At 61.2% G+C, this 54,735-nt stretch carries 58 protein-coding genes (2 of these 58 cut by a window edge); 37 read left to right on the forward strand and 21 right to left on the reverse strand.

From position 1 onward, the window contains the following. The 3 genes from benC to F7R06_RS16760 all read left to right on the forward strand — a co-directional run. On the forward strand, positions 1-667 hold the 3' portion of the coding sequence (gene benC / locus F7R06_RS16750) for a benzoate 1,2-dioxygenase electron transfer component BenC (RefSeq protein WP_090323278.1). Its footprint begins 347 nt before the window's first position; the window shows 667 of its 1,014 coding nt (coding positions 348-1,014); its start codon lies beyond the left edge, outside the window; the stop codon is at positions 665-667. Between the two features lie 184 nt (positions 668-851). After that, on the forward strand, positions 852-1,625 hold the full coding sequence (locus F7R06_RS16755; RefSeq protein ID WP_090323276.1) for a 1,6-dihydroxycyclohexa-2,4-diene-1-carboxylate dehydrogenase: 774 nt from the start codon (positions 852-854) through the stop codon (positions 1,623-1,625). A 43-nt stretch (positions 1,626-1,668) separates the two neighbouring features. After that, positions 1,669-2,367 (forward strand): alpha/beta hydrolase, encoded by a 699-nt coding sequence (locus F7R06_RS16760; RefSeq protein WP_090323274.1) that lies wholly within the window; start codon positions 1,669-1,671, stop codon positions 2,365-2,367. Between the two features lie 6 nt (positions 2,368-2,373). On the opposite strand, the gene F7R06_RS16765 is transcribed toward F7R06_RS16760, so the two are convergent. Further along, the gene (locus F7R06_RS16765; RefSeq protein ID WP_090323273.1) at positions 2,374-2,736 is read right to left on the reverse strand and encodes an NUDIX hydrolase; all 363 of its coding nucleotides are present in this window, start codon (positions 2,734-2,736) and stop codon (positions 2,374-2,376) included. Between the two features lie 218 nt (positions 2,737-2,954). Here F7R06_RS16765 and F7R06_RS16770 point away from each other — a divergent pair, with 218 nt between their 5' ends. Beyond that, positions 2,955-3,146: a DUF2188 domain-containing protein gene (locus F7R06_RS16770; RefSeq protein ID WP_090323271.1), complete on the forward strand. Its 192-nt coding sequence runs from the start codon at positions 2,955-2,957 to the stop codon at positions 3,144-3,146. A gap of 45 nt (positions 3,147-3,191) precedes the next feature. Here the strand turns inward: F7R06_RS16770 and osmE are convergent, their stop codons facing one another. Both osmE and F7R06_RS16780 read right to left on the reverse strand, forming a co-directional pair. After that, complete coding sequence (osmE, locus tag F7R06_RS16775) at positions 3,192-3,542, reverse strand: osmotically-inducible lipoprotein OsmE (protein ID WP_090323269.1); 351 nt, start codon at positions 3,540-3,542, stop codon at positions 3,192-3,194. A gap of 13 nt (positions 3,543-3,555) precedes the next feature. Then, positions 3,556-3,798, reverse strand: a complete 243-nt coding sequence (locus F7R06_RS16780; protein WP_090323267.1) for a hypothetical protein — start codon at positions 3,796-3,798, stop codon at positions 3,556-3,558. A gap of 166 nt (positions 3,799-3,964) precedes the next feature. Here F7R06_RS16780 and F7R06_RS16785 point away from each other — a divergent pair, with 166 nt between their 5' ends. Both F7R06_RS16785 and F7R06_RS16790 read left to right on the forward strand, forming a co-directional pair. Beyond that, the gene (locus tag F7R06_RS16785) at positions 3,965-4,183 is read left to right on the forward strand and encodes a hypothetical protein (RefSeq protein WP_090323265.1); all 219 of its coding nucleotides are present in this window, start codon (positions 3,965-3,967) and stop codon (positions 4,181-4,183) included. 83 nt (positions 4,184-4,266) lie between these two features. Next, a complete protein-coding gene (locus F7R06_RS16790) occupies positions 4,267-4,608 on the forward strand; it encodes a hypothetical protein (protein ID WP_090323263.1) in 342 nt (113 codons plus the stop codon). Between the two features lie 3 nt (positions 4,609-4,611). Here the strand turns inward: F7R06_RS16790 and F7R06_RS16795 are convergent, their stop codons facing one another. Then, complete coding sequence (locus F7R06_RS16795) at positions 4,612-5,181, reverse strand: RrF2 family transcriptional regulator (protein WP_090323261.1); 570 nt, start codon at positions 5,179-5,181, stop codon at positions 4,612-4,614. A gap of 299 nt (positions 5,182-5,480) precedes the next feature. Here F7R06_RS16795 and F7R06_RS16800 point away from each other — a divergent pair, with 299 nt between their 5' ends. Next, on the forward strand, positions 5,481-6,683 hold the full coding sequence (locus F7R06_RS16800) for an NAD(P)/FAD-dependent oxidoreductase (protein WP_090323260.1): 1,203 nt from the start codon (positions 5,481-5,483) through the stop codon (positions 6,681-6,683). A gap of 340 nt (positions 6,684-7,023) precedes the next feature. Here the strand turns inward: F7R06_RS16800 and F7R06_RS16805 are convergent, their stop codons facing one another. Together F7R06_RS16805 and F7R06_RS16810 are read right to left on the reverse strand one after the other, a co-directional pair. Then, positions 7,024-7,656, reverse strand: coding sequence for a response regulator (locus F7R06_RS16805; RefSeq protein ID WP_090323258.1), 633 nt, complete (start codon positions 7,654-7,656; stop codon positions 7,024-7,026). A gap of 34 nt (positions 7,657-7,690) precedes the next feature. Then, a complete protein-coding gene (locus F7R06_RS16810) occupies positions 7,691-9,052 on the reverse strand; it encodes a cache domain-containing protein (protein ID WP_090323257.1) in 1,362 nt (453 codons plus the stop codon). A gap of 341 nt (positions 9,053-9,393) precedes the next feature. On the opposite strand from F7R06_RS16810, the gene F7R06_RS16815 reads away from it, so the two are divergent. The 4 genes from F7R06_RS16815 to F7R06_RS16830 all read left to right on the forward strand — a co-directional run bounded on the left by F7R06_RS16815 (position 9,394) and on the right by F7R06_RS16830 (position 13,962). After that, entirely contained in the window at positions 9,394-11,451 is a 2,058-nt protein-coding gene (locus F7R06_RS16815) for a carbon starvation CstA family protein (RefSeq protein ID WP_090323255.1), read from the forward strand. A 14-nt stretch (positions 11,452-11,465) separates the two neighbouring features. Continuing rightward, positions 11,466-11,663, forward strand: coding sequence for a YbdD/YjiX family protein (locus F7R06_RS16820; RefSeq protein WP_090323254.1), 198 nt, complete (start codon positions 11,466-11,468; stop codon positions 11,661-11,663). A 222-nt stretch (positions 11,664-11,885) separates the two neighbouring features. Further along, a complete protein-coding gene (locus F7R06_RS16825; RefSeq protein WP_090323252.1) occupies positions 11,886-12,791 on the forward strand; it encodes a phytanoyl-CoA dioxygenase family protein in 906 nt (301 codons plus the stop codon). An 82-nt stretch (positions 12,792-12,873) separates the two neighbouring features. Next, positions 12,874-13,962 (forward strand): GGDEF domain-containing protein, encoded by a 1,089-nt coding sequence (locus F7R06_RS16830; RefSeq protein WP_174552477.1) that lies wholly within the window; start codon positions 12,874-12,876, stop codon positions 13,960-13,962. A gap of 7 nt (positions 13,963-13,969) precedes the next feature. On the opposite strand, the gene F7R06_RS16835 is transcribed toward F7R06_RS16830, so the two are convergent. After that, positions 13,970-15,535: an aldehyde dehydrogenase (NADP(+)) gene (locus tag F7R06_RS16835; protein ID WP_090323249.1), complete on the reverse strand. Its 1,566-nt coding sequence runs from the start codon at positions 15,533-15,535 to the stop codon at positions 13,970-13,972. 10 nt (positions 15,536-15,545) lie between these two features. Further along, positions 15,546-16,169, reverse strand: coding sequence for a cysteine hydrolase family protein (locus tag F7R06_RS16840; RefSeq protein WP_090323247.1), 624 nt, complete (start codon positions 16,167-16,169; stop codon positions 15,546-15,548). Between the two features lie 99 nt (positions 16,170-16,268). Here F7R06_RS16840 and F7R06_RS16845 point away from each other — a divergent pair, with 99 nt between their 5' ends. The 3 genes from F7R06_RS16845 to F7R06_RS16855 all read left to right on the forward strand — a co-directional run bounded on the left by F7R06_RS16845 (position 16,269) and on the right by F7R06_RS16855 (position 19,506). Then, positions 16,269-16,802 carry a winged helix-turn-helix transcriptional regulator gene (locus F7R06_RS16845; RefSeq protein WP_090323246.1) on the forward strand — a complete coding sequence of 178 codons (534 nt, stop codon included), beginning with the start codon at positions 16,269-16,271 and terminating at the stop codon, positions 16,800-16,802. Between the two features lie 124 nt (positions 16,803-16,926). Further along, positions 16,927-17,271, forward strand: coding sequence for a hypothetical protein (locus F7R06_RS16850; protein ID WP_090323244.1), 345 nt, complete (start codon positions 16,927-16,929; stop codon positions 17,269-17,271). Between the two features lie 252 nt (positions 17,272-17,523). Then, a complete protein-coding gene (locus F7R06_RS16855; RefSeq protein ID WP_090323243.1) occupies positions 17,524-19,506 on the forward strand; it encodes a methyl-accepting chemotaxis protein in 1,983 nt (660 codons plus the stop codon). Positions 19,507-19,532: 26 nt separating this feature from the next. Here the strand turns inward: F7R06_RS16855 and F7R06_RS16860 are convergent, their stop codons facing one another. Together F7R06_RS16860 and F7R06_RS16865 are read right to left on the reverse strand one after the other, a co-directional pair. Continuing rightward, positions 19,533-20,867: an ATP-binding protein gene (locus F7R06_RS16860; protein ID WP_090323241.1), complete on the reverse strand. Its 1,335-nt coding sequence runs from the start codon at positions 20,865-20,867 to the stop codon at positions 19,533-19,535. Next, on the reverse strand, positions 20,864-21,589 hold the full coding sequence (locus F7R06_RS16865; protein ID WP_090327410.1) for a response regulator: 726 nt from the start codon (positions 21,587-21,589) through the stop codon (positions 20,864-20,866). The genes F7R06_RS16860 and F7R06_RS16865 overlap by 4 nt, the downstream gene beginning before the upstream one ends. A 152-nt stretch (positions 21,590-21,741) precedes the next feature. Between F7R06_RS16865 and F7R06_RS16870 the strand changes: the two genes are divergently transcribed. The 3 genes from F7R06_RS16870 to F7R06_RS16880 all read left to right on the forward strand — a co-directional run bounded on the left by F7R06_RS16870 (position 21,742) and on the right by F7R06_RS16880 (position 23,705). Next, a complete protein-coding gene (locus tag F7R06_RS16870) occupies positions 21,742-22,053 on the forward strand; it encodes a hypothetical protein (RefSeq protein ID WP_090323240.1) in 312 nt (103 codons plus the stop codon). Positions 22,054-22,093: 40 nt separating this feature from the next. Then, positions 22,094-22,762, forward strand: coding sequence for a DUF3313 domain-containing protein (locus tag F7R06_RS16875; RefSeq protein WP_090323238.1), 669 nt, complete (start codon positions 22,094-22,096; stop codon positions 22,760-22,762). A gap of 229 nt (positions 22,763-22,991) precedes the next feature. Further along, positions 22,992-23,705 (forward strand): tRNA (adenine(22)-N(1))-methyltransferase, encoded by a 714-nt coding sequence (locus F7R06_RS16880; protein WP_281198294.1) that lies wholly within the window; start codon positions 22,992-22,994, stop codon positions 23,703-23,705. Between the two features lie 51 nt (positions 23,706-23,756). Here the strand turns inward: F7R06_RS16880 and F7R06_RS16885 are convergent, their stop codons facing one another. Then, positions 23,757-24,317: a lipid-binding SYLF domain-containing protein gene (locus tag F7R06_RS16885; RefSeq protein WP_090323235.1), complete on the reverse strand. Its 561-nt coding sequence runs from the start codon at positions 24,315-24,317 to the stop codon at positions 23,757-23,759. A gap of 475 nt (positions 24,318-24,792) precedes the next feature. Between F7R06_RS16885 and F7R06_RS16890 the strand changes: the two genes are divergently transcribed. Both F7R06_RS16890 and F7R06_RS16895 read left to right on the forward strand, forming a co-directional pair. Next, positions 24,793-25,764, forward strand: coding sequence for a metallophosphoesterase (locus F7R06_RS16890; RefSeq protein ID WP_245706710.1), 972 nt, complete (start codon positions 24,793-24,795; stop codon positions 25,762-25,764). A gap of 275 nt (positions 25,765-26,039) precedes the next feature. After that, complete coding sequence (locus F7R06_RS16895) at positions 26,040-26,501, forward strand: HvfA family oxazolone/thioamide-modified RiPP metallophore (RefSeq protein WP_090323233.1); 462 nt, start codon at positions 26,040-26,042, stop codon at positions 26,499-26,501. Positions 26,502-26,655: 154 nt separating this feature from the next. On the opposite strand, the gene F7R06_RS16900 is transcribed toward F7R06_RS16895, so the two are convergent. Then, the gene (locus F7R06_RS16900) at positions 26,656-28,335 is read right to left on the reverse strand and encodes a sigma-54-dependent Fis family transcriptional regulator (RefSeq protein WP_090323231.1); all 1,680 of its coding nucleotides are present in this window, start codon (positions 28,333-28,335) and stop codon (positions 26,656-26,658) included. Positions 28,336-28,719: 384 nt separating this feature from the next. Here F7R06_RS16900 and F7R06_RS16905 point away from each other — a divergent pair, with 384 nt between their 5' ends. The 7 genes from F7R06_RS16905 to F7R06_RS16935 all read left to right on the forward strand — a co-directional run bounded on the left by F7R06_RS16905 (position 28,720) and on the right by F7R06_RS16935 (position 34,450). Beyond that, complete coding sequence (locus F7R06_RS16905) at positions 28,720-29,022, forward strand: phenol hydroxylase subunit (RefSeq protein ID WP_090323230.1); 303 nt, start codon at positions 28,720-28,722, stop codon at positions 29,020-29,022. Then, a complete protein-coding gene (locus F7R06_RS16910) occupies positions 29,019-30,014 on the forward strand; it encodes an aromatic/alkene monooxygenase hydroxylase subunit beta (protein WP_090323228.1) in 996 nt (331 codons plus the stop codon). The genes F7R06_RS16905 and F7R06_RS16910 overlap by 4 nt, the downstream gene beginning before the upstream one ends. Continuing rightward, entirely contained in the window at positions 30,011-30,283 is a 273-nt protein-coding gene (locus F7R06_RS16915; RefSeq protein ID WP_090323226.1) for an MmoB/DmpM family protein, read from the forward strand. Before F7R06_RS16910 ends, F7R06_RS16915 begins: the two co-directional genes overlap by 4 nt. A gap of 50 nt (positions 30,284-30,333) precedes the next feature. After that, the gene (locus F7R06_RS16920; protein WP_090323224.1) at positions 30,334-31,869 is read left to right on the forward strand and encodes an aromatic/alkene/methane monooxygenase hydroxylase/oxygenase subunit alpha; all 1,536 of its coding nucleotides are present in this window, start codon (positions 30,334-30,336) and stop codon (positions 31,867-31,869) included. Between the two features lie 121 nt (positions 31,870-31,990). Continuing rightward, positions 31,991-32,350 carry a phenol hydroxylase subunit P4 gene (locus tag F7R06_RS16925; protein ID WP_090323223.1) on the forward strand — a complete coding sequence of 120 codons (360 nt, stop codon included), beginning with the start codon at positions 31,991-31,993 and terminating at the stop codon, positions 32,348-32,350. A 10-nt stretch (positions 32,351-32,360) separates the two neighbouring features. Beyond that, positions 32,361-33,422, forward strand: coding sequence for an NADH:ubiquinone reductase (Na(+)-transporting) subunit F (locus F7R06_RS16930; RefSeq protein ID WP_090323222.1), 1,062 nt, complete (start codon positions 32,361-32,363; stop codon positions 33,420-33,422). Between the two features lie 125 nt (positions 33,423-33,547). Next, positions 33,548-34,450, forward strand: coding sequence for a SphA family protein (locus F7R06_RS16935; protein ID WP_090323220.1), 903 nt, complete (start codon positions 33,548-33,550; stop codon positions 34,448-34,450). A gap of 148 nt (positions 34,451-34,598) precedes the next feature. On the opposite strand, the gene F7R06_RS16940 is transcribed toward F7R06_RS16935, so the two are convergent. After that, the gene (locus tag F7R06_RS16940) at positions 34,599-36,311 is read right to left on the reverse strand and encodes an amidase (RefSeq protein ID WP_090323219.1); all 1,713 of its coding nucleotides are present in this window, start codon (positions 36,309-36,311) and stop codon (positions 34,599-34,601) included. Between the two features lie 403 nt (positions 36,312-36,714). Here F7R06_RS16940 and F7R06_RS16945 point away from each other — a divergent pair, with 403 nt between their 5' ends. Continuing rightward, positions 36,715-37,650: a Ppx/GppA family phosphatase gene (locus F7R06_RS16945; RefSeq protein ID WP_090323217.1), complete on the forward strand. Its 936-nt coding sequence runs from the start codon at positions 36,715-36,717 to the stop codon at positions 37,648-37,650. Between the two features lie 200 nt (positions 37,651-37,850). Here F7R06_RS16945 and F7R06_RS16950 read toward each other — a convergent pair whose 3' ends face one another. Then, entirely contained in the window at positions 37,851-38,510 is a 660-nt protein-coding gene (locus tag F7R06_RS16950) for a methyltransferase family protein (protein WP_090323216.1), read from the reverse strand. Between the two features lie 269 nt (positions 38,511-38,779). Between F7R06_RS16950 and F7R06_RS16955 the strand changes: the two genes are divergently transcribed. After that, entirely contained in the window at positions 38,780-39,694 is a 915-nt protein-coding gene (locus tag F7R06_RS16955) for a pyridoxal-phosphate dependent enzyme (protein WP_090323214.1), read from the forward strand. A gap of 76 nt (positions 39,695-39,770) precedes the next feature. On the opposite strand, the gene F7R06_RS16960 is transcribed toward F7R06_RS16955, so the two are convergent. Continuing rightward, complete coding sequence (locus F7R06_RS16960; RefSeq protein ID WP_090323213.1) at positions 39,771-40,091, reverse strand: DUF2388 domain-containing protein; 321 nt, start codon at positions 40,089-40,091, stop codon at positions 39,771-39,773. 621 nt (positions 40,092-40,712) lie between these two features. On the opposite strand from F7R06_RS16960, the gene F7R06_RS16965 reads away from it, so the two are divergent. Both F7R06_RS16965 and F7R06_RS16970 read left to right on the forward strand, forming a co-directional pair. After that, entirely contained in the window at positions 40,713-41,378 is a 666-nt protein-coding gene (locus F7R06_RS16965) for a M24 family metallopeptidase (RefSeq protein ID WP_090323212.1), read from the forward strand. A gap of 80 nt (positions 41,379-41,458) precedes the next feature. Beyond that, on the forward strand, positions 41,459-42,028 hold the full coding sequence (locus F7R06_RS16970) for a nucleotidyltransferase family protein (RefSeq protein WP_090323210.1): 570 nt from the start codon (positions 41,459-41,461) through the stop codon (positions 42,026-42,028). 36 nt (positions 42,029-42,064) lie between these two features. On the opposite strand, the gene F7R06_RS16975 is transcribed toward F7R06_RS16970, so the two are convergent. The 5 genes from F7R06_RS16975 to F7R06_RS16995 all read right to left on the reverse strand — a co-directional run bounded on the left by F7R06_RS16975 (position 42,065) and on the right by F7R06_RS16995 (position 47,443). After that, a complete protein-coding gene (locus tag F7R06_RS16975) occupies positions 42,065-42,571 on the reverse strand; it encodes a PaaI family thioesterase (RefSeq protein WP_090323209.1) in 507 nt (168 codons plus the stop codon). Between the two features lie 150 nt (positions 42,572-42,721). Continuing rightward, the gene (locus F7R06_RS16980; protein ID WP_090323207.1) at positions 42,722-43,900 is read right to left on the reverse strand and encodes a trans-sulfuration enzyme family protein; all 1,179 of its coding nucleotides are present in this window, start codon (positions 43,898-43,900) and stop codon (positions 42,722-42,724) included. After that, a complete protein-coding gene (locus F7R06_RS16985) occupies positions 43,897-45,273 on the reverse strand; it encodes a pyridoxal-phosphate dependent enzyme (RefSeq protein ID WP_090323206.1) in 1,377 nt (458 codons plus the stop codon). The genes F7R06_RS16980 and F7R06_RS16985 overlap by 4 nt, the downstream gene beginning before the upstream one ends. Before the next feature lie 236 nt (positions 45,274-45,509). Next, the gene (locus tag F7R06_RS16990; RefSeq protein WP_090323204.1) at positions 45,510-46,172 is read right to left on the reverse strand and encodes a glutathione S-transferase family protein; all 663 of its coding nucleotides are present in this window, start codon (positions 46,170-46,172) and stop codon (positions 45,510-45,512) included. A gap of 242 nt (positions 46,173-46,414) precedes the next feature. After that, on the reverse strand, positions 46,415-47,443 hold the full coding sequence (locus tag F7R06_RS16995; protein ID WP_090323203.1) for a D-cysteine desulfhydrase family protein: 1,029 nt from the start codon (positions 47,441-47,443) through the stop codon (positions 46,415-46,417). Between the two features lie 250 nt (positions 47,444-47,693). Between F7R06_RS16995 and F7R06_RS17000 the strand changes: the two genes are divergently transcribed. From F7R06_RS17000 to F7R06_RS17020, 5 genes are all read left to right on the forward strand, one after another. Beyond that, positions 47,694-48,929, forward strand: coding sequence for an MFS transporter (locus F7R06_RS17000; protein WP_151149686.1), 1,236 nt, complete (start codon positions 47,694-47,696; stop codon positions 48,927-48,929). Positions 48,930-49,146: 217 nt separating this feature from the next. After that, the gene (locus tag F7R06_RS17005) at positions 49,147-49,461 is read left to right on the forward strand and encodes a DUF485 domain-containing protein (protein ID WP_090323201.1); all 315 of its coding nucleotides are present in this window, start codon (positions 49,147-49,149) and stop codon (positions 49,459-49,461) included. Next, positions 49,458-51,131, forward strand: coding sequence for a cation acetate symporter (locus tag F7R06_RS17010; RefSeq protein WP_090323199.1), 1,674 nt, complete (start codon positions 49,458-49,460; stop codon positions 51,129-51,131). Before F7R06_RS17005 ends, F7R06_RS17010 begins: the two co-directional genes overlap by 4 nt. A gap of 59 nt (positions 51,132-51,190) precedes the next feature. Then, the gene (locus F7R06_RS17015) at positions 51,191-51,745 is read left to right on the forward strand and encodes a cytochrome b (RefSeq protein WP_090323198.1); all 555 of its coding nucleotides are present in this window, start codon (positions 51,191-51,193) and stop codon (positions 51,743-51,745) included. A gap of 3 nt (positions 51,746-51,748) precedes the next feature. Beyond that, complete coding sequence (locus F7R06_RS17020) at positions 51,749-52,741, forward strand: NAD(P)H-dependent flavin oxidoreductase (protein WP_090323196.1); 993 nt, start codon at positions 51,749-51,751, stop codon at positions 52,739-52,741. A gap of 156 nt (positions 52,742-52,897) precedes the next feature. Here the strand turns inward: F7R06_RS17020 and F7R06_RS17025 are convergent, their stop codons facing one another. Continuing rightward, positions 52,898-53,785: a LysR family transcriptional regulator gene (locus tag F7R06_RS17025; protein ID WP_090323195.1), complete on the reverse strand. Its 888-nt coding sequence runs from the start codon at positions 53,783-53,785 to the stop codon at positions 52,898-52,900. A gap of 113 nt (positions 53,786-53,898) precedes the next feature. On the opposite strand from F7R06_RS17025, the gene F7R06_RS17030 reads away from it, so the two are divergent. Beyond that, positions 53,899-54,576, forward strand: coding sequence for an MOSC domain-containing protein (locus F7R06_RS17030; protein WP_245706707.1), 678 nt, complete (start codon positions 53,899-53,901; stop codon positions 54,574-54,576). A gap of 139 nt (positions 54,577-54,715) precedes the next feature. After that, positions 54,716-54,735, forward strand: partial view of a CoA-acylating methylmalonate-semialdehyde dehydrogenase gene (locus F7R06_RS17035; RefSeq protein WP_090323192.1) — the start only. 1,498 nt of this gene lie beyond the right edge of the window; only the first 20 of its 1,518 coding nucleotides appear in the window; its start codon is at positions 54,716-54,718; its stop codon lies beyond the right edge, outside the window.

Consider the following 54,735-nt stretch of genomic DNA (forward strand, 5'->3'; position numbering starts at 1 on the left):
GTTGTCCGACAGCACCATCGCGCTGTCGATCAAGGGCGAGGCTTTGAACAAACTGGCGTTCCTGCCGGGGCAATACGTGAACCTGGGGATTCCCGGCAGCGGGCAGACTCGCGCCTATTCGTTCAGCTCGTTGCAGCGCGACGGCGAAGTCAGTTTCCTGATTCGCAACGTGCCCGGCGGCTTGATGAGCAGCTTCCTCACCGGCATGGCCAAGGCTGGCGACAGCATGAGCCTGGCCGGTCCCTTGGGCAGTTTTTACCTGCGCGACATCCGTCGGCCGTTGTTGTTGCTGGCCGGCGGCACCGGCCTGGCGCCGTTCACCGCGATGCTGGAGAAAATCGCCGAGCAGGGCAGTGAGCATCCCCTGCATTTGATCTACGGCGTGACCCACGATTTCGACCTGGTGGAACTCGATCGCCTGGAAGCCTTTGCCGCGCGTATCCCGAACTTCAGCTACAGCGCCTGTGTGGCCAGTCCTGACAGCCGGCACCCGCTCAAGGGCTACGTGACCCAGCACATCGAACCGAAGCATTTGAACGATGGCGACGTCGATGTCTACCTGTGCGGCCCGCCGCCGATGGTGGAAGCGGTGAGCAAGTACATCGGCGAGCAGGGCATCAAGCCGGCGAACTTCTACTACGAAAAATTCGCCGCCAGCGCGGCCTGAGTTGCGCGCAAATCCCGTGCACGACACTGAACCAATGTGGGAGCGAGCCTGCTCGCGATGAGGGCAGAACATTCGACATCGATGTCGCCTTGTGAGCCGGCTATCGCGAGCAGGCTCGCTCCCATAGAAGCGTGTTTTGTCCGGTACTTCTTCATTGACCTGCATCCTTAGTCATGGGGTACACATGAACAGATTTCACGATAAAGTCGCGCTGATCACCGGAGCGGCCCAGGGCATCGGGCGCCGGGTGGCCGAACGCATGGCCGCCGAAGGCGCGAAGCTGATCCTGGTCGATCGCTCCGACCTGGTGTTCGAGGTGCAGAAGGCGTTGGCGCCGACCTGTCAGGTCCTGGCCCTGACGGCCGACCTTGAGCAATACGATGAGTGCAACCGGGTGATGCACACCGCCGTCGAACGCTTTGATCGGCTCGACGTGCTGATCAACAACGTGGGCGGCACGATCTGGGCCAAGCCGTTCGAGCACTACGAGGCCTCGCAGATCGAAGCCGAAGTCCGCCGTTCACTGTTTCCGACGCTGTGGTGCTGCCATGCCGCCTTGCCGTTCATGCTGGAACAGGGCAGTGGGGCGATCGTCAACGTCTCGTCCATCGCCACCCGCAGTGTCAACCGCGTGCCCTATGGCGCGGCAAAGGGTGGCGTGAATGCACTGACCGCTTGCCTGGCATTCGAAACCGCCGGGCGCGGCGTGCGGGTCAATGCCACCGCGCCGGGCGGCACCGAAGCGCCGCCGCGAGTCATCCCGCGTAACAGCGCCGAGCAAAGCGCGCAGGAGAAAATCTGGTACCAGCAGATCGTCGATCAAACCCTCGACAGCAGTTTGATGAAGCGCTACGGCACGCTGGATGAGCAGGCCGGGGCTATTCTGTTTCTGGCCAGCGACGAAGCCTCCTATATCACCGGCATGGTCATGCCCGTGGGCGGCGGTGATCAGGGTTGACGCTACTGGCAAACAAACTCTGATCACACACGGAGTCATCGTGATGAGCGAGAAACCGACAATTGTGCTGGTGCATGGTTTTTGGGGCGGTGCGGCCCATTGGAACAAGGTCATCGTCGAGCTTTTGCGTCAAGGCTACAGCCGTATCCGCGCGGTCGAGATGCCGCTGACGTCGTTGGCGGACGATGCCGAGCGCACGCGCAAGATGATTGCGCAAGTGGCAGGGCCCGTGTTGTTGGTGGGGCACTCCTATGGCGGCGCGGTGATCACCGAGGCGGGAGACCAACCAAACGTCGTGGGGCTGGTGTACATCGCCGCGTTCGCCCCGGATGCCGGTGAAAGCCCCGGCGGCATCACGCAACGGCATCCGCCTGTCGCTGCGGCGAACCTGACGCCTGATAGCGACGGTTATCTATGGGTCAAGCCGCAGCTCTACCATGAAAGCTTCTGCCAGGATCTGCCGGCAGTTGAAGGGCTGGTCATGGGCCTGATCCAGAAGGCACCGCTGGCCAGTACCTTCGGCGACACCATCGGTAGCGTTGCGTGGAAGAAAAAACCGTCGTGGTATCAGGTTTCGACCGAGGACCGAATGATCGCGCCGCAGAATCAGCAATGGATGGCCGGGCGTTTGAACGCCAGAGAGATCCTGACCCTGAACGCCAGCCATGCGTCCCTGGCCTCGATGCCCGTGGAAGTCGCGGCGTTCATCAATAAAGCTGCAACGACCCTGGCCGGGGAATGACTGACCTTACAAGCGACGCTGAAACGCTCTGATAATGCGCAGCGTCGCGTCGCTGGTGCTCAGGTTTTGTACGGTATCCAGCGGGAACCAGATGAAGTCGACAATTTCATTTTGCGCCCGGACTTGATGCAGATTCACCACAGATGCTTCGTAGACGTGGTGTCGGGTGTCGCCGGACTCCAGTTCCATCAGGTACAGCATCTCGTCGGCATAAAGGCCGGTTTCTTCCTGCAGTTCGCGTATGGCGGCATCGGCCCTGGTTTCGCCGGGCTCGACTTTTCCACCAGGCAGCGCCCAGCGACACCTGAGCTTGCGCACCAGGAGGATGTGCCGGTCCTGCTCGCAAATGACGGTTGCGCGTACTTTCATGGATAAACTGATCGCCTGTTGTCATGTAACTGTAACAAAAATGCAATATTCGCGCCGTGTCCCGTTTTACCGGTGGTTGGGAAGTTCGATATGAGAAATACCTGAAAGTGCCATCGAACGGGGTCGTGGTGATACGACGTCTGGTCGGCATTCGGATAAAAGGTGGGTGTAAGGTAGGCACGTCAACCCTGGATATCACTGCCGAAAAGGAGACGACCATGAGCGTTCCGATGTTGAACAAAATGCACATGAACGGCTACGACGTACTGAGCGTGAACAACGGCCCCTGGCGGGTATGCACCAAAGGCGATCGACTGGCCTCCTTTGGCAGCCGTGAAGAAGCACTGGCCTTTGCAGCGTCGCTTCCAGGTTACAAGGCGCAGTCGAACAGGCAGGCGCAAAGTCAGTAACGTTAAAGCCCCGGCATGCCGGGGCTTTTGATGTTGGCGTGGTGCTCAGTAGCCGCCGCCACTGGAATGGGAGGGCTCCCTGGCTTTTTGCTGTGCGCGACTCCATTCGGCACAGGTCATGAAGCTGGTGTGGTCGACCTTGCCCCGGCTGTCGAAGCTGACGTTGTATGGCTGCTGTTGACCAGACTGGGTCAGCCGGTAATCAAAGCAGGTGCCGGGTTCAACGCTGCGGTCCGTGATCGACAGCGGCGGGCCGCCGATTTGCTGGACTTGTTCCTTGCTCATGCCGGTTTCGACTTTGGCCACCAGCGGTTGATTGCGGAAGACTTGAGAGTCGGTATTGCAGCCACTCAACGCCGTCAGCAGTGCGACCAGCGTGCACAGGGGGCTGTTCATGGCAGCGCTCCGCTCAGTTTGCCCGGGTGGTTCGACTGATGGCCCTGGCTTTGACTTCTTCGGCGTAACCGGCCAATCGTCCTTCATCGCTCTGGAAGACATCGCAAAGCCTGAGGGCGGCCTGCGCGTCCACATCATTGCCGGCCTGACGCAACTGTTCGGCGATGCGCAGCAGTTCGACGGCGGACCATCTGAGGTCCGACGCAACGCTCTGCAAGTCGCGGCGAAGTTCTTGTTCCGACTCGTTAAGCCACATGATGACCTCCTGAATGTCTGCGCTAGGAAATTTTAGACCCATTTCCCGGCCCGGGTGTTGTGTTCGTCTGATACTGCGCGGCTTCCTTTGGTCGGGAAGTTTGCGTGAACAGGAAAATTCGCGGTCGTATTGATGTATCGATTTTTCCGGCTGGGGGGACCTTCAAATGACGACGACCGATGACTTCAGGGCGCAGGCACACGCGCTGATCGCCGACCTGGACGCGGCTACCAGCGAAATGATGAGTCTGATTTCCGCGCATCAGCTCAGCGGGCCGGAATGGGAGCGGGTCACGCGATGGCAGCATGAGGCCTATGAGCGATGGATGACCTATCTCAATACGCGTTCCTATCCCGGCACCACGGATGACCCTGCCAACTGCTGAGATTTTTTTCAGGAATGGATGTAAGAAATGGATGTAAGGACTGCGACACGCTACATTTCACGTTTTCAGATCAAGGGCACTTTATGCAGAGTCGGATGTTGATGGGGGGAGCCGTGTTGGCGTTACTGGCGGGTTGCTCGTTGCCGGCTTCATTGGTTCCAGGCGAGCCGAATGTCAGCAAATACAGTGCGAAAGTGCCGAAAGAAGTGGCGGCGTGTGTGTTGCCGGCGTGGCAGAAAGAAGTATCCCATACCACCCAGACCTCGATTTCCAATGGCTACAGGATTACCGCGCCCAGCATCGTCACCGCCGATGAAATTCTGGACATCGTGAAGTACAAGGATGGCAGCCGCGTGTCGCTTTATCAGGGGCCACCTTGGGCAAAGTCAGGCGCACTGCAAAAGGCAGTGCGTGACTGTCTGTAGCGTTCAGCTTGAAATATCAGTGATCTGGATGAGCTGATCGTCGCTGGCTTGGGCACTGTTGGTGCCTTTCTTTTCCCGACGATCATTCATCCAGCTGTCTACCTGCGCATTGAACGCTGCCGGAGCCTTGCGTCCGACCTTTCGGGCGATGTCCAGGATGGTCTGCTGGGCGAGGGCGTCTTCCATGCGCTTCTGCGCCGTCATCATTGCGCCATGTACCGAACAGGGACCGTCGAGCGCCCAGTCGGGGGCTTCGCCTTCGAACAGTGCACAGCGGCCGCGAATCTCCCGGCATTCGAAAATGGACTTGCGCCCGTCGATGGCGTTGACGATATCCAGCAGCGTGATTTCGTCGGCCGGCCGCGCCAGCTTGAACCCTCCGCGCACACCCTCGGTGGCGACCACCAGTTTTGCCTTGGCCAGTTTGGTGAAAATCTTCGCCAGATAGTCCAGAGGCACGCCTTGCAGTTCAGCCAGGTCGCGCACGCTCGCTTCGCGTGTTTCGCCGCCGTTACCCACCAGGAAAATCAGGCAGTGAATACCGTATTCGACGCCTGCGCTGTAAAGAGACATTTCGATCTCCGACTAAAATTGTCGCAAATATTAACAGTTGACCGCGAACAGGACAACGAACGGCGGGGATTTATCCATGGCTCGACCAGGCTTTTGGGTTGGGGCTTCTGAATGTATTTCAAGGCGTATCGATTTGATCGATGGCAAGCATTGAAAAAAATCCATTGCGGCATGTAACTACGACTCATATAGTCGCCGTTGTCAGGTCGACGGTGACTGGCGTTCATCGAGAGCGAACGAACGCCGACCACCTGGCCGATTAATGAATTTCAATGCCTGGTTTTTCCCTGGAGATAAAAATGAAGCAGCACATCTTGGTCATCGGCGCAGGTTTCGGTGGCATGTGGACGGCTTTGAGCGCCACGCGTCTGTTTGATATGCACGGTCACAAGGACTTCGAAGTGACGGTGCTGGCGCCTCAGGCCGAACTGCGTGTGCGTCCGCGTTTCTACGAGCCGAACGCCCATCTGCTGGCCGCTCCCCTCGGCGAGCTGTTCGATGCCGTCGGCGTCAATTTCATCAAGGGTGCTGCCCAGACCATCGACGTTGCGCAAAAACGCGTGGGGTACATCGATGAGTCGGGTAACCGGCAAGTCTGCATCTACGACAAACTCGTTCTGGCCACCGGCAGCCGTCTGGCCGCCTCAGACACCCCGGGCGTTACCGAGCATGCATTCGACGTCGATCAGATCGAGCAAGCCGTGCGCCTGGAGAATCACCTCAAATCCCTGGCCAGCCAGCCAGAGAGCGACGCTCGCAACACAGTGGTCGTTGCCGGTGGTGGTTTCACCGGGATCGAAACGGCGACTGAAATGCCAACGCGTCTGCGCGCCATCCTGGGAGATCGTGCGGACATCAACGTGATCATCGTTGACCGTGGCAGCAAGATTGGCGGGTCAATGGGGCCTGAAATCGCTGAAAAAATCGTCGAAGCCAGCCTTGAAACCGGCGTGAAATGGCATTTGAACGCCTCGGTGGTTGCCGTCGACGAACAGGGTGTGACCTTGTCCGATGGCCAGCGCATCGACGCGAGGACGGTGGTCTGGACGACTGGCGTACGTGCCAGTTCACTGACCGAACAGATCCCCGCCGAACGCGATCACCTCGGCCGCCTGCACGTCGATGCCCACTTGAAAGTCATTGGCCAGGACGACATCTACGCGACCGGCGACGTCGCTTATGCGGCCTCCGACGACATCGGCAACCACGCATTGATGACCTGCCAGCACGCCATTGTCCTGGGTCGCCATGCCGGTCATAACGTCGCTGCGCAGATCCTCGGCGTGGACCCGACGCCGTACAGCCAGCCGAAATACGTGACCTGCCTGGACCTGGGCGCCTGGGGTGCGGTTTACACCGAAGGTTGGGATCGTCAGGTCAAGCTGATCAAGCAGGAAGGCAAGTCGCTCAAAACCCAGATCAATACGGTGTGGATCTATCCGCCAGCGGCAGACCGCGCCATTGCATGGGCGGCAGCGGACCCTCTGATCCCGATTGCCTGAGTCCGGGCAAGACAAAGTTAAGGCGGTTTCTACCTTAGCCATAAAAAATGTCAGGATATTTAGAGGGTTAGAACGTTTAGTAACTGCATGGTTAATTAAAATATCTTGTTACACGGCGAAATATTCCGTAATATCCGCGCCGCGTTCACCACCACGGTTTATGCATTTTTAAATCCCAGGCGTCCATCAGCTGCCTGGGATTTTTTTTGCCTGCAATTCAGCCTCCCGGCCTTGTTTAAGCAGGTGGAGTTGTCATGCACGATCTCTGGAGCCGGCTTGTCGGCTCCTGCAGGTTTTTCTCGGAAATGAACCCAGATCGATCACGAAGGGCCGATATGCCTTAGCGCGAAATGATCCCGTGGTCGATCGCGTATTTGACCAGCGCCGCGGGCTTGTCGATGTTGAGCTTGCGGCGGATGCTCAGGCGATGGGTTTCCACCGTGCGCACGCTGATGTCCAGCTCTCGCGCCATTTCCTTGTTGTTCAGGCCCTGGGCCATTTTGTACAACACCTGGCTTTCGCGGGGGGTCAGCTCGTTGTCAGTGTTTTTATCGGCGATGAGCCGCTGGGCAATCTCGGCGCTGTAGAAGGTGCCGCCGCTGGTGATGGCCTCGATGGCGGCGATGATTTCCCGTGACGGGGCGTTTTTCAGCACGTAGCCGCTGGCGCCGGAGCGCACCGACTCACTCACATACTCATAGTTATCGTACATGCTCAGCACCAGCACCTTGAGTGCAGGGTGCTGGCTGCGCAGGACGCGGGTCAGTTCAAGGCCGTTCATGTCCCGCAGGCTGATATCGACCAGCAACAGGTCCGGCTGACAGCGCCCGACCATCTCGATGGCCTCGGCGCCGCTCTCGGCTTCTCCCACCACTTCCAGGGGCGCCATCACGGCCAGCAGCGCCTTGATCCCGTCACGGACCAGGGAGTGATCGTCAACCAGGGCGACGCGGATCGGGGAGGGCAGGGTCATCGTAGGCATTCACTCATGTTGTTCTTGGGCACGGTCAGCGTTGGCTGCCTGAGGGTTTCATGGGAAGCAGAACGTCCAGCGAGCTTTTTCCCGGCATCGAAATCAACTCGACGCGGCCGCCAAAATGTTCGACCCGTTCGCGGATATTACGCAAGCCAATGCCCGCGTGACGACGCTCGACCTGAGCGACGTTGAAACCGACGCCGTCATCGACCACGGTCAGGCGCACGTTTTCTTCAGATCCATGCAAGGTGATGGAGACGTTTTTGGCCTGGGCGTGGCGTTCGATGTTGGTCAGGCCTTCCTGCACGATACGAAACAGCGAAACGGCGGCGCCATCGACTAACTGGCAGTCGAATTCGTTGTCGTTGTAAGTCACCGTCAGCCCGCTGCGCTGCTCGAATTCGGCGGCCAGCTGGCCAATGGCGGCCGGCAGGCCCAGGGTGTCGAGCAAGGACGAGCGCAGGTCGTGGGAGAGGCTGCGCACTTCGCCAATCGCTTCGCCCAGGCGTTCGGTGGCGTCTCTCAAGATGCCCAGGCCCTTGTCCTGTCCGTTTTCCAGAACATGGCTGGCCAGTTCGAACTGAAACTTGATCGACACCAGCACCTGACTGATGCCGTCATGCAGTTCGCGGGAAACCCGTGATCGTTCTTCTTCCTGCAGGCTGACAATACGCTGGGTCAGGCGCTGCAGTTTTTTATCCGCCAGACGATGCTCGCTGACATTGAGGGTCATGCCGGTGGCGAACACGAACAACACCGCCACCAGTGCGACCACGGCAATCGCCATCATGGTTTTGCGGATGCCCTGGGCGACTTCGGCGCGGGCCTGCTGGGTGGCGCGTTCGACGTCTTCGAGGTAGATGCCGGTGCCGAGCATCCAGCCCCAACGGTCGAGCATCACCACATAGGCGAGTTTGTCGGTCACCTGGCCGGACGAGGGTTTGTTCCAGGCGTAGCGTTGAAAGCCTTCGCCCGATTGCGCGCTTTTGAGCAACGCCTGGATCACCGGCAAACCGTGGGGGTCTTTCATGTCCCACAGGTATTTGCCCACCAGCTCCGACTGCCGCGCGTGCATCAGGCTGCGGCCTTCGTGGTCATAGACAAAGAAGTAGCCGTTGATGCCGAAGCTCAGCTTGCGCAGTTCTTCGAGCACCTGTTGCTGGGCATGCGCGTCCCCGTGACCGTCGTCGTACAGCGGCGCGATCAGACTTTGCGCCATTTCCACGTAGTTTTTCAGTTCGGCCCGCTTGCTCGCCAGAATGCTGTCTTCGATCAGCTGTGCCTGTTGGTCGCCCAGTTGGCGATTGAGGGAAATCACCAGCGCGCAGATGACAGCGATGGCCAGCACCAACGGCAGAATTCCGAGCGCGACGATTTTGTGTTTGAGCTGCATCTTGACTCCTGCCCCCGCGAAGGCTCGGGATCATATGCCAAACAGGCACCTTGTAGGAGATAGCCAAAGGTCCGCTGGTCGATGCAGATCTCCTGCTCGCGATGGTCGTCAACGATGACGCGGGTTGTCTGAATGCCCGCGTTGCCCTGACGTCCATCGCGAGCAGGCTCGCTCCTACAGGGGATTGGCGGTCGTCTACGTAGAACTACGTAGAAATCGCATACGTAGTAACGCGGATTTATTTGTGGACGGCATGCGCGGATATTGGGCCAGCTCCGCAATGCGGACACAATTATAAAAATTACCGCCGCAGTCCACCGGCTGTCGGCAGGAGACATTCTATGCCCCGTCTGGCTAAACACCTCGCCTGGTTTGCCGTGGCTGTCCTGGGAGCGATTGCGCTGAGTGTCGTGGCCCTGCGCCGCGGCGAAGCGATCAACGCCCTGTGGATCGTCGTCGCAGCCGTCGCTATCTACCTGGTTGCCTACCGTTACTACAGCCTGTTCATCGCCAATAAAGTGATGCAGCTCGACCCCAATCGAGCCACACCGGCTGTGCTCAACAACGATGGTCTGGACTACGTACCGACCAACAAACACGTGCTCTTCGGTCACCACTTCGCGGCCATCGCCGGCGCGGGTCCGCTGGTCGGTCCGGTGTTGGCGGCGCAAATGGGCTACCTGCCCGGCACGCTGTGGCTGATCGCCGGCGTGGTGCTGGCTGGCGCCGTGCAGGACTTCATGGTCCTGTTCATGTCCACCCGCCGCAATGGCCGCTCCCTGGGCGACATGGTCCGTGAAGAAATGGGCCGCATTCCCGGAACCATCGCGCTGTTCGGCTGCTTCCTGATCATGATCATCATCCTCGCGGTGCTGGCGCTGATCGTGGTCAAGGCTCTGGCGGACAGCCCGTGGGGCATGTTCACGGTCATGGCGACCATCCCGATCGCGATGTTCATGGGCATCTACATGCGCTACATCCGTCCGGGCCGCATCGGTGAAATCTCGGTGATCGGCGTGGTGCTGTTGCTGGGTTCGATCTGGCTGGGCGGGCAGATTGCCGCCGATCCGGCGTGGGCCAAGGTCTTTACCTTCACCGGTATCCAGATCACCTGGATGCTGATTGGCTACGGCTTCGTCGCAGCCGTTCTGCCGGTGTGGCTGATCCTGGCGCCACGGGATTATCTGTCGACCTTCCTCAAGATCGGCACCATCGTCGCCCTGGCCATCGGCATCCTGGTGACCATGCCCGAGCTGAAAATGCCGGCGCTGACCCAGTTCATCGACGGCACCGGGCCGGTGTGGAAGGGCGGGCTGTTCCCGTTCCTGTTCATCACCATCGCCTGTGGCGCGGTGTCCGGTTTCCACGCGCTGATCGCTTCGGGCACCACGCCGAAGCTGCTCGCCAGTGAAGGTCATGCCCGTTACATCGGTTACGGCGGCATGCTGATGGAATCCTTCGTCGCCATCATGGCCATGGTCGCCGCCTCGGTGATCGATCCAGGCGTGTATTTCGCCATGAACAGCCCGGCCGCCGTGGTCGGTGCCGATGCCGTGAGCGTCGCGCAAACCGTCAGCAGCTGGGGCTTCGCCATCACCCCGGACGCCCTGCAAGCGGTTGCCAGGGACATCGGTGAGACCACCATCCTGGCCCGTGCCGGTGGTGCGCCGACCCTGGCGGTCGGCATCGCGCAGATCCTGCACCACGTCCTGCCGGGTGAAAACACCATGGCGTTCTGGTACCACTTCGCGATCCTGTTCGAAGCCCTGTTCATCCTGACGGCGGTCGACGCCGGTACCCGTGCCGGGCGGTTCATGCTGCAGGACCTGCTCGGTTCCTTCGTGCCGGCGCTGCGCCGTACCGACTCCTGGACCGCCAACCTGATCGCGACCGCCGGGTGCGTGGCGATGTGGGGTTACCTGCTGTACCAGGGCGTGATCGATCCGCTGGGTGGCATCAATACCCTGTGGCCGCTGTTCGGTATTTCCAACCAGATGCTGGCCGGTATCGCGCTGATGCTTGGCACCGTCGTGCTGATCAAGATGAAACGCCAGCGCTACGTCTGGGTCACGCTGTTGCCTGCGGTGTGGTTGCTGATCTGCACCACCACGGCCGGTTTCATCAAGCTGTTCGACGCCAACCCGGCGATCGGCTTCCTGTCACTGGCGAAAAAATACAGCGATGCGCTGGCCAAAGGTCAGGTGCTGGCTCCGGCCAAGAACATTGACCAGATGCAGCATGTGATTTTCAACGCCTACACCAACGCCACACTGACCGCGCTGTTCCTGTTCGTGGTGTTCAGCATCCTGTTCTTTGCGCTCAAGGTCGGTGTCGCGGCCTGGGGTACAAAAGAGCGTACGGACAAAGAAGCGCCATTCCAGGCCCTGCCGGAGGCGTAAACGAGGATTGCACCATGTTCAATGACCTGAGTCGCCTTGGTAAATACCTCGGTCAGGCCGCACGCCTGATGGTCGGCATGCCCGACTACGAAAACTACGTCGAGCACATGCAAAACAAACACCCGGACCAACCGGTGATGGACTACGAGGCGTTCTTCCGCGAACGCCAGGAAGCCCGTTACGGCAGCAAGGCTGGACCGAAGTGTTGTTGAGCGAATGAAAAACCGGCCGGTCAGGCCGGTTGAACGAGAAGTTCAGCCTGACCAACAAGCCCTGCATGTTTGCGCGTGCAGGGCTTTTTTCGTTTCACTCGGCAGGCTGTGCCGGACGGGTTGCCTTTGAACTGATCCGCCTTTTTCCACCCCATCTGGTGCTTCCCGGCGCAATCGGCTTGCCGCTACAGTCAAGCGCGCAACGTCAGGGGAGATCAGTTCATGTACAGCTCGCTGGCAATACCGGGCAGCGCCCGGCAGTTTCATGATCGGATCTATGCCGGCGAGATCATTCGCGTGACTGAGTTGTCAGCCATGTCAGCGCTGGTGGCATTGACCCGAGCGTTGCTGGAAGATGCGCTGCATCCCTGGGCGCCGCAGGAGATCCATCGTTATCTGAGCCACCGCGAGCAGACGCTACGTTTTGCCCAATGTCAGAGCGCTTTCGCCGGCGCGACCGAGATCCGCCAGAGTTGGCAGGCCGTGCTGGAAAGCCTGGGGATGGCCGCCGATGCCCTGGCCTGTGACCGTTTGCACCTGCGTTTTCAGCCCCACCGAGAACCCCGGCAATCGACGCCGCGCGCCCGAACCACGGCTACCATCGCCTTTCACCGCGATACCTGGGGCTCCAATCTCTATGCGCAAACCAACTGGTGGGCGCCGATCTATCCGATCACGGCGGGTCGGACTTTTGCCTTGTATCCGCACCTGTGGCAGCGAGCGCTGCGCAATTCCAGCGCCGATTTCGATATGCGGGCGATCCTTGAGCGCTCCCATCGCGACGGTCGTAATGCAGTGGATGCCGACGAGGCCATCCCGCATCTGCTGGAAGCCATTGACCCGCAGCAGGGGATTGCCGTTGAACTCGCACCGGGGAGCCTGATTGCTTTTTCCGGGGCGCATGCCCATGCCGGCGTGGGTAACTGCACCGGATTGACGCGCATTTCGTTTGAAACCCGCTCCCTGCTGATCGACGACGTACGGGCCGGGGTGGGCGCGCCCAACGTTGACGGTCACGCGCCGTGGCGCACGCCAGGGCTGTTTCGCCGAATGAGCGATCGTAAACGCCTGGACGAAATCCTCGGTTGCGGGTTCATCGAACCCTGTTCACTGGCAGAAATCCGCTAGTTTTGGATAGCCGTTTGTCGGGCGTATCGGTATGCTCCCCCGCACTGTCCGAATGCCAAAGATAAACAACCACAGTGATGCCATGAGCCAATCAGAATCGCGTGCGAATGTTTTAGCGCTGTACCCGGAAGACACTCGGGAGGCGGCGGCTTTGCTCAAGCAGGCCGTGCCCCTGATGGTCCGCCACAACATTCCGCCCAATCCTGTGCATTACGCACTCTGGTACACCTACAGCAAGGGCCAGGACCCGGAGCTCAATCGCCACCTGGACCGGGTGCTCAGAGACTTCGACTACTTTCCGCCGGAATCCGCCACCAAGCTGTTTCGCGAGTACATCATCCGTGACGAACTGGAGGATGTCCGCGCCGAGCAGCAGCAGGTCATCAGCCTGGTCGATGGCATGGAGCGGGACGTCTCGCGCAGCGTAAAGGGCAATCTGACGTTTCAGAACCGTCTTGGCCAGTGCATGGAGATGCTCGAAGAACCGGTCGACGCGCGCCTGCCGGACATCTTGAGCGAATTGCAGCAGAGCACCCGGCTGATGCAGAGCCAGCAGGAACACTTCCTCGCCCAGTTGCAGTCGGCGCAAAGCGAAATCAAAAGCCTGCGCGACAAACTGGAGCGTGCGCAACGGGCCGCGACAATGGATGGCCTGACCGAACTGCTCAACCGTTCGGCCTTCACACGCTTGCTCGAACAGGCACTGGGCAATGCTTCCCGGGGCGTGGCCCTGGTCATGCTGGATATCGACCATTTCAAGCAATTCAACGATCTGTACGGCCATCCGCTGGGCGACCGGGTGCTTCAGCACGTGGGCCAGGTACTGCGCGGTGCGCTTCCAGCCAACGGGTTTGCCGCCCGCTATGGCGGTGAGGAATTCTGCGTGGTGCTCGAACAATGCGCCGATCTCACCGCGGCCAAGGCCTACGCCGAGCAGCTGAGGCTGAAAGTCCAGGCATTGCGGATCAAGGCGCGCGGCACCGACACCGTGCTCGATACCATTACCGCGTCCTTCGGGGTCGCCTTCGCTGAGCCCGGTGACACCCTGGAAAGCCTGCTGACCCGCGCCGATGACGGGCTGTACCAGGCCAAGCGCAATGGGCGCAACCAGGTGCAAGCCATGGAAAAGAACCGGCATTCGAGCAGTGAACCCCTGAATGCCGGGTCATGATTGACGCTTACTGGCCGTCCACGCTACGCGGAACGCCCAGGGGATTGCTCTCGCGCAGGGCCTCGGGCAACAGCGCATCGGGAAAGCCCTGATACGACACCGGGCGCAAGAAGCGCTCGATTGACGTCATGCCCACCGAGGTGAAGCGGCTGTCCGAGGACGCCGGGAACGGTCCGCCATGGATGGTGGCGAAGGACACCTCCTGCGGATGGGCAAAGGCATTGACCACAATCCGCCCGGTGCGCCGCTCCAGTACCGGCAACAAACGTTGCGCCAGTCCCAGATCTCCCGCTTCAAGGTGCATGGCCGCGCTGAGCTGACCGCGAAGCGTCCGTGCGACCGCCAGCATTTCTGCCTCATCCCTGACCTTGACCAGCAGCGCCGCCGGCCCGAACACTTCGTGGGCCAGTGCGGTCTCGCTGAGGAAACGCTGGCCGTCGACTTCCAGCAACGCGGATTGACCGTCCAGGTCGCCATGGGCGGCCAGGCCTGCGGCCACCTGCGTGGCGCCGACATTTTGCAGGTGATCCAGACCGCTGACGTAGGCGGCGTGAATCCCCGGCGTCAGCATCGGACGTGCTGCCGCCTCGGTGACGCGCTTGATCATGGCGGCGCGCAAGGCGGTAAAGCCTGGCCCTTCGATGGCGATCAGGATGGCCGGTTTGAGGCAGGCCTGGCCGACATTGACCAACATGCGTTCGGCAAAACCGTCACCGATTGAAGCACCCCGTTCGGCCAGCGCCAGGGGCAGGATGAAGGTGGGGTTGACGCTGGTCATCTCGGTAAACACCGGAATCGGTTCCGGGCGCAGTTGCGCACGCCGATAGAGCGCCATGCCACCCTGTTCAGAACCGGTGAAGGTCACGGCCTTGATCAACGGATGGTCGACCAGGGCTTCGCCAATTGCGTTGCCGCTGCCGCGCACCATCGAGAACACCCCTTCAGGCAAACCACTGTCCTGCACCGCCTGGCGAATGGCCCGGGCCTGAATTTCCGAGGCGCCTGGATGGGCGTTATGGGCCTTGAGCACCACCGTTGCGCCCGCCGCCAGGGCCGAGGCGGTGTCGCCGCCGGCCACTGAATAACTGATGGGGAAGTTGCTCGCGCCGAAGATCGCCACCGGGCCGATGGCGATTTTCTGCAAGCGATGATCCATGCGGGGGCGTGGCTGACGCTCAGGCTGTGCCGGATCGATGGCCAGTTGCAGGAAACGTCCTTTGCGCACGACATCGGCGAACTGGCGGAACTGGGTGGCGGCCTTTGCGGCTTCACCCTGCAGTTGCGCCTCGGGCAGGCCGGTTTCCAGCGATGCCCGTGCCGCCAGCGCTGTGCTGGCCGCGTCGAGATTGTCGGCGATGCGTTCCAGGAAGGCCGAACGCTCGGCGAGCGAAGTATGGCTGTAGGCGTCAAACGCCTCGTCGGCCAGGATTGCGGCCTGGTCCACTTGCGCGACGCCGCCCAGGGCGAAATCCGGCTCGATGAACTGGTTGGTCGCGGGGTTGAGCGCCTTCAGGGTCCCTTCGGTGGCAGGGATTTCATGGGCGCCGATCAGCAGGTTTCCGGTCAGTTTCATGGTGTGCGCCTCACTGCGCCAGAGTGGCGATGAGTTCATCTGTCGTGACAATCGCGTGGGCGAAAGTCGGGCCGTTCAGTTCGTGGGCGGCGTGCATCATTTCCGGCTTGAATGCCGCGGTGGCATCTCGCACCAGGGTGACGTGGTAGCCGAGTTCCTGGGCGTACCGGGCGGTGGCCTCGATGCAGGTATTGGCCAGCAAACCGACGATGATCACGTGGGTGATGCCCCGTTGCTTGAGGCGAAAATCCAGGTCGGTGTTGGCAAAACCGCTCGAGCCCCAGTGCTCGGAAACCACGACGTCACCGGCTTTCGGCGCGAAATCCGGGTGCCATTCCCCGCCCCATTCGCCCCGTGCGAAGTGGTGCATGTGCTGGATCTTGCATTGGGAGGGGCTTGGGTGATCCCAGTTTTCGTAGTCGCCTTTTTCCCAGCGACGGTGCGGTACGATAACCACCGGAATGTCGAGGTCACGGACCGTGCGATCGAGGGCGCGCAGGTTATCGAGCAGGCCGACTTGCTCGGCGATCGGCTTGATCAGCGGGAAGACTTTGCCGCCCTCGGACAGAAAGTCGTTGTAAGGATCGACCAGCAGGTAAGCGGTGCGATCAAGGGGGTAGGCAGTGTTCGACATGACGGATTTTCCTCGCATGCAGGTGGATCTGTGCCTTGGGCTTGCTGTGGCACGGTGTAGATATGATAATCATAGTAAGTATGAAAGAGGCAAGACCGTATGGCGGTTAAACAGAATAGTCCTGAAACCTTGTGCCCGATTTCACGGGCCGAGTCAGTCGTCGGAGATCGCTGGACCGTGCTGGTATTGCGCGAATTGTTCATGCGCAGCCATCGGTTCGACGAGATCCAGGCGCAGACCGGAGGCACCCCGCAGATGGTCGCGGCACGCCTGAAAAGCCTGGAGACCGACGGGCTGATCGAGCGTCGGGCCTACAGTGAGCGACCGCTGCGCCACGAGTACCACCTCACGGAAAAAGGCCAGGCCTTTTACCCGGTGATTCTCGCCCTGCGTGCCTGGGGCGAAACCTGGTGCAAGTCAGAAGGGGAGACGTTAGCCGTGCGTTATACCCACCAGACCTGCGGTCATCCGGCCGGGCTGGGGCCGCTGTGTGAGCATTGCGGCGAGCTGTTGCGCCGCGAAGAACTGATCAGCGAGCCGAGTGCCGCCTATGCCCTGGAGCGACAGGCGCGGCGTGATGCGTTCAAGGGCCATCGCGCAACGCCCGAAGCCGTGGGCGACAAAGCCGGATAAACACCGGCGCTGCTGATGACTATCGCTTCTGGCAATAGTGAACATCATTGATCTCAAGTTCTGTTGTTGGCAGTAAACAAGGAAAATCCCGCGCATCCAACATGCTTTCCAAGGAACTTGCGCGATGAAAATGTTGACCCGGCAGGCGCTTGTCGCATCCTTGCTGTTGTCGGGCTGTGCTTCAGCCCCGAACGACCCGACGTTGACCTTGCAGACCCGCAAAGCACCCGCCGACTACGCCCATTGCGTGCTGCCGAAACTGCAGGATGGCTCGCTGAAAACCACCGTGACCGAGACCCAGCGCAGCTACCGGATTGTCGTGTCCAGCAAGGTCGCGGCGGACGATGTGCTCGAGGCCTACAAGGACAAGGCTTCCAATGGTGGCAAAGTGTTTTTGTACGAGCGTGCGTTGTTGGCGTCGACCTTCGGGCCTTCGCGGCTCGAGCGCGCCGCGCAGGAATGCCTTTGAGTGACATCCCGGTTGTTCGGTTTCCATGACCTCGGCGCGCTCTGCCCGGCGCGTCTGAGCGCAATGATCGGCCAGACTTTTCAGGCCGGTTTTTCTTGCTGAGCAGTTGTTCATTTAGGTTGCATCAGCCCCTCGCGCCTCGATATAGTGGCCAAATAATATCAATTATAAATCACTTGCCAGCAGGGCTGCTGCACTCTCATTTTTGCGCGGGCTGTGCTGGCTGACGTATCGCTCCTTCGAGAATGCTCAATGCCTAATCGCTCACTGCACTTCAAGCTGTTCTGGACGGCGCTGACCGGAACCGTCGTCGTCATGGCGCTGCTCCTGGGTTCCATTGCCTATATCGCCTATGGGTCATCCATCAAGGAAACCTTTGCCCTGGTCGACACCATCGTCAAGGCCAATGCCAAGGAAGTGGAAGTCGAACTCGGCGCCGGTTTTACCGTGGCCGAATCCCTGGCCAGTGTCGCCACCGCGATGCAGCAACAGCAGGTCGACCGCAAGACGGCCGATGCCATGACCCGCCAATTGTTCGAGGCCAATCCGAACTTGCTGGGGCTTGGGCAGTACTGGGAAGCGAACGCATTCGACGGCAAGGACAGCGACTACGCCAACCAGCCGAATCACGATGCCAGTGGTCGCTACCTGACGTACTGGAACCGTGCCGGTGGCGCGCTCAAGTCCGAGGTGTTGACCGGTTACACCCCGGAAAACGCCGACAACCAGTATTACTACCGACCGCTGCATACCCGCCAGCCGTGGGCTTCCGAACCGTTCGCCTACAGCACTGGCAGTGGCCAGTCGGTGATGATGGTGTCGATCATGGTGCCGCTGTTGCAGGGCGGCAAAGCCCTGGGGGTGGCGGGGGTCGATATCCCGCTGGAAAGAATCAACCACCAGCTCTCGACCATCGATGCATTCAAAGGCTACGGCGCGCTGGTTTCCAGCGACGGCCTGTACGCCAGCCACCCCGATGCCAGGCGCTTGAGCAAACCGGCGGATGAATTGCCGGCCGCAGCCAGGGACGCCATCAAGGCGGGCCAACCCTACAGCTTCCAGCGCGATGGCTGGGGCTATGTGCTGCAACCGGTGCACATCGGCAAGGCGCCGAACAATTGGGCGCTGATGGTGGCGTACCCGCTCGCCGAAGCCATGGCCGGGATCAATCATTTCCTCTACACCGCCGTGGTCATCGGTCTGGTGGCGCTGCTGGTCCTGGCTATCGTGCTGTGGCATTTGCTGGCGTGGCAGATTCGTCCGTTGTCGGGTTTGACCGTCGGAATCCAGGCCTGGGAAGGCGAGCTGGGTCTGCGTTTCGAACAGCGCAGCGGCGACGAAACCGGCAAACTGGCCGGCGCATTCAACCAGTTCATCCAGCGCCTGGGGGATCTGGTGGGGTCGATTCGCCATAGCAGCACCACGCTGATGCAGATCTCCAATCACCTGGGCGATACCACCCAGGCCGTCGCCGAGCGGGCGACTTCCCAGCACACGGCGACCGAGGAAATGGCCAGCGGTGTCACGGCGCTGGCGCATTCGGTGACCGAGATGTCCCAGCAAGCCGAGGACGTGGAGCAACTGGCGCGCAACACCGAGGTATTGACCAAGCATATTTCCGGGGACATGAGCCAGACCCTGGCCGGCATCACCCACATCGACCAGACCATGGACGTGGTGGCCGGCGCGGTGGGTGATCTGGAAAAACGCTCGCAACAGATCGCCGGGATCATCGCGGTGATCCGCAGCATTGCCGATCAGACCAACCTGTTGGCACTGAACGCGGCGATCGAAGCGGCGCGGGCAGGGGAGCAGGGACGTGGCTTTGCCGTGGTGGCCGACGAAGTGCGGCAACTGGCGGAACGGACCAGCCGTTCGACCGGTGAAATCGGCGAGATGATCGGTGCCATCGGTTCGGACGTGCGCAACACCGTGGCCAACGTCCAGCAGGTCGGCGAGGCCGTGCGTCAAGGCGTCACGCAATTGACGACCTCGGCCCAGGGGGTCGATCAGATCCGCCAGCACGCCCAGGACATTCTGACGCGCATCAGCGAAGTGGCGCGTCAGACTCAAAGCCAGGCCGCCACCGGCGAGCAGCTGTCCGTTGCCATCCAGGGCGTCAGCCGCATCTCCGAGCAGAACGATCATGCGATTCGCAGCTTGCTTGAACAGTCAGTGCAATTGCGCGATCAGGCCGGCTCCCTGAGTCAGCAACTGACGCAATTCAGGGATTGAAATACGGGGTTCGCTCCCAGCGGACCCTAACCATTCACCGGCAACTCCACCCGTGCCAGCAATCCTCCACCCTCGCGATTGCTCAACGACAGTTCCCCGCCCTGTTCGCGAACGATCGCTCGTGCAGCCGAGAGCCCCAGGCCAACCCCGCCGGTGTCTCGGTTGCGCGAGGTTTCGAGGCGGAAGAACGGATCGAATACCCGTTGCAAGGCCGCGTCGGGGATACCCGGGCCTCTGTCGCTGACGTCGATGCACACCGAATCGTCGTCCCGGCCCAGTGTGGCGCGCGGGCGCTGCCCGTACTTCACGGCGTTTTCCAGCAGGTTGACGATCACGCGCTTGATCCCTAGCGGCCGGCCGACATACACCAGGTGCGCCGGGCCGCTGAAACCGATGGCGATGCCCTGGTCGCGGTAGTCGTCGATGATGGTTTGCAGCAGCTCCGACAGATCGAACGCGGTGGATTGCTCCAGGTGAGTGTCATCGCGGAAAAACGCCAGGGCGGCGTTGATCATCGACTGCATCTCTTCGACATCGCGAATCAGTTTGCGTTGATGGTCCAGATCTTCCATGAATTCGCTGCGCAGGCGCATCCGGGTCAGCGGGGCGCGCAAGTCATGGGAGATGGCCGCGAGCATGTGCGTGCGTTCGCCGATGAAATGCTGGATCTGCGCCTGCATGGTGTTGAACGCGATGATGGCCTGGCGTATCTCGTGGGGGCCTTCGATGTTGATCGGCGGTGCGCTCAGGTCGCCGCCAAAGCGCCTCGCGGCGCTGGCGAAGCGCTGGAGTGGATTGGCCAGTTGGCGCGTGGCAATCCAGGCGACCAGCAAGGTGGCGACCAGCCCCAAAGCGATGATCACCGCAATCCGCGTACCGGTGTTCAGGCCCCAGCTGCGTTCGGGGGGCGTGAACGACAGCCAGCTGCCATCGCCCAGATGCACCAGTGCGACATAACGCGCCTGCGAACTGTCCTTCGGCCAGTCATCGGGGTGGAACACTTCCATCCCTCGGTCATCACCGAGCAATTGCTGCAGCACCGGCACCTTGCCGGCTTCGACCTGCGCGCCTCGGGCAGGCAGATCGAAGGAATCGCGGTTCGCGCTCCACGAGACATCCAGCATCGGGTTGCTCGCCGCGTTCGCCAACTGTGGGCGCAGCGGCGCCGGTGCCGCCTCGATCACTCGCGTGGTCGCGGCAATCTGTTCCAGCAGACCGGTCCGTTCGATCGGCGGACGCGCCCAGGTGCCCGCGACCTGGACGAACAGGGCATTGAGGGTTAGCGAAGCCAGCATTGCGGCGACTATGGTCAGGGCAATCCGGCGCCTGAGGGTGTCGCGGTGCAAGATCCGGAAGATCATGAGCGGTTGACCTTGGCCGTGAACATATAACCCCCATTGCGTACGGTGCGGATCAGATCCGGGCGCTTGCTGTCCGGTTCGATCTTGCGTCGCAGCCGGCTGACCTGCACATCGATGCTGCGGTCGAAGGCCTCATGGCCCTGGCCGTGCGTCAGGTCGATCAGTTGCTCGCGGGTGAGGATGCGCTGCGGGTGCTCGAGGAACACCACCAGCAAGTCGAATTCACCGCCGGACAGCGGAATCATCACGTCTTCGGGCGAGCGCAGCTCGCGACAGGTGATGTCCAGGTGCCAACCGGCGAAGGCAATCACCGGCCTCGATGGTTCGACACTGTGGCTTTTCTGTTCGCCTGTGCGACGTTGCAGGGCGCGTATGCGAGCCAGCAATTCCTGGGGCGCGAAAGGCTTGGTCAGGTAGTCGTCGGCACCCAGTTCCAGGCCGACGATGCGATCGCTCAGCTCGGCCATGGCCGTCAGCATGATGATCGGGATGCCCATCTGTGCCCGCACTTTCTGGCACAGGCTCAGGCCACCCTCACCGGGCAGCATCAGGTCGAGGATGATGGTGTCCGGTCGCCCGTGCGCGATCGCCGCCCACATGGCCTGGCCATCCGCGGCGACGTCCACCTCATAGCCATGCTGAACGAAGAATTTCTTCAGCAAGGACAGAATTTCCGCATCGTCGTCGACGATCAGCAGTTTGCTCACGTTCACAGGATCCATGGGCCAAAAAAAGAAGGCATCTAAAACCATTTCGATGCCGGGGTCATTTATTTCAATCGAGCAATATTTCTTCCCGCCGGACATCAATCGGACATCGTCGGGCAAAAACCCTCGGGCACCCTGCGAGCATTCCATTCCAGAGGGGGGCTTCCATGAAGGTTACGAACAGCAGCTATAGCGCCGAGGGCGACGACGCCACGCGTTCCCTGATCCTCACCCAGCGCACCACCGCACCGGGACACGATACGTCGATCCTTTTCCAGCAGACGTGCCTGGAACTGGCAAGCGATCAGAGCCAGATCGTCATGCGCCGCTACTTCGAGCGTTACAGCCCGACCAGTGACCACTGGGTGGAGTACATCCACAGCGTTTCGACTGCCGAATTCATCCACTGGATCATGACCCAGGGCCGGCTGCGCATCGAGTGCTCGGAAAATACCCCGCAAACCCACGTCCACGCCTGAACGGCGCGGACCATCAAGCCGTACAAGGAATATCGCATTGATGAAAAGCAAGCACTCGCTGCCGTTGTTGCTGGCCGCCACCCTGGGCCTGTCGGCCTGCAGCAGCAAAAAAGTCGAACCCGAGATGTATTCGGGGTTTTTGAACGACTACAGCGTGCTGACGGAGCACCAGTCGCCCTCGGGGCAGACTGTCCTCAGCTGGGTCAGCCCCGCCTTGGCGAAAGGCCGGTACACCCAGGTCTACCTGGCGCCGAGCCAGTTTTACCCACGGTCGCAACCGACCGAACGGATCCCGCAAAGTACCCTCTCCGAGGTGACCCGATACTACGATGCCGCCCTCAGGCACGAACTGGAAAAGGTGGTACCCGTGGTCTCGCAACCGGGCCCGAATACGCTGGTGGTGAAGCCTGCCATCACCCAGGTCGCCAGCAGCACGCAGGGCTTGCGGTTTTATGAATGGCTACCGGTCACCCTGGTCGCGGCCGGGGTGAGCACCGCCACCGGCATCCGCGATCAGGACAGCCAGATCGCCACTGAAGTGTCATTCGAGGATGGTGTGACCGGGTTTGTCGTGGCTGAGGTGGTCCGCAAGGGCACAGGCGTGCCACTGGACGACGACAAGCAGGTCATGACCGCCGACAACCTCAAGGCCGTACTCGATGGTTGGGCCAGCGACCTGCGTCAATCTTACGTAGCGGTTGGCCGGTAAACCCGGGCGGATGTCTGCTGTTGGCAGAGCGTTCGCCCCGTCACAGCCGTGCTGTTTGTCGGCCTGCAGCGGCCCCTGGCCAGGGCGCGCAGCGGCCAGATTCACGCGCGCGAGGGCGAGGCGAACCATGGTCGTGGTCGCCGGAATTTGAAATGCACGGCATTGCTCGACAGAATGCGTCCCGACCCGGCCACAGGTGCCGGACGTTTGTGCTGAAAAGGGGTTGCCGTTGAACGAACAGACATTGTCCATGCGCCTGGAACGCGTGGCCGCGCAGGTACCGGCCGGTGCGCGCCTGGCCGACATCGGCTCGGATCACGGCTACCTGCCGGTGGCGTTGATGCGCCGTGGCGTCATCACGGCGGCGGTGGCCGGCGAGGTGGCACTGACGCCGTTCTGTTCGGCCGAACGCACGGTGCGCGAGAGCGGCCTGGACCAACGGATCACCGTGCGCCTGGCCGATGGCCTGGCGGCGATCGAGCCCGGAGACCGGATCACGGCAATCAGTCTCTGCGGCATGGGCGGCGAGACGATCCGCGACATCCTCGACAGTGGCAAGGCGCGTCTGAATGGCCAGGAGCGCCTGATCCTGCAACCCAATGGCGGCGAGCAACCGTTGCGTGAATGGCTGATGAACCATGATTACCGCATCCTGTACGAGGAAGTGCTGCGGGAAAACCGCTTCGACTACGAAATCATCGTCGCCGAGCGCGACGGGCCGGTGATGTATAGCGCCGAGGAGTTGTACTTTGGCCCGCTGCAGATGCAGGCCCGCAGCCCGGCGTTCCTGCTCAAGTGGCAGCGCCTGCTGCGTCTCAAGCACAAGACCCTGGAACACGTCGCCCGGGCGCGCCAGTCGGTCCCCGAGGAAAAGGTGCGGGACATCGCCCGGCAGGCCCGGTGGATCAGCGAATTGCTCAATGGAACGCAGTGCCTGACGTGATTGGGCACCCCATCGGCTTCACCGGTCGGGTGCCCAATCAGGCAGGTTTTTCTAGCGTTTGATCAGGGAAATCTTCGTTCCTTCGATGCTGACCCCGGCCATTAAACCTTGCTGGTTGAAGATGAACGCATAGGCATCGTCTTTCAGCGTCGAGCTGGACAGGTTCTTCGCCGCCCCTTCGTCAACGACCACCACGGTCGGGCCTACACCGATTTCCCAGCCCTTGGTTTCAGTGACATATTTCAGGGCTTTGTCGGTCATCAGAAAAACCGCATAGCCATAGGATTGTGCGCCCGCCTGTAGTCCCCACGAGCCGCCGACGGAGTTGTAGTAATCCACGACTTTCGAGCCTTTCATTAACACGCCTTCGCCATAGCTGCCGCCGAACACCAGGCCTGCCTTGATGATTTTCGGGAAGACCAGCACTGCCTTGGCGTTGTGCGACATGGTTTCAGCTAACGGATGGGACTTGTACAGCGATTGCAAGGCTTGCCGGGAGTCGGCGTTGAGATCTTCGGCGGTGGCCGCTCCTGCAGTGTTCAGAAAACTCGCCGAGGCTAATGAGGCTGTCACCAGGACCATCGACAGGAAGAAACGCATAGATTGAGTCATTTCCTTACTCCGAAAAGGGAGCAATGGACGGGAGCAGCGGTCAGCCCCTGCCTCAGACAGGAACAGCACCCACTGAAAGTATCCGGCGCACCCTAAAGTTTGTGAATTGCAAGCGTCGCGGTTGAGCGTAGCAGGGGCCCAGGCCTTGACCAGTCGCGATGCCATCACTTGTTGTGACCACCGTACAGGGGCCGGGTTCGTCGTTAACCGGCACTTTCGTTCGATTGCGGGCTGAGCCTTCAACTATTTAAGGGGGGGGGGAGTGAAAAAAAGGCCATTGGAAGGGTGTAGAGCAACCACTTTTTAACAAAGTGTGAACAACTGCTGTGATTTATTAGGACGGCGGTTCGAGTTTCACTAACCCCCCGATTGACCCTGGCCAGTGAGTTCCTGATTGAAAGGCACAACTTCCCCGTCGCTGTCTGCGAAACGCTTGGTACTTCGAAGGATTGCGCGCTGCGCAGGCATCGCCACCGTGCTCTTGCTGGCGTGCGGCGGTTATTGGCTGTACACGCCGCCGTCGCCCTTTGTTCCGGTGTCAGGTCTGGAACCTTCCACTGTGTCGATGATTGCGCTGGGCGATCAAGGCAGCGCCAACATGCAGCAGTGGCGCGTAGGGCAAGCGATGGAAAAGGTCGCGGCCAGGGAAGGACGCCTGGACATGGTCGTGCTGCTGGGCGACAACTTCTACGGCAGGCCATTGACCAGTACCCGCGACCTGAGCTGGCAAACCCGATTCGAAAAGGTGTATTTGGGGCATTGGCTCAGTCACGTGCCGTTCTACGCGGTGCTGGGCAATCACGATTACCCGGTGTCGCAACCGTTTGAAATCGAATACGGCCAACAACACGTGGGTTCGGGTCGCTGGCAAATGCCAATGAACTTCTACACCAAGGATTTCGGCAGCGTCGATGGACGTCCGTTGGTGCGAATAGTGTTCCTCGACACTGCGGCGCCACGTGAAAGCCTGCAACAGCAAATCGACTGGATCGATCAGGCGTTCCAGGCACCCGGCCCGGCTCCGGTGTGGCGAATCGCAGCGTCCCATCATCCGGTGCGCAATCAGGGCGGTCATGGTGAAGAGTCGGATCTGGTCACCCGGCTCCTGCCTGTGTTGCAACGCAACAAGGTCGATATGCTCCTGTCGGGACATGATCACAATCAGCAACTGCTGCTGCGCGCCGGGGAACCCGCGTGGGTCATCTCCGGCGGTGGGGGCCAGACGCTCGACACCCTGAGTATCTCCCCGGCAGACAGTGCGTTCGCTGCCTCGCGGGCAGGCTTTGCCAAGCTCGACCTGAAAGCCGATCAGTTGCGGCTGGCGTATTACAACGATCAGGGTGAACTGGAGTCCGACTATCGCTGGGCCAGAAACTGCCCGTGGATGGCCAAGGGCTGTTTGCTTCCAGGCACCGATCAAAAAAATATCGCCCAGTCGGACCATTGACGGGCGGTTTCGCAGTGATGAAGGCCGGAGCGTCGCCGGCCAGATGTTTAAAAAGTGACATCAGGCCTGAGGGGGCTGTGTATCGCTGTGTATCCGAACCCGGTGTACGCAGACTGGCTTACAAATGCCCCTCGATCCTGATACATCCGGGATACACGGTTGCCGTCAAATAGCCCTGCCTTAGCGAGAAAGCAGAACGCTCTCGCACAACGGCTTATCGCCCTGGTGGCAATGACCCAAGCGGCTTGGCCGCACACCGTACCCGGAGAATCACCATGTCCCGTATGTCGAACAAATCCCGTATTGGCCTGATCGCTGTTGCACTGGCCGGCAGCCTGAACCTCGCATCGTCCGCCTTTGCCGCTGAAGCGTTGCCGCAAGGCTACCAAGTCGCTGCAGCGCAAAAGAGCGGCGAAGGCAAGTGTGGCGAAGGTAAATGTGGTGCCAGCGAAACCGGCGCCAAAGTGACCAAGGCCGGTGAAGGCAAATGCGGTGAAGGCAAGTGCGGTGACGCCTCCTTCGCGCGCACCGACACCGATCACGACGGCCGCGTGTCGCTCAAGGAACTACTGGCCGTTGCGCCGAACGGTGGTGAAGAGTTCAAGGCGATGGACACCAACCACGACGGATACCTTTCCGAGGCCGAGGTCTACAAGTACCGTACAAACCAGTACGTCTCCAATGGCAAGAAGGTGCCGACCGAACTGTTCACCAAAATGAGCCAGGCCCGGGACTGATTTCATCGCGCCGTTTCAACCTCCCCGGGGTCGCCCCGAGGGAGGTTTTCTGGTTTGCAGGTAGGGGCTTTTGCAGGGGCTGGGTTGTCGGATCGCCGCATTGCAGCGAAGGCGATCTTGTCAGTGGCGCAAGGCTCACAGACCCGATCGCCTGCTAGGGAGATTTTTTCAGGCGGTAGGCCAGCGCGGGTCGGGTCATCCCCAGCAAGCGTGCCGCCTCCGAGACGTTTTGCTGGCTGCGTTCCATGGCCGCCTGAATCAACGCATCTTCCACGCCATCCAGGCCAATACCGCTATCGATGATGGTGTCGATCCAGTCCTGGCCACTGGCGAGCGTCGATTTGACCAGGCGTCCATCGCTGGCCAGGCCAATGCTTTCAGCCAGTTGCGGTGAATGCGGGAAGAGGGCGTCGACGGTGATGCTCTGGTTCTCATCGGTGATGATCACGCCGCGCTCCATCAGGTTTTCCAGCTCGCGGATATTGCCGGGCCAGTCGTAGTGCAGGCACACCTGCAGCGCCCGGTCCGACAGGCCCAGGGTTTTTTTCTTGTAGCTGGCGTGCAGTTTTTCCAGGAAGTGTTCGATCAGCAGCGGGATGTCTTCGCGGCGTTCGCGCAAGGCCGGAATGCGCACCGGAAACACATTCAGACGGTAGAACAGGTCCGCCCGGAAACGCCCTTGCTTGACCGCGTTTTCCAGGTCTTCGTGGGTCGCGGTGATGACCCGCACGTCGACCTTGCGGGTCTGCGAGTCGCCGACTCGCTCCAGTTCCTCTTCCTGCAAGACCCGCAGCAGCGTGGCTTGCGCGCGCGGGGTCAACTCGACGATTTCATCGAGGAACAACGAACCGCCATTGGCCCGCTCGAAACGGCCCATGCGCGATTGCTGGGCACCGGTGTAGGCGCCTTTTTCCACGCCGAACAGCTCCGCTTCGATCAGGTCTGGCGGGATGGCAGCGCAGTTCAGCGCGACAAAGGGCCCGCCGGCTCGTTCGCTGCGCAGGTGCAGGCTCCGGGCGATCACTTCCTTGCCCACGCCGGTCTCACCCAGCAGCAATACCGAGGCCTTGCCCAAGGCAACCTTGTCGATCAGTGCACAGGTTCTGCGGTACACCGCCGACTGGCCGATGCCGTAGAACTTGCCGGCCTCGATCTGCAAGCGCTGGCGCATATTGGCCACTTGCACCTGAAGCGCTTGCAGTTCATCGATGATCGGGTCGCTCTGGAAGTAGCGCATGACCTCTTCGGCGTCGTCCCACTGTTCGGCGGGCTTGCCGATGATCCGGCAGTGCGCGTCGCCGCAACCGCGGCAACTGACCTCCTTGTAGATGATCTGCCGACCGAGGAAAAACGAGCTGTAGCTGATGGCATAACCGAGCAGCATCCAGCACACCGGCTGATCGGAATGCAGGTTTTCGGTCTGGCAGTTTTCCACTTCGAAGGAGTCCTGCCATTCGATATCGGCGTAGAACTGGCCGTTCTCCAGATCGATGTCGATGGTCTGCGGGCGCACGTTGACCATGCCCTTGAGCGAGTGCAGTTGCGGGCCGGTGAAGAACATTTCCACATCACTGCCCTGGGGCCGCAACTTGCGCGCCAGTTCAGCGTCCTTGAGCCCGGACTGATAGCCTAGGCGCATGAAAAATCCCTTGGCGCGCTCGACGCCGAGCATCTCGATCAACTCGCGTCTGCACGACGCCATCATCGACACCTGGATCAACAACATGCGTTGTTCGTCCAGCCAGATTTTCCCTTCGCTTCCGAGAAATCGAACCTGGTCGCTCAGATCCTTGAGCGACGGCGGGTGCTGGGAAGCCTTGTACGTGGTGATCATTCAGTGCGCCCCTGATTTGTAGTTATTGGGGTGGTGATGCGTTCCGCTCAGGCTATTGGCGGATTGTTCCAGGCATCGTAGCGACCGTGGTTTTTCAGGCAAGGCAAGGTCGTTTTTTCTTTTTCTAAGCGGCCTGAAAGCGGACCAAAAGTCAATCGCCGGATGATTGCTCATTTGCTCGAAGGGGGCGGGGACGATTGATCAAATGATCAATTTGCCGCTGCCGAAGTCTTGCCCGGCAGCCGGTCTTGAACGCTGTTCGTTGGTGGAGGGTTGCTGATAACTATCTGTTTTTAAACAAATAAAAAATCAATTTCGAGCGTTTTTTCGTCGCTGGCACCCTTGTTGCTCCGTACCCCGACCATAACAAGGGAGTACCCGAGCATGAGCCAACCTGGCAGTACCTTCGATCAGATGCCGCGTTACATCCGTGTACGCAGCGAGCCTGACGCCACCTTCGTCGAATTCGACTTCGCCATCGGTTTTCCGGACCTGTTCGTCGAGTTGGTGCTGCCGCGTCAGGCGTTCCGGCAGTTTTGCGAAAACAACCGGGTGCAGCACATGGACGCGCAGATGTCCGAGGCCCTCGACGCCGATGCGCAGAAGTGGCGCTACGGCGAAACCCGCGACGCTGAGCCGGTCGCCGACCATCCAACACAACAAAAACCACAGGAGTCCACTCCATGAGTGTCGAGATCAAGACGACGACCGTCGAGACGATCCGCAACACCTTCAGCCACACCCGTCGCCGCTTTGGCGACAAGGTGGCCAGCCGGTATCAGGAAGCCAGTTTCGACCTGGAGTCGGCGACCAATTTTCATTACCGGCCGCTGTGGCAGCCGGACAAGTTGCTCAACGACGCCACCCGCACGGCAGTGGTCATGGCCGACTGGTACGCCGTCAGCGACCCGCGCCAGTACTACTACGGCGCCTACGTCCAGGCCCGGGCCAAGATGCAGGAAAACGCCGAGCACGATTACGCGTTCTGCGAAAAGCGCGACATGCTCGCCGGCCTGTCCAGCACCCATGTCGAGCTGATCAGCAAGCTGTTGTTGCCGCTGCGCCACGCCGAGATGGGCGCCAACATGAACAACAGCAACATCGCCGCCGATGGCTTTGGTACCAGTGTGACGCAGATGCACATGTTCCAGGCCATGGACCGCCTGGGCATCGCCCAGTACCTGTCGCGCATCGGCCTGATGCTCGACGATGGCGATGTCCTGCTGCTGGCCCAGGCCAAGCAGCAATGGCTGAACGACCCGGCATGGCAGGGTATGCGCCGCTACGTCGAGGACACCCTGGTGGTGCGTGACTGGTTCGAATTGACCGTGGCGCAAAACCTGGTCAGCGACGGCCTGGTCTACCCGCTGCTGTTCCACAAACTCGATGAACAACTGACGGCCAACGGCGCCGGCCAGGTCGGCATGCTGACCGAATTCATGCGCCTGTGGTTCGCCGAAAGCCAGCGCTGGGTCGATGCGCTGCTCAAGACCGTGGTCAACGAAAGCGCGGCCAACAAGGCGCTGGTGCAAGGCTGGATCGATCACTGGAGCCCGCGTGCGGTCGAGGCGCTGCAAGCGCTGGCGGCCCTTGGCCTCGATCCATCGGCACTGGATGCGGTGTGCAGCGAATTCGACTCGCGCCTGAAAAAACTCGGCCTGACAGGAGCCCAAGCATGACTTCCCTCGTTTACATGAACCTGCAGGACACCGACTACGCGCGCTCGATCGTCGACGCCATCGTCCAGGACAACCCCCATGCCGAGGTCCAGCACCAGCCTTCGATGATCCGCATCGAGGCCCAGGGCCGGCTGGATATCCGCCGTGACACGGTCGAGGCGCTGACCGGCAGCGTCTGGGACATCCAGGAAATGCTGATGTACGTGATCACCCTGGGCGGCAACGTCGTGGAAGAGGACGACAGTTTTTCCCTGTACTGGAACAGCTGATCCATCGTCGACAGCCGTTTGATCCATCACAAGAATTCGGGAGCGCCATCATGGCCGTGAAAAAACGTCTTAATGCCAAAGAAAAATACCGCTGCATGACTCGTGACTTGGACTGGGAGCCGAGCTACCAGACCCACGAGGACATCTACCCCCATGAGCGTTTCGAAGGAATCAAGATCACCGACTGGGACAAGTGGGAAGACCCGTTCCGCCTGACCATGGACACCTACTGGAAGTACCAGGCCGAGAAAGAGAAAAAGCTCTACGCGATCTTCGATGCGTTCTCGCAAAACAACGGCCATACCACGCTGTCGGACGCCCGTTACGTCAACGCGCTGAAGCTGTTCCTGTCCGGTGTCACGCCGCTGGAATACCAGGCCTATCAAGGTTTCGCCCGGGTCGGCCGGCAGTTCAGCGGCGCCGGTGCGCGCATCGCCTGCCAGATGCAGGCCATCGACGAACTGCGCCACGTACAGACCCAGATCCACGCCATGAGCCACTACAACAAGCACTTCAACGGCCTGCATGACTTCGCGCACATGCACGACCGCGTGTGGTTCCTCTCGGTGCCCAAATCGTTCTTCGAAGATGCACGCACCGCCGGGCCGTTCGAGTTCCTCACGGCGATTTCGTTTTCGTTCGAGTACGTGCTGACCAACCTGCTGTTCGTGCCGTTCATGTCCGGCGCGGCGTTCAACGGCGACATGGCCACGGTGACCTTCGGCTTCTCCGCGCAGTCCGACGAAGCCCGGCACATGACCCTGGGCCTGGAAGTGATCAAGTTCCTGCTCGAGCAACATGAAGACAACGTGCCGATCATCCAGCGCTGGATCGACAAGTGGTTCTGGCGTGGCTACCGCCTGCTGACACTGGTGGGGATGATGATGGACTACATGTTGCCGAACAAAGTCATGTCCTGGTCCGAAGCCTGGGGCGTGTATTTCGAAGAGGCCGGCGGCGCGCTGTTCAAGGACCTGGAGCGCTATGGCATCCGTCCACCCAAGCACGTCGAAGAGGCCAACATCGCCAAGGATCACGTCAGCCATCAGGCCTGGTCGATCTTCTACCAGTACAGCCAGGCGACCAACTTCCACACCTGGATGCCGACCGACGAGGAACTGGACTGGCTCTCGGAAAAGTACCCGGACACCTTCGACAAGATCTACCGCCCACGCTTTGAACACTGGCGCGCGCTGCAGGAAAAGGGCGAGCGCTTCTACAACCCGACCTTGCCGATGCTCTGTCAGATCTGCCAGATCCCGCTGTCGTTCGGCGAGCCGGATGACCAGACCACCCTCAGCCACCGCAGTGCCGTGCACGAAGGCGAGCGCTATCACTTCTGCTCCCAGGGTTGCTGCGACATCTTCGAATACGAGCCGACCAAGTACATCCAGGCCTGGTTGCCGGTGCATCAGATTCTGCAGGGCAACTGCGGTGGCGCCGACGTCGAATCGGTGGTGCGCGATTACTACAACATCAATCCCGGCCAGGACAACTTCGAATACCTGGGTTCCACCGAGCATCGGCGCTGGCAGGACTGGCACCCGAACGATCGCAATAGCGCGCCGGCCACCTCGAAACCCTAACCCTTGCGGGAGCGAGCCTGCTCGCGATGGCGCCGGAGCATTCACCTGTTTCGGTGGCCGTTAGATCGCTTCGCCGGCAAGCCGGCTCCTGCAGTTAACCGATAACAAGAAGGACAAGATCATGCCTGTGACTGCCATCGGCGCCTACGACGCCCAACCCCTGGACCGCCAGGAAAATTTCCATGGACTGCAGCTGGTGTACCTGTGCTGGGAAAGACACCTGATGTTCTGCGCCCCGTTTACCTTTCCGCTGCCCCCGGCGATGCCGTTCAGCGACTTCCTCGAGCAGGTGGTCAAGCCTTCGATTGCCCGGCACCCGGATGCGCCTCGGGTCGACTTCACCCAGGCCCTGTGGCGCCTCAACGACCGGCCGTTCACGCCGGATCTTGGGGCGAGCCTGATCGCCAATGGCATCGATCACAAGAGCCTGCTGCACCTCGATACCCCTGGCTTGAACGGCCTTGCCGGCAGCTTTAACTGAGGACACGGCGATGAGCTACCAAGTAACCATCGAACCCACCGGTGAGCAGATCGAAGTGGAAGAGGGCCAGACCATCCTGCAGGCCGCCTTGCGCCAGGGCGTCTGGTTGCCGTTTGCCTGCGGTCATGGCACCTGCGCCACCTGCAAGGTCCAGGTGCTGGAAGGCGAGGCGGACCTCGGCGCGGCTTCGTCTTTTGCGCTGATGGATATGGAGCGCGATGAGGGCAAGGTATTGGCGTGCTGTGCCATCCCGCAAAGCGACATGGTGATCGAGGCCGATATCGATGCCGACCCGGATTTCCTCGGGCATCCGGTCGAGGACTACCGCGCGGTGGTCAGCGCGCTGGTCGACCTGTCGCCGACCATCAAGGGCGTGCACCTCAAGCTGGACCGGTCCATGGCCTTTCAGGCGGGGCAGTACATCAACCTGCAATTGCCCGGCATCGAAGGCACGCGGGCCTTTTCCCTGGCCAATCCACCGAGCCGTGCCGATGAAGTTGAACTTCATATTCGGCGGGTCGACGGTGGCCTGGCCACGGGCAAGATTCACGACGACTTGAAGGTCGGCGATACGGTGGATCTGTCCGGGCCGTACGGCCAGTTTTTTGTGCGCACCTCACAGCGTGGCGACCTGATCTTCATCGCCGGGGGCTCCGGTTTATCGAGCCCGCAGTCGATGATCCTCGACCTGCTGGAAGCCGGCGACAGCCGCCAGATCGTGCTGTTCCAGGGCGCGCGCAACCGCGCCGAACTCTATAACCGCGAACTGTTCGAGGCGCTGGCACGGGAATACGCCAACTTCACCTATGTGCCGGCGCTCAGCCAGGCGGACGAGGACTCCGACTGGACGGGGTTCAAGGGCTACGTGCATGACGCGGCGAAGCAGCATTTCGACGGACGCTTCAACAACCGCAAGGCTTATCTGTGCGGGCCGCCGGTGATGATCGACTCGGCCATCACCTGCCTGATGCAGGGGCGGTTGTTCGAACGCGACATCTTTATGGAACGCTTCTACAGCGCCGCCGACGGCAGTGAACAAACCCAGCGTTCGGCATTGTTCAAACGCATCTGAGACCGCCCCCCGATCCACTGTGGGAGCGAGCCTGCTTGCTCCAACCAGTAATGGAACCTGCCTTCTCGACACTCTACGAGCGGGCAGGGCGTGCCCGACCGATAACAACAATAAGGTTGAAACGAATGACTCGCAGAACAAACAAGCTGCTCGTGATCTCCACCCTGGCCAGCGTCAGCGCGGCGCTCTCTGTCCCGGTGCACGCCACCGAAGGCGGAGGCACGTCCTACCCTTTGGGCGCGGAAAACTACATGTCCGGGGCGATGCCGCCACCGGGCTTCTACGGACAACTTTTCGTCAATCACTATGAGGCCGATAACCTGCGTGGCAACGACGGCAAGAAACTCCCGTTGGATTTTCGCGTGCGCGCCAACGCCATCACGCCACGGCTGATCTGGGTCAGCGATTACACCTTGTTCGGCGCCAGCGTGGCGCTGCACGCGATCGTCCCGCTGGTGGACCTCAAGGTCGATCTCAACGGTCAGTCGCAAAGCAAAAAAGGCCTGGGGGACGTGATCTTCGGGCCGGCACTGGGCTTTCACCACAGCGATAAATTCCACAGCATCCTCGCCCTGGACATGATCGCCCCCACCGGGAGCTATGACCGTGGTGACCTGGCCAACACCGGGCGTAACTACTGGGTGATTGAACCGGTCTACGCCATGTCCTACGTCGACCCGAGCGGGCCCAACCTCGATGCCAAGGTGATGTACGACTTCAACCGCGAGAACCCGGCGACCAACTACCGTTCGGGGCAGGAGTTTCACGTCGACTATGCCGTCGGCTGGGGCCTGGGTAATGGTTGGGTGCTGGGCGTGGGTGGCTACTACTACCGACAGACCACCGATGACCGCCAGAGCGGCGAGACGATCGAAGACAACAAGGGCCGGGCGCTGGCCATCGGGCCGTCAATCAAATACACCAGCAAGGAGGGCTGGTTTATCACGGGGAAATGGGAGCAGGAAACCGAAGTGCGCAACCGGGCGCAGGGCAATGCGTACTGGATGAAGCTGACCGTGCCGTTCTGACAGGTCACATCCCTGTGGGAGCGAGCCCGCTCGCGATGACGCTTGCATGGCCGACAGGCATCATCGACTGACGTTACGCCATCGCGAGCAGGCTCGCTCCCACATTTGGATCCTGGGTGTTCACACATGTGGTGAACGATCCCATACTTTATTTTTCTGCGGACAGCGGCGGGGTGCGCGGCGGGATCAGGCGCTTGGACCCGGTCGACTCGAACGCCGAAGCAAAACGCAGCAGGGCCGAATCGTCATAGGCGCGACCGGCGAAGGTCAGGCCGACCGGCATGCCGATGTCGGGCATCACACCCATCGGTACGGTGACCGTCGGCACGCCCAGGTGCCGGATGGCGAGGTTGCCGTTGGCCACCCAGATGCCGTTGCTCCAGGCGATATCCGCTGACTGCGGGTCGACATCGGCATTGGCCGGCGCCACGTCGGCGACGGTCGGGAACAGCACCGCGTCGAGGCCCAGGCGATCCATCCATTCTTCGAGGTCGATGCGCCGGGTCTGTTCAAGACCCCGCAGGCCGTCAGGCACCGTGCTGATCTGGTCCCACGGGGTGATGCCACGCTCGGCCATCCTCACGTATTCGTCCATGCCGGCGGCCAGGTCGCCCTCACGATTGGGCAGTGTGCCCGGGTCGTGCGGGAAAATCAGTGGCCCGTCGACGTCGACCAGCCGGTTGAGTTTCGGATCGCCGTTGGCTTGCAGGAAATCATCGAAGGCCCAGGCCGTCAGGTCCCACAGCTCGTGGTGCAGGAACTCCTTGGAGACGATGCCACGGTTGAACACGGTCGGCGCACCGGGACGATCACCTTCGCAATTGGAGACCAGCGGGAAATCGACTTCGAGCACTTCAGCGCCAGCGGCTTCGAGGGCCTTGCGCGCTTGTTGCCACAGCTCGATGACCGAGTCACGGGTGATGATGCGTTGCCCGGTCGGCCCGCCGATACCCGGTGCATCGCTAGTGCCGGCTTCGGCATCGGCATTGATGTACATGCGCGGAACGCCGAAACGCTTGCCTGCCAGTGAGTCGGACTTCACGGCAAGTTCCTGATAGGAGGCCGGACGCACCGAAGCAACGCTCGGAATCGGCACCCAGGGTTGCAGGCGCCACAGGTCGCCACGGGTGTCGGGATCTTCCGCCACCACCACGTCGAGGACCTCAAGCAGGTCGGCCATGGTTCTGGCGAACGGCACGACCACGTCCATGGTCGGCGTCAACGGCCAGTTGCCGCGCACCGAAATCACCCCGCGTGAAGGCGTATAGGCACACAAACCGTTGTTCGACGCCGGACCACGGCCACTTGACCAGGTTTCTTCGGCGAGGCCGAAGGCCGCGAAGCTGGCCGCGGTGGCGGTGCCGGCGCCGTTCGACGAGCCCGAGGCGAAAGGGGCCGTGAGGTAGTCGGCGTTGTACGGGCTCTCGGCACGGCCATAGACGCCACGCTGCATGCCGCCATTGGCCATCGGTGGCATGTTGGTCTTGCCCAGGCAGATCGCCCCGGCAGCGCGCAGACGCTCGATGGTGAACGCGTCGCGATAGGCAATCAGGTCCTTGAAGGCCGGGCTGCCCGAAGCCGCCGTCAGTCCCTTGACCAGATAACTGTCCTTGGCCGTGTAGGGAATGCCGTCGAGCGGCCCCAGCGTCTGGCCTTTGGCTCGACGGGCGTCGGAGGCGTGCGCTTCAGCGAGCGCTTCGGGGTTGCGCACCACGACCGCATTGAGGGCGGTGGGCGTGTCGGTGCCGTCGTATGCATCAATCCGGGCGAGGTAAGCCTGGACCAGCTCAACAGCCGTGGTCTGGCCGGACTCCAGCGCAGCGCGCAGTTGGGCGATGGAAACTTCAGTGACCTCGATCATGCTGCCACCGCCGCTTGCTGATGGGCGACACAGTGATGGCGGCCATCACACCGGGTCTTGGGCACAGCGACATCGCTTTTCTGAAAATGGGTGTTCATATCGGTTCTCGTTGCACGGCGTTCCGCGACGCGGTCTGTTTTTATGGCTGAGCGCTGTATTTTGCACCAAGTCGGGGGGAGGGCAATCGCTGTGATGGGGTGTGTGCTGATTCAGGGGGCTGAACGAGGATCTGTAACGCCCTCCGTGGCTGATCGCTTGCCCCGAAGAGGTGACGGCCTGGTGACAATGACATTCAGCAGAAAATAATCCCGGTGTCATCTGGCTGTCACCGAGCCCGTGGCAACATCCTCGCGATCCGCGTTGAGCGGTCCAAGGGCTGTCGGATTTGCCAGGAATCCCCACCATGAAAGGCGACGCCTCACTCTTTGCCGCTATTGATCTGGGCTCCAATGCGTTTCGCCTGATGATCGGCCAGTCGGTCAAGCGCAATCAGCAGTTCATGATCCAGGAAGTGAAAACCCTGCGTGAACCCGTCCGTTTGGCCGAGGGTTTTCAGGGTGGGGCGCTGGATGAACTGGCGCTGGATCGAGGCTGGCAGGCGCTTGCGCGCTTCGGCAAAAAATTGCGGGGCTTCGAGGCGGGGCGAGTGCGGGCGGTGGCGACCAGCGCAGTTCGCCAGGCGGACAACGCACCCTTGTTTCTGGCCAGTGCCGAGCGGCACCTGGGGTTTCGCATCGATGTCATTTCCGGGCAAGAAGAGGCCCAACTGGTGTATGCCGGCGTCGCCCATACCCTCCCTGATACCCAGCGCATGCGCCTGGTGGTGGATATCGGCGGCGGTTCGACCGAGCTGATCCTGGGCAAGGGCGCACAGCCGTTACTCACCGAGAGCATTGCCGTTGGCAGCGGCACCGTGGGGGCGCATTACTTTCCGGGCGGCACCATCAGCGCGAAGGCGCTGCTGGAAGCCGAGCGAGTCGCCACGTTGCAGTTCGAAAGGGTTGCGCGCCGTTATCGTGCCCAGGGCTGGCAGCAAGTCATCGGCTCATCAGGCACGGCGCGGATGCTGGCCAAGGTGCTCAAGGCCAACGGGTTGAACGACTACGGTCAAAGCGGCGTGACCTATGGCGGCCTCTTGCGCCTGTCGGTGCGCCTGCTGGAAGTGGGGCATGTCAAACAGCTCAAGCTGGCGGGCTTGCAGGCTCATCGCCTGAGCATCCTGCCGGGCGGCCTGGTGCTCATGCTGGCGGCGTTCAAGGTGTTTGGTGTCTCCCACATGACGCCGTCCGAACCCGGGTTGAGGTTTGGTGTGCTGCATGGGCTGATGTCCAGACACTGATCACCTCGGTCCCATGAGCTGGCTTGTCGGGTCGCCGCAGCGCAGCGATGGTCGTTAACGATAACGCGCATGATCTGGGTCAACGCGGCGTACTCGGGTCCATCGCCAGCAAGCTCGCTCCTGACGGTGTTGCGTTGACAATGTCCGGGCACGGTCCCTTGTGCGCGGGCTTGCCAGCGAAGGTGGTATTGCGAGTCGCTTCAGTAGACCCCTGGTATCAACCGCCAGCTGCGCGCGCAATAAGCCTCGTATTCAGCCCCGAATTGCGCCCGCAGCAGGGCCTCTTCCGCCTGTATCCGCGCAATCAACGGGATCAGCGTCAGCGCCGCCAGGAGCAGGCCCAGCCCCGAACGGAACGCCAGTGCCCAGCCCACGGCAATGATCAACATGCCCAGGTAACTGGGGTTGCGCAGGTTGCGATAAATCCCGTCGGTGACCAGCCGATGCCCAGGCTGAATCGCCACCAGCCCACTGAAGCGTTTGCCGAGCACGAACACCGGCCACATTCGCAGGGCGCCGCCGAGGATGAACAGCAAGGCCCCCAGCCAGCGCACGCCCTCGCCACCGAACGTCCAGAAGTCGATGCGGTCGTTGTAGGCCGGCAGATAACCACTCAACAAGCCAATGACCCCGAATGCCGGGAGTACCCAGCGGTTGGCCCGATCCTCGCGTTCGCCGGAGCTCAGGTTGACCTCGGTGAACAGCGAAGCGATGACCATGACCAGCGTGGCAAGCGCCACCAGCACCAGCGAGGGATGGGAGAAAAACGCGGCGAAACCACCCAGCCCGCCTATTGCCAGCCCGAGGTAGGCGAGGGTGGACACAATGGCGAAAAACGCCAGTCTGGCGGAAATTTTCATTGGCGGCTCCACTGAGGGTAACGTCCCTTCTTTCAGTGTAGGAGCTGGCTTGCCGGGAATAGCGCCTGCGGCATCGGTGCGCCTCGCATGGTCCTTTTCGACCATCGCCAGCGCCAGGTGCTTTCCGGGTTGTTCGGCAACGTCAGGGCGGCGCCACGTTATCGCTGAAAAGCCAGCCTCGGGTCAGGGTGAACTAAGCTTGGATAAGGATCGTTCACCGCTGCCCCGTGGACCCTTCGACGAGTGGGCGGCGCGTAACAGGAGCCGCCATGCTTCACATCAGAACGCCGTTGATTCTGCATCCTGGCCTCTCGACCACGACCCGCCGCATCTGGCTCAAACTGGAAAACCTGCAACCGAGTGGTTCATTCAAACTACGCGGCATGGGGCTGTTGTGCAGTCAGGCCGCGGCTCAGGGCAAAACCAGAGTCGTGTGTCCGTCCGGGGGCAATGCCGGATTCGCCACTGCCGTGGCCGCCGCCAGCCTGGGGTTGAAAGCCTGCATCGTGGTGCCGCACACGACTCCTGAAAGCACCCGCGCACGGATCCGTAAAACCGGTGCCGAGGTGATCGTCCACGGCAAAGTCTGGGACGAGGCCAATCAACGGGCCAAGGAACTCGCTCAGGGCGCGGACAGCGAGTACGTGCCGGCATTCGACCATCCGGTGTTGTGGCAAGGGCACAGCACGATGATCGATGAAATCCTCGAAGACTGTCCGCAGGTCGACGCCGTGGTGACCTCGGTGGGCGGCGGCGGTTTGCTCGCGGGCATTCTCACCGGGTTGATCCGCCATCGGCGCACCGATTGCCGGATCATCGCCTGCGAAACCAGGGGCGCGGCATCGTTCGCCGCGGCCATGGCGGCGGGGCATCCCGTGCGTTTGCCACGGATCGACACGGTCGCCACCTCGCTCGGCGCCGCTCAAGTGGCGGCGTGGCCGGTGCAGCACATCCTCGCTTTCCCCCATGAGTGCGTGGTGCTGGAAGACGAGGAAGCGATCATGGGCGTGGTGCGTTACGCCAGTGATTTGCGGCAGTTGGTGGAGCCGGCGTGTGGCGTGTCGCTGGCCATTGCCTACCTGGATCATCCGGCGATTGCCGAAGCCCGGGACGTGGTGGTTGTGGTGTGCGGCGGGGTCAGCATCAGCGCGGCACTGGTGGCCGGTTGGGCTCGGCTCTCTTGAGCTCAGTCATGAAAGCAAGGCAGGGCCGGAAACGCTGTCCAGGTTTCACGAGCCCCACCGCTGAGGTTGGCCATTGTTATTTATCGGCTGGAATGCCTTCCTGGACGAGAATGGCGCGAGCCAGGTCTTCGTCGCTTGCGTTGTTGAGGTCGGGGTGCTCCTGCCGGAGCTGTTTGAGAACCGATTCCAGATAAGCGCCGCGAATCGCACCGCCACTGGCCACGAAGCTGGAGGCGTCATCCCGGGCAGGAATCATGAGTTTGTGGTCCTTGAACGTCGAGTACAGCGATGCGGAAACCCCGGCTGAGGTGGCGACATCGCCTGCGTCCACCTTGGCCATTGCAGAGCCGAAGGGTAAACACAGCAACAGAGACGAAACGATAATCAGACGGCGCATGACGGTGTCCTCTCAAAGCGTGAAGCAAAAAGGAAGTCCCTCATATTTTAGGATGCACGGCGGTTGTCAGGAGTTCCCTGAGGGTGATCATTCACCCCGGTGTGGTGCGGATAATCATTTTCCGGGGCGTGTGTTCACCTCAAGCGCGGTAGCAACCGGCTTGCCAGCGATGGTCGTCAACGATGGCGCGTGTAGCCTGGTTAAACGCGGCGTACTGGAGCCGATCGACAGCAAGCCGGCTCAGGTTGTGCGTTTGCAAGGCTCCTTGATCTGATCCGTATTTTTCTGCGCTTTCTGCCTCTGTAATGCACTCGGCCTGCGCCCCACAATAACGGCACGGTCCGCAGTCGCAGCAGTGGTTGCACCGCATATTCGAAACGGAGGTGACCTTATGGGCAAGATGGCGATTTTTCTCGGTGGTTTTCTGGTGCTGACTATCCTGATCGGCGTGCTGGCAACGATTTCACCGGCCTGAGGCAAGTCAATGTCATGACCGCGCATTGAGGGCTGCAAGGTGTGGTCGGGGATCGCCCGAGCCATGCCTGCCTGTTTGATCTTGAATATCGCAATATAAAAAGATATACAGCGATCACATGCGCGGTCTTAAACAAGGAATGACTCATGACCATGGCCCTGAGCGGTAAAGAAGCAGTAGGCGAACGTTACGAACTGGAATCGATGCGCCACGCGCAGCAGATGACCTGGAAGGCCATTGAGCAGATTGCCAGTGTCATCACGCCGGGCATGCGCGAGTCCGAGGCGCAGTTGCGCGGCAAGCAGGTCCTGTCCGAAATGGGTATGGATCGAATCTGGCATCCACTGCTGGTGCGCTTCGGCGCCAATACGCTCAAGACGTTCAAGCAACGCTCCGACGGCGACCCGCAACTGGGTGAAGAGGACATTTTCTTCATCGACATGGGGGTGGTCTGGCAGGGCCACGAAGGGGATGCCGGCGCGACATTCACCACCGGCTCCGACCCGCAAATGATCGCCTGTGCTTCGGCCGCCAAGGACCTGTTTGACCGGGTCGAGAGCTTTTGGCGCAGCGAGCGGGTGTCCGGCGTGGCGCTGTATGACTATGCCACCGCTCAAGCCAAGGCCATGGGCTGGACGCTCAATCTGGACATCAAGGGTCATCGGGTCAGCGATTTTCCCCATGCGATATACCGGGGCGGTGATCTGGGAGATCTGGATCAATGCCCGACCACCGGCCTGTGGATTCTGGAGATCCAGATCGCCCACCCCGAGCGTCCCTTCGGCGCGTTCTACGAGGATTTGCTGATTTGACCGTCGAGTGAACCTGCGTCCCGGGAAATTGCGCTATTGTCGCTGGCCGCCACTGAAGCGATTTCCAAGGGACGAAGCACATGACATTGACTGTCGAAAGCCTGGTCAGCATCGCCATGACCAATCCGATCAACGCTGAAATCACCTCACGTTTGCCTTCACTGGGTTTGAATCAATGCCTGCTTACCGCCGGCTGCCTGTTCCAGGCCGTGTGGAACCGGCAGGCGCAGCGTCCGGCCGCGTGGGGAGTGAAAGACTACGACGTTTTTTACTTCGATGAGGACCTGTCGTGGGAGGCCGAAAATGAGGTCATCCTTGCTGCGCAGCATCTGTTCCGCGACCTGGAAGCCAACGTCGAGATGAAGAATCAGGCGCGGGTCCATCTTTGGTACAGCCAGCGGTTTGGCGGGGCTTATCCGCAGCTTCAATCGGCCAGGGACGGGGTTGATCGCTACCTGGTCGCCGGGACCTGCATCGGCCTGGATGTTGAAACCGGCGAGGTCTATGCGCCCCATGGCCTGGCCGATACCGAGCACGGTCTGCTACGCATCAATCCCAAGAATCCCCAGCCAGAGTTGTTCGTGCAGAAGGCCAAGAGTTATCAGACTCGCTGGCCCTGGCTGAAGATCGTTGCGCCTGAGCCGTCCTGAGCGACTGCAACAGGGCGCAAGCGCGGGGGAGTGCGTCTATTGGCTCGCCTGTTGCCCGTGGGCAGCGGCGGCCAGTTGCCCGGTATCGACCCGGACAAAAATCGAATCGCCAATGGCGGTGAGCACGTCCCCGGCATAGACCTCACAGATAACCCGGGTCTTGCGCCCGACTTCGCCATCCACTTTGGCCCGCAGGGTCAGCGGTACACCCATGGGCGTCGGTTTGATGAACTTGATGCCTAGGTTGCCCGTGACGCAATTGATGCGCGGCAGGCTGGCCACTTCACGCTGTTCCTCACGGTAGTGATAAGCCATCACCGTCCAGTTTGAATGGCAGTCCACCAGCATCGCGATCAGGCCGCCGTAGACCAGATCCGGCCAGCCGCAATACATGGCATCGGGCAGGTGTTCGGCCATCACATGCACGCCATCCTCATGCCAATGGCTCTTGATGTGCAGCCCGTGGGGATTGCTGCTGCCGCAACCGAAACAAACGCCCTCGGGCGCGGCGGTGTCTTGCAGTGAGAGGTCGAGCTTGGGCATGGATCGATCTTCCGGAAATGAAAACGGTAAAACCTGCGGGAGTGAGCGTACTCGCGATAGCGGGTTGTTCCGGCGCTCAGCGCATGACTTGCACCGGCTATCGCGAGCAGGCTCGCTCCCACAAAAGTGGTGCCTGTTATTTCATATCGGTCAGATCCGCGCCAGTGCCTGGGCCAGATCCGCGCGCAGGTCCTCGACATCCTCGACCCCCACGGACAAGCGCACCAGCGCATCACCGATACCCAACTGCGCACGGGTGTCAGCGGGGATGGTGGCGTGGGTCATGATCGCCGGGTGCTCAATCAGGCTTTCCACACCCCCCAGGCTTTCGGCCAGGGCAAAGATCCGGACGTTTTCGAGGAAACGCCTGGAGCCGGCCAGGTCGGTCTTGAGGTCGAGGGAGATCATTCCGCCGTAACCGCGCATTTGCTGCCGCGCCAGTTCGTGCTGCGGGTGCGACGCCAGGCCCGGATAGTAGACGCGCGCGACCTGGGGCTGGCGTTCCAGCCATTGCGCCAGCTCCAGCGCATTGCTGCAGTGACGCTCCATGCGCAGCGCCAGGGTCTTGACCCCGCGCAGGGTGAGGAAGGCGTCGAACGGGCCGGCAATCGCACCCACCGCGTTTTGCAAGAAGCCCAGGCGCTCGGCCAGTTCAGGGTTCTGCCCGACCACCGCGATGCCGCCGATCACGTCGGAGTGGCCGTTGAGGTACTTGGTCGTCGAGTGCAGCACGATGTCGAAGCCCAGCTCCAGCGGACGCTGGATATAGGGGCTGGCAAAGGTGTTGTCGGCCACGCAGATGATGCCGCGGGCACGGCAGATGCGGGCGATGGCGGCGAGGTCGGACAGGCGCAGCAGGGGATTGCTCGGTGTCTCGACCATGACCATCCGGGTGTCGTGTTGCAGTGCCGCCTCGAACGCCGCCAGGTCGGTCAAGTCGACGAAGCTGAAACGATGCCCGGCGCTGCGCTGGCGCACTTTGTCGAACAGGCGGAACGTCCCGCCGTACAAGTCATTGCCCGAGACCACGTGCGAGCCGGCATCGAGCAGCTCCAGCACGGTGGAGATCGTCGCCAGCCCGGAAGCGAAGGCGAAGGCCTGGGTGCCTCCTTCGAGATCGGCCACGCAACGTTCCAGTGCCCAGCGCGTCGGGTTGTGCGAGCGTCCGTAGTCGAGGCCTTTGTGGACGCCGGGGCTTTGCTGCAAATAGGTGGAGTTGGCATAAATGGGCGGCATCAGCGCCCCGGTGGAAGGGTCCGGCGTCTGTCCCGCGTGGATCACCCGGGTGGCGAAGCCCTGTGGTGCGGCGTCTTTATCGTGCTGACTCATGCAAGGGATCTCCGTAAGTGATTGAGCATGTCGAACCGGGTAATCAGGCCATGAAAGCCCGAGGCGTCGGCGATGATGGCCACCAGGCCGCGGTCGAGCTCGGCCTGCAGTTCGGCCAGGCTGGCGCCGGGTGGCAGGGTTTGCAGTTTGTCGGTCATCGCGCTGGCCACGGTCACGCGAAAGTGCGAAGCGTCCTGGTGCACACGCAGCAGAATGTCGGACTCGTCGATCACCCCGATCAGCCGCTGGCCATCGACCAGCACCGGCAGTTGCGACACATCCGCCAGGCGCATGCGCTGGAAGGCGGTGAGCAGGGTGTCATCGGGACCGACGCTGATCACCCGGCCATCTTCGAAACGCCGCGCGATGACGTCGCGCAGGTCGCCGTAGCGCTTGCTCTGCAGCAGGCCCTGATCGGACATCCACTGGTCGTTGTAGATCTTCGACAGGTAGCGGGTGCCGGTGTCACAGACGAAGCTGACCACCCGTTTCGGCTTGGTCTGCTCGCGGCAGTAACGTAGCGCCGCGGCCAGCAAGGTGCCGGTCGAGGAGCCACCGAGGATGCCTTCGGCGCGCAGCAGTTGCCGGGCATGATCGAAGCTTTCCTCGTCGCTGATCGAATAGGCGTGGCGCACGCTGGAAAGGTCGGAAATCGATGGAATGAAGTCTTCGCCGATGCCTTCCACCGCCCATGACCCGGGCGTCGGCAGGGTGCCGTCGCGGCTGTATTGGGCCATCACTGAGCCGACCGGGTCAGCCAGTACCATCTCCAGGTCGGGCTGCACCCGTTTGAAAAAACGCGTCAGCCCGGTCAGGGTGCCGGCCGAACCGACGCCGACCACGATGGCGTCCAGATCATGCTGGGTCTGTGCCCAGATCTCCGGGGCGGTGCTGCATTCGTGGGCCAGCGGGTTGGCCGGGTTGTTGAACTGGTCGGCGAAGAACGCGTCGGGAATGTCCTTTGCCAGCCGCGCAGCGACGTCCTGGTAGTACTCGGGATGGCCCTTGCCGACATCGGAGCGGGTGATGTGCACTTCGGCGCCCATGGCCTTGAGGTGCAGGACTTTTTCCGTGGACATTTTGTCCGGCACCACCAGCACCACCCGGTAACCCTTGGCGCGACCGACCAGGGCCAGGCCGAGGCCGGTATTGCCGGCGGTGGCTTCAACGATGGTGCCCCCGGGCCGCAGGCGGCCATCGCGCTCGGCGGTATCGATCATCGCCAGGCCGATACGGTCCTTGATCGACCCACCGGGGTTCTGCGATTCAAGCTTGAGGAACAGGGTGCACGGGCCTGTATCGAAACGGCTGACACGCACCAGGGGCGTATTACCGATCAGTTCGAGTACGGCGGGGCGGGAGTCGTTTGGCATGTCGTCACCTCCTGTGGAAATTCGCACTGGAAAGGCAGAAACCAGCGGCGCGCCATCGCGCCATTCGCGGCAAATCTTCGTTTGGACCTTAGGCCGGGATTGCCTGAGCCGCAACCTGAGACGGCCAGTCGGTCATGCCGTCTGCCAATACCGAAGGCCCCCGACGGTGGGGGAATTCCCTGTATTTGGGCGGCTTTTGGGGGGAGGGGGATCGTCGCTCGGGCGGGAGTGAGTGCCTAGCGAAATCGCTGCGATATGGCCTCCTCAAACGGATAGAGCGAAAAGTAAGGCCGGGCTTCGTCGATGACCCGCTGGAACGATGGTCGCTGGGTCAACCGTTCGAAATACGCTTGCAAGTGCCGACAATCCTCGGGAAACGGCAGCAGGGTGCTGGCATAAAAAAGGGCCGGGCAGGCAGCGCAATCGGCCAGGCTGAAGTCCGGGCTGGCGACCCAGGTGCGACCAGCCAACTGGCGCTCGAGCATGCCGTAGGCGGTCATCAGCGCAGCGCGCTCGCGGGTCAGGTCGCCATGGGCCGCACGCAGGCGATCGGCAACGATCTGCTGCATCGGGGTCTGCACATGAAGGTCGAAGAAACGGTCCCACAGGCGCACCTCCAGCGCGGTGTCCCAATCACCGGGAATCAGCGGGTGTTGGCCTGCATGGAAGTGGTCCAGGTACTCGATGATGACACTCGACTCCGCCAGGTTGCGCTGGCGCGCGTGATCGCGGATGACCGGGAATTTGCACGGAGGCCAGAGCGCCTGGAGCACTGATCGATCTGCCTCGCTGGTGAGATCGATGATCTTCTTTTCGAATTCGATGGCCTGTTCGTAGAGCGCGACCAGCACTTTGTGGCAGTAGGACGACAGCGGATGGTAGTAAAGAGTCAGCGGCATCTTTGAGCTCCGGCTTGCAGGGCGACCCCTGCAGTATTGGCCAGGGTCCGCAAACTCGCGCGGCTGGCTGACGAACAGCTCGGACGATCAAAAACCGCCCGGCCAGCGAAGGCGTCAGCCTATTCAGCATCCCTCTCGGCAGTGCCTTGCTGGCAATGGTCGTTAACGTAAACGCGTTCAGACCGGTTGAATGCGACGCACATGAGTCCATCGTCAGCAAGCTGGCGCCTACAGACGCCCGGTTATTCGAAGGCGCTGCGGTAGGCGAAAATGCCGGGCAGGCCGCCGGTCATCACAAATAGCAGGTGGCTTCCCGCCGGATATTCGCCGGCGCGAACGGCCGCCAGCAATCCGGCGAAGGACTTGCCGCCGTAGACGGGATCAGTCAGCAGGCCTTCGTGGGACGCCAGCAGTCGCACCGCCTCCAGCATGGCATCGGTGGGTGCGCCATAGGCGTCGCCGCGCTGGCTGCCGTTCACGCTGACGGAGCTGTCGGCCAGTGTGGCGCCGGGGTCGAGCAGTTGTAGAACCTGGCGGGTTTTTTCCAGGGTCGTGGTCGCCGCCTGGTCTTCGTTGGCGAGGACGGTATAGCCGGCGATTTGCGTTGATGAATGGGCGAGGGTAACGCCGGCCAACAGGCCCGAATGGGTTCCGGCGCTGCCATTGGGCACGATGATCCGGTCGAAATGCACATCGAGCGCATCGGCCTGGCGCAGGATCTCGGCCGCGCAGGCGCTGTAACCCAGGCTTCCTATGGGGCTGGACCCGCCCAACGGCATGACAAAGGGTTTTTTCCCCTGCTGCCTGAGCTTTTCGACCCGCTGCGCCGCAAAGACATCGGGCGCGGCGCCGGGGGCAAGTCGGTGAACCATTGCGCCAAACAGAGCGTCCAGCACGACATTGCCGTTGTGGCAAAAGTCCTCGTCGCTGCGCACCGCCGACGGCGTCAGGATCAGTTCGCAGGCCAGTCCCTGCTGGGCGGCGACGGCCGCCGTCAGGCGCGCATGATTGGACTGAAAACCGCCCCAGGTCACGAGCGTGTCGGCCCCTTCGGCCAGTGCTTCGCCGAGCAGAAACTCCAGTTTGCGCAGCTTGTTTCCGCCGCCGCCGAGGCCTGTCAGGTCATCTCGCTTGACGTAGATATTGCAGCCGTTCATGTCGGGCAGACGGCTCAATCGAGACAGTTTCTGAATCGGTGTCGGACCTTCGAGCAGCGTCGCCCGGGGGTAGGCCGCGAGTGCGGTGTCGAGGTGGCTCAAGTCATGGGGCATGCGGGTTCGCTCGTGAAATGAAGGAACGGAGGGGGTCTGTCACTGTATTAAGCCCTCCTGCGAAGATAAATGCGTGCCGTGGAATTTCAGTTGATACACCGTGTAATTAGCGCTGCAGCCCGCGCCGGCTCTGCATATCACTCATACCGATAGATCAGATCAAATTAATTCGTTTTTTAAGATGCTTGGGCGCGGGTAGTGTCCGCTTGAACCGAAATTTCAATTCAAGTACGACACCGGAGTGCCCTTCGTGAACTATGCCGATCGCAACCTTTCATATTGGCGTCGCAACCTGGCCGTCTGTGTCTTTGGCTCCTTTACCACGCTGGTCAGCCTGAGCATGTTGCTGCCGTTCCTGCCGCTTTATGTGCAACAGCTGGGCGTCACTTCCCAGGCCGACGTGGTGCAATGGTCGGCCGTGGCATTCGGGGCGACGTTTTTCGGCACGGCGATCACCGCGCCTCTCTGGGGACGACTGGCCGATCGGTATGGGCGAAAACCGATGCTGATCCGGGCGGCCATTGGCATGGCGGTGGTGATGTCGATGATCGGGCTGGCGCGCAACGTGACCGATCTGGTGCTGCTGCGCCTGATCGCGGGGCTCATCGGTGGCTACGCCTCGGCTTCCATCGTGATGATCGGCTCCCAGGTGCCAAAGGAAAAGGCCGGTTGGGCCTTGGGCGTGCTGTCGACGGGGGCGTTGTCGGGCAACCTGATCGGGCCGCTGGTGGGGGGATTCCTGCCCGGGTTGGTCGGCATCCGCGGCACGTTTTTCGTCGGTGGCGCGATGATCGCGGTGGCGGCGATTACCACGATTGTGCTCATTCGCGAGGACTTCGATCGCGCCACGGACGGTGCTCGCCGGGGCAAAGAAACTCAGGCGCCAGGTGTCAGCTCACGCTGGCCGATCATCGCTGCACTGCTGATGACCGCGATGATGGTGTTGCTGGCCAACATGTCGATCGAACCGATCATCACGGTCTATATCGGTCACCTTGGCGTCGCACTGGATGACCAGGCGCGGATTGCCGGCGTGATCATGGCCTGTTCCGCATTGGGCAGCATCTTGACCGCTGCTCGCCTGGGGGCGCTGGCCGACCGCGTCGGCAGCTGGAACGTCATCATCGGCTGTTTGCTGGTGACGGGCGTGGTCATGGTGCCCCAGGCGTTCGTCACGCAATGGTGGCAACTGGCGATTTTGCGCGGCGTGATGGGCATGAGCATTGCCGGGCTGCTGCCGGCCATTGCCAAGCTGATCCGGCATTCGGTGGCGGAGCACAACACCGGCAAAGTCCTGGGTTATCTGCAGTCGGCACAGTTCTCTGGACAGGTCATCGGACCCCTGATCGGTGGCCAGATCGGCGCGCACTTCGGTTTGCATCACGTGTTTCTGGTGACGGGCGCCCTGTTGGTGCTGTGTGCCGGAATCAACGGTTGGGTGAAGGCCTCGCCCGCTGTCACGCAACAAACGCCCGCCCAAAGGTAGCCTGGACGGGGCAGGCGCTCGAAGGCCGGAAGGAGGAGGCATCGCGGTTTAGTTGGTTCACCAAAAGCGATCACGAGATTCACAATTGATCATTTTACATGATCATTAGGCGGGCATAGGTTGAGGGTGCACAGACACCGCAGCCAGTGGCGGATCGAGTCTTCGAATCTGAGGCTGTGGAACAACAATAACGCAACCACTGCTCCACGGAGTCAACGTGAACCATGCATCTGAATCAGCCAGAATCCGCAACCACCCCCGGTACAAGGATTTGGTCTCAAGGCAGCGACGGTTCGTCGCTGGCCTGACCGCCGCCACCCTTGTGCCGTACTTCACGTTTATCCTCGTCGCGGCCTTTGCGCCCAGCCTTCTGGCGACGAAGCTTTCCGCCACCAGCATCATCAACATCGGTTGGCCGCTGGGCCTGGCGTTCATCATCGGAGCCTGGTTGTTCACCGGGCTCTACATCCTTCGGGCCAATGGTGAGTTCGATGAGCTGACCGCAGAAATCCGCGCGGGGGTGATCGTATGAAACACCTCCTTCGCAACCTGGTCCTTCCTGTCCTGCTCAGCGCATTCGCGGCTCGCGCCATGGCCGCCGATGTTTTGCAGAACGTCGAAAAGCAGCCGATCAACATCACGGCGATCAGCATGTTCCTGGTCTTCGTCGTGACGACCCTGGGCATCACCTACTGGGCCGCCTCCAAGACCAAATCGATGGATGACTTCTACAACGCGGGCGGTGGCATCACCGGGTTCCAGAATGGTCTGGCGCTGGCGGGCGACTACATGTCGGCAGCGGCACTGCTGGGTGTTACCAGCATGATCTTCTTCAATGGCTTCGATGGGGTGCTGTATTCCATCAGCTTCTTTGTGGCCTGGCCGTTGCTGCTGTTTCTGTTTGCCGAACGCATCCGCAATCTGGGGCGCATTACCATTTCGGACATCGCCTCGTTCCGACTCGATCAGAACCGCATTCGCACCATGACAGCCTTTGGTTCGTTGACGGTGGTGTGCTTCTACCTGGTGGTGCAGATGGTCGGGGCAGGGCAGTTGATCCAGCTGTTGTTCGGCCTGCCCTACAACTATGCGGTCATCGCGGTGGGGCTGTTGATGGCGGTCTATGTGACCTTTGGCGGCATGGTCGCGACCACCTGGGTGCAGATCATCAAGGCCGGCTTGCTGTTGCTGGGCGGCACCTTGCTGGCGTTTCTGGCGTTGAGCAAGTTCGGCTTTTCCTTCGATCTGTTGTTCGAGAAAGCGGTGGCCGCGCACCACGATGGCGAGCGGATTCTGCTGCCGAGCAAACTGGTGGCCGACCCGCTGTCGCTGATCTCGCTGTCCTTGGGCCTGGTCTTCGGCACGGCGGGGCTGCCACACATCCTCATGCGTTTCTTCACCGTTCCGGACGCCAAGCAGGCGCGCAAGTCGGTATTCGTCGCCACGGGCTTCATCGGTTTTTTCTACCTGATCGTGGCCGTGCTGGGCCTGGCCGCCATCGTCATCGTCGGCCAGGACCCGGCCTTCTACGAGTCGGGGATTGTCGGCGGCAAGCTGATCGGCGGCGGCAACATGCCGGTGATGCACCTGGCCAAAGCCGTGGGCGGGGATCTGCTGCTCGGTTTCATCTCCGCAGTCGCCTTCGCGACAATTCTGGCGGTGGTGTCCGGATTGACCATGGCGGGCACCTCGGCGATTTCCCATGACCTCTATGTGATGGTCATCAGAAAGGGCCGTGCCGATGCCGGGGATGAACGTCGTGTGTCGCGCATCGCTTCGGTGGGCATCGGCATCGTCGCCGTGGTGCTGGGGATTCTGTTCAAGGATCAGAACATCGCTTTTCTGGTGGCGCTGACCTTTGGCGTGGCGGCTTCGGTCAACTTTCCGATCCTCGTTCTCTCGATGTACTGGAAAGGGCTCACCACACGCGGCGCATTGATCGGCGGCGTCGCCGGCCTGGTGAGCGCGGTCAGTCTGGTCATTCTCTCGCCCGCTGTGTGGGTCAAGGTACTGGGCAATCCCGAGGCGATTTTCCCGTACGACTACCCGGCCATCATCTCGATGAACGTGGCGTTCTTCTTCACCTGGCTGGGGTCGGTGACCGATCGCAGTCACGGCGCAGCGCTTGAGCGAGCGCGTTTCGATGATCAGTTGATCCGCGCCCGGACCGGGCTCGGCGCGTCGCAAGCGGTCAGCCACTGAGGCGTATTCGCCCAACCCATACCTTTGCTGTTTTGCGCATTTTGCAAACGGAGTCAGCCATGCAACTAAAAGACAATGGCCTGAGATTTTCCCCTGTCACCGTCGCCCTGCACTGGGTCGTCGCGTTCGCGCTGCTGGGGATTCTCGGCCTGCAACTGGCCATCGGTCACGCCTCCGGCGAGGCACTGCGGACAGAGCTCACTCGGGTGCAAAACCTCTTGGGCCTGATGTTGTTCCTCGTCTCGATCTACCGCTTCTGGGCCCGGATCACCGCTTACCATCCACTGCCCGTGGGCACGCCCAATCCCATCGAAGTGATCATCAGCCGCTCGGTGGCGGTGGCACTCGCCCTGGCCATGGTGCTGCTGCCGGTGGCCGTGTGGGCTTCGCGGGCCGCTGCCGGGGAGGGGGTGACGCTGCCGGGCGGATGGTCGATGCCGACATTGCTGCCGGTCAACGCGGTGTTGAAGGACGTCGTCGACCTGCTGTTCAACATCGGTGCGTCAGCCTTCCTCGCCGGCCTTGCCCTGCATGTGTTCGGTGCGGTCAAGAATCACTTTCTCCTGAAGAACAACACGCTCAAGCGGATGCTTGGAAAACATGTGGAGCTGTGAGTCATGAACGAAGCCAGATTCGATTTTGCCGGTAACGCCATCACCCGGCTCTGCGGCGTGAAGTACCCGATTTTCCTCGGCGGGATGGCGGCGATTTCCGGCCCGCCACTGGTCGCTGCGGTGGCCAATGCCGGGGGCATGGGCGTGATTGGCGGCTTGCGCTTGCCACCGTTGGCCTTGCGCCGCTGGATCCAGGAAACCCGCGCGCTCACCGATCAGCCCTTTGGCGTCAACCTGGTGCCGCAGTTCGGCGGGCCGGATGTGTTCGAGGCGCAGTTTCAGGTGATCCTCAAGGAGAAGCCCAAACTGCTGTCCCTGTTCTACGCCGAGAAGTATGCCGCCGACATGATTGCCCGGGCCAAAGACGCCGGGCTGGTGGTCATGGTGCAAGCGGGGTCGGTGGAGCTGGCCCACATTGCCATCGCTCAGGGCGCAGACATCATCGTGGCCCAGGGCAGTGAGAGTGGCGGGCACTTGAATCGCGGCACGATTGGCATCATGCCGTTGGTGACGTCGATCCTGGCCATCTGCGAGGGCCGGCCGGTACTGGCGGCTGGCGGTATCGTCAACGGCGAGGATGTCCGCGCATTGATGTCGCTCGGCGCTGGCGGGGTGGTGGTGGGCACGGCGTTCATCGCCACCGAGGAGTCAAATGCCCATCCGCTGTACAAACAGAAGATCGTCGAGGCGACCACCGATGACACCGAGTACCGCACCGGCTACTCGTTCGGCTGGACCTGGGGCACGCCGCACCGGGTAATACCCAACCGCGACAAGTGGAACCTGCTGCGCTTCATCGGCGGCGGCGCCCGCGCCATCGACAAGCCGCGGATGGCAAAAAAGCTGTCGTTGTACGCGGGGCAGGGGGTGGGCAAGATCCATAGTGTCGTGCCCGCTGCCGAGCGCGTGGCGGAGCTGGTGCTCGGATTGCCGGTGACGACAAACCCGGTGCATCCCTGGTCATTGGTCGAGCCGGAACTCCGGATGCATAGCTGATCCCACTGTGGGCGCTGGCTTGTCGGGTCGGCGCATCGCAGCGATGGTCGTCAACGATAACGCGTGTGATCTGGATAAGCGCGGCGCACTGGAGTTCATCGCCAGCAGGCTGGCTCCTGCAGGGGTTATTTGTTGAGGCCGCTATACAGGGCCGATTTACACCACAGCCGGTCGGGCTATTTGCTGTTGTGCCAGGCCGATGAAGGCGCTCATGGCCGAGGTGATCATCGAGTCGTTGCGGCGGATGAATACGGTGGAGACCTTGGCGAACTCTGGCGGCAGCGTGTGGCAGCGAATCGCATGGCGCACGCTGCAACTTTCCGCAATGGCCTTGGGCAACAGGGTCACGCCCATGCCGGCGGCGACACAGGAGAGTATGCCGTCGAGGGTGCCCAGCTCCATGATCTGGTTCGGCACCAGGCCGACCTGATAGAACCAGTTTTCCAGGGTCGAGCGATAGAAGCAGCCCGTGCGGAACACCAGCACGGTTTGCTGGGGCATTTTCTCGATCAGCGCGGGTAGCGTTTCGAAGTGATTGCTGCTGACCAGCACCAGTTCTTCTGAAAACACTTCTTCCTGGGCCAGCGCCGAATTCTGGTGGAAGCCACCGACGAAGGCGCCATCGAGGCGATGGGCTTCAATCGCCTTGATCAGCTCGACCGTCGTGCCGGTCAGCAGCGACAACTGGACGTCAGGATATTGCTCGCGGTACTTGGTCAGCACCTGCGGCAAACGGATGGCGGCGGTGGTTTCCATCGAGCCCAGGCGCAGCAAACCGGTCGGGCTGCCGGTGTCCATCAGCGCGCTGCGACTTTCATCGGTCAGTTGCAGGATGCGCCGCGCATAGCCGAGAAACGTCTCACCCGCCGAGGTCAGCACCACCCCGGACTTCTTGCGGATGAACAGTTCCCGGTTCAGTTCGGCCTCCAGCTCTTTCACGCGCATGGTGACGTTGGACTGCACCGTATTCACCTGCACCGCCGCGGCGGTGAAGCTGCCCAGTTCAGCCACGGCGCAGAAAATTTTCAGTTGGCGCATTTCCATGAACGTCTCCAGGCATCATAAAAAGTGATTGAGTGCATGCTTATCGATCACTTTACGGCCGTTTACGACGGTTAGTAAAGTGCGCGAAACCAACTGATGAGCCTGGTTCGACGATGACAATGACACTGACTTCCAGAATCGACCATGTCTTTGCCGGAGGGCTGGAAGTGTTGCAGCCCGAAGGTCAACGCACAGGCCTTTTCAAACGCCGAATCACAGGCCCGGCCCGTGTGGAGTTGCACGGCATTGTCGGCGACCAGCACGGTGATACGAGGGTGCACGGCGGCCCGGAAAAAGCGCTGCATCACTATGCGGCGCAGCATTACGAGCGACTGGCGCAAGCCTTTGCCCACAGCGCCGGGCAACTGGTGGCGGGCAGTCTGGGCGAGAATATTTCGGCCCTTGGGCTCAGCGAATACAGCGTGCATATCGGTGACGTATTCCGGATCGGCAGCAGCCTGGTGCAGGTGTCCCAGCCGCGCAGTCCGTGCTGGAAGATCAATCACCGTTTTGATGCCGAGCACATGTCGATGTTCGTCGCCAGGGAGCGAATCACCGGGTGGTATTACCGGGTTCTCCAGCCGGGTTTCATCGAAGCAGGGGACCGGTTCGAACTGCTGGAAAGGCACACCGAACGCTTTTCCATCGACCAGTTCTGGCAAGTGCAGTTGTCGCATCGGCCGGTGATCGACGATCTGCTGGCATTGGCGGCAACCCCTGGCCTGGCGGACGACTGGCAGCGGCGCCTGACACAGCGGGCGAACTGGCTGCGGAAAAGCTCTCACAATTAGTGATTCATAAGATCATTAATCATCATTTTACATGATTCACTGGCGGGCCTACCTTGGCCCTGCCAGACACGCAGACCGCCCGCCTGGCACCTGACAACAACAAGAGATGGCTTTTATCCATCACCAGGGGACACCCGCCATGAGCAACCAGCCAGCAGA

Origin of the sequence: Pseudomonas moorei (assembly GCF_008801475.1) — a bacterium.
Classification (GTDB): Bacteria; Pseudomonadota; Gammaproteobacteria; order Pseudomonadales; family Pseudomonadaceae; genus Aquipseudomonas; species Aquipseudomonas moorei.

Bases quoted from the DNA above. Each gene is read 5' to 3' on its own strand.
- F7R06_RS16760 (WP_090323274.1), top strand. From the start codon at position 1,669: ATGAGCGAGAAACCGACAATTGTGCTGGTGCATGGTTTTTGGGGCGGT.
- F7R06_RS16765 (WP_090323273.1), bottom strand. From the start codon at position 2,736: ATGAAAGTACGCGCAACCGTCATTTGCGAGCAGGACCGGCACATCCTC.
- F7R06_RS16905 (WP_090323230.1), top strand. From the start codon at position 28,720: ATGAGCCAACCTGGCAGTACCTTCGATCAGATGCCGCGTTACATCCGT.
- F7R06_RS16920 (WP_090323224.1), top strand. From the start codon at position 30,334: ATGGCCGTGAAAAAACGTCTTAATGCCAAAGAAAAATACCGCTGCATG.
- F7R06_RS16935 (WP_090323220.1), top strand. From the start codon at position 33,548: ATGACTCGCAGAACAAACAAGCTGCTCGTGATCTCCACCCTGGCCAGC.
- F7R06_RS16945 (WP_090323217.1), top strand. From the start codon at position 36,715: ATGAAAGGCGACGCCTCACTCTTTGCCGCTATTGATCTGGGCTCCAAT.
- F7R06_RS16800 (WP_090323260.1), top strand. From the start codon at position 5,481: ATGAAGCAGCACATCTTGGTCATCGGCGCAGGTTTCGGTGGCATGTGG.
- F7R06_RS16790 (WP_090323263.1), top strand. From the start codon at position 4,267: ATGCAGAGTCGGATGTTGATGGGGGGAGCCGTGTTGGCGTTACTGGCG.
- F7R06_RS16865 (WP_090327410.1), bottom strand. From the start codon at position 21,589: ATGGATCCTGTGAACGTGAGCAAACTGCTGATCGTCGACGACGATGCG.
- F7R06_RS17030 (WP_245706707.1), top strand. From the start codon at position 53,899: ATGACAATGACACTGACTTCCAGAATCGACCATGTCTTTGCCGGAGGG.
- F7R06_RS16840 (WP_090323247.1), bottom strand. From the start codon at position 16,169: ATGTCGAACACTGCCTACCCCCTTGATCGCACCGCTTACCTGCTGGTC.
- F7R06_RS16795 (WP_090323261.1), bottom strand. From the start codon at position 5,181: ATGTCTCTTTACAGCGCAGGCGTCGAATACGGTATTCACTGCCTGATT.
- F7R06_RS16835 (WP_090323249.1), bottom strand. From the start codon at position 15,535: ATGAAACTGACCGGAAACCTGCTGATCGGCGCCCATGAAATCCCTGCC.
- F7R06_RS16855 (WP_090323243.1), top strand. From the start codon at position 17,524: ATGCCTAATCGCTCACTGCACTTCAAGCTGTTCTGGACGGCGCTGACC.
- F7R06_RS16950 (WP_090323216.1), bottom strand. From the start codon at position 38,510: ATGAAAATTTCCGCCAGACTGGCGTTTTTCGCCATTGTGTCCACCCTC.
- F7R06_RS17010 (WP_090323199.1), top strand. From the start codon at position 49,458: ATGAAACACCTCCTTCGCAACCTGGTCCTTCCTGTCCTGCTCAGCGCA.
- F7R06_RS16990 (WP_090323204.1), bottom strand. From the start codon at position 46,172: ATGCCGCTGACTCTTTACTACCATCCGCTGTCGTCCTACTGCCACAAA.
- F7R06_RS16815 (WP_090323255.1), top strand. From the start codon at position 9,394: ATGCCCCGTCTGGCTAAACACCTCGCCTGGTTTGCCGTGGCTGTCCTG.
- F7R06_RS16970 (WP_090323210.1), top strand. From the start codon at position 41,459: ATGACATTGACTGTCGAAAGCCTGGTCAGCATCGCCATGACCAATCCG.
- F7R06_RS16850 (WP_090323244.1), top strand. From the start codon at position 16,927: ATGAAAATGTTGACCCGGCAGGCGCTTGTCGCATCCTTGCTGTTGTCG.
- F7R06_RS16895 (WP_090323233.1), top strand. From the start codon at position 26,040: ATGTCCCGTATGTCGAACAAATCCCGTATTGGCCTGATCGCTGTTGCA.
- F7R06_RS16830 (WP_174552477.1), top strand. From the start codon at position 12,874: ATGAGCCAATCAGAATCGCGTGCGAATGTTTTAGCGCTGTACCCGGAA.
- F7R06_RS16960 (WP_090323213.1), bottom strand. From the start codon at position 40,091: ATGCGCCGTCTGATTATCGTTTCGTCTCTGTTGCTGTGTTTACCCTTC.
- F7R06_RS16900 (WP_090323231.1), bottom strand. From the start codon at position 28,335: ATGATCACCACGTACAAGGCTTCCCAGCACCCGCCGTCGCTCAAGGAT.
- F7R06_RS16975 (WP_090323209.1), bottom strand. From the start codon at position 42,571: ATGCCCAAGCTCGACCTCTCACTGCAAGACACCGCCGCGCCCGAGGGC.
- F7R06_RS16885 (WP_090323235.1), bottom strand. From the start codon at position 24,317: ATGACTCAATCTATGCGTTTCTTCCTGTCGATGGTCCTGGTGACAGCC.
- F7R06_RS16780 (WP_090323267.1), bottom strand. From the start codon at position 3,798: ATGTGGCTTAACGAGTCGGAACAAGAACTTCGCCGCGACTTGCAGAGC.
- F7R06_RS16785 (WP_090323265.1), top strand. From the start codon at position 3,965: ATGACGACGACCGATGACTTCAGGGCGCAGGCACACGCGCTGATCGCC.
- F7R06_RS17020 (WP_090323196.1), top strand. From the start codon at position 51,749: ATGAACGAAGCCAGATTCGATTTTGCCGGTAACGCCATCACCCGGCTC.
- F7R06_RS16810 (WP_090323257.1), bottom strand. From the start codon at position 9,052: ATGCAGCTCAAACACAAAATCGTCGCGCTCGGAATTCTGCCGTTGGTG.
- F7R06_RS16940 (WP_090323219.1), bottom strand. From the start codon at position 36,311: ATGATCGAGGTCACTGAAGTTTCCATCGCCCAACTGCGCGCTGCGCTG.
- F7R06_RS16870 (WP_090323240.1), top strand. From the start codon at position 21,742: ATGAAGGTTACGAACAGCAGCTATAGCGCCGAGGGCGACGACGCCACG.
- F7R06_RS16930 (WP_090323222.1), top strand. From the start codon at position 32,361: ATGAGCTACCAAGTAACCATCGAACCCACCGGTGAGCAGATCGAAGTG.
- F7R06_RS16820 (WP_090323254.1), top strand. From the start codon at position 11,466: ATGTTCAATGACCTGAGTCGCCTTGGTAAATACCTCGGTCAGGCCGCA.
- osmE (WP_090323269.1), bottom strand. From the start codon at position 3,542: ATGAACAGCCCCCTGTGCACGCTGGTCGCACTGCTGACGGCGTTGAGT.
- F7R06_RS16915 (WP_090323226.1), top strand. From the start codon at position 30,011: ATGACTTCCCTCGTTTACATGAACCTGCAGGACACCGACTACGCGCGC.
- F7R06_RS16965 (WP_090323212.1), top strand. From the start codon at position 40,713: ATGACCATGGCCCTGAGCGGTAAAGAAGCAGTAGGCGAACGTTACGAA.
- F7R06_RS17015 (WP_090323198.1), top strand. From the start codon at position 51,191: ATGCAACTAAAAGACAATGGCCTGAGATTTTCCCCTGTCACCGTCGCC.
- F7R06_RS16925 (WP_090323223.1), top strand. From the start codon at position 31,991: ATGCCTGTGACTGCCATCGGCGCCTACGACGCCCAACCCCTGGACCGC.
- F7R06_RS16860 (WP_090323241.1), bottom strand. From the start codon at position 20,867: ATGATCTTCCGGATCTTGCACCGCGACACCCTCAGGCGCCGGATTGCC.
- F7R06_RS16875 (WP_090323238.1), top strand. From the start codon at position 22,094: ATGAAAAGCAAGCACTCGCTGCCGTTGTTGCTGGCCGCCACCCTGGGC.
- F7R06_RS16825 (WP_090323252.1), top strand. From the start codon at position 11,886: ATGTACAGCTCGCTGGCAATACCGGGCAGCGCCCGGCAGTTTCATGAT.
- F7R06_RS16955 (WP_090323214.1), top strand. From the start codon at position 38,780: ATGCTTCACATCAGAACGCCGTTGATTCTGCATCCTGGCCTCTCGACC.
- F7R06_RS16755 (WP_090323276.1), top strand. From the start codon at position 852: ATGAACAGATTTCACGATAAAGTCGCGCTGATCACCGGAGCGGCCCAG.
- F7R06_RS16770 (WP_090323271.1), top strand. From the start codon at position 2,955: ATGAGCGTTCCGATGTTGAACAAAATGCACATGAACGGCTACGACGTA.
- F7R06_RS16980 (WP_090323207.1), bottom strand. From the start codon at position 43,900: ATGAGTCAGCACGATAAAGACGCCGCACCACAGGGCTTCGCCACCCGG.
- F7R06_RS16910 (WP_090323228.1), top strand. From the start codon at position 29,019: ATGAGTGTCGAGATCAAGACGACGACCGTCGAGACGATCCGCAACACC.
- F7R06_RS17025 (WP_090323195.1), bottom strand. From the start codon at position 53,785: ATGGAAATGCGCCAACTGAAAATTTTCTGCGCCGTGGCTGAACTGGGC.
- F7R06_RS16995 (WP_090323203.1), bottom strand. From the start codon at position 47,443: ATGCCCCATGACTTGAGCCACCTCGACACCGCACTCGCGGCCTACCCC.
- F7R06_RS16985 (WP_090323206.1), bottom strand. From the start codon at position 45,273: ATGCCAAACGACTCCCGCCCCGCCGTACTCGAACTGATCGGTAATACG.
- F7R06_RS16845 (WP_090323246.1), top strand. From the start codon at position 16,269: ATGGCGGTTAAACAGAATAGTCCTGAAACCTTGTGCCCGATTTCACGG.
- F7R06_RS16805 (WP_090323258.1), bottom strand. From the start codon at position 7,656: ATGACCCTGCCCTCCCCGATCCGCGTCGCCCTGGTTGACGATCACTCC.